Below are 57,671 nucleotides of genomic sequence, written 5' to 3'. Positions count from 1 at the left end.
GTCTCCAAGAATCTGCTGGGTATCTGTTTCGCGGAATTGCGAAAGGGATAAAAACAAGAAGAAGGGAGTGGATTAGAACTCATAGTGGAATCCCAAAGACAAATCTTCACTGCTCAATAGCAATCCTTGTCCGTCGGCACCGGATATATAGTCATCCCGATATCCTAAGAATCCCACCTTGCCGACTAGGCTGAAGTGTTCGTTCAGCTTTAGGGCAATGCCGGGTTTGAAACCTACTTCAATGCCGTCTATCGTCTTTGTCACATCACTGTTTACGGTCGAGAATCCAAAGCCGCCATCAATGAACAAGCGTACCATCTTGTTTTCGTAGAAAGAAAAACGTGCGTAGGGTGCGATGGCAAATCCGGTAGTCTTTATTTTGGTTTCGTCGCTGGCGGTTATGTGAGAGAAACCGAGTGCCACACCTATTGCCCACTTGGAGTTGAGGTTGTAACCTATTTCGGGAGAAATGGTGAATGTTGTGGTTTCAACTCCGCCATCATCTCCGTTGTCATACCAGAAGCCAAGGCTTCCTCCTGCATAAACTTGTGCTTTTACCGCCATTGCAGCGAGCATCATAAATAAAAACAAGGTAATCTTTTTCATTTTCCTTTTGTTTTAAGTGAATAATATAAATCTGTTTGTTAAGTACTTGACATATCTCATCATTATGGCTCTTTCCCTTCTTTCTCGAAATCCTTGCGCGACTTGCTTTGTGTCACGATGTATACCCCCAGGAATACCAAGGCTATGGCTATCCCCTTTTCCGGATTGAACACCCCCAATCCTAGGACGATGGCAACGGTTGAGGCCACGATGGGTTGCATGTAGTTGTACATGCTCACTACCGTGGGACGCAGCAACCTTTGTGCACTCATTATAAAGATATAGGCAAGGAAGCTTCCTCCCACAACCACATATCCCGCTTGCAGCAGGGCGGCTGTGGAGACATTGCTCCATTCTATGGCAGCAACGTCGTGGTAAGAGAACGGGATGTAGCACATGGAGGCATAGACAAACATCCACTTGTTCAGGGTGATGGGAGAGTATTTCTGCGACAGCCCCTTGAATACGGTCAGATAAATGGAGAAGCTGATTTGAGCGAGCAGGCAGAGAAGGTCTCCGATGAGGCTGCCATTGCCGGCACCGGTGGTCTGGCTGCTCATGATGAGTATAAATGCTCCCATGGCCCCCACGAAGATACCCAGTACTTTCTTGCCGGTGACCGGCTCTTTCAGATAGATTGCAGCCACTATCATGGTGACGATAGGCAGCATGGTTGTGACGATGGAGGCGTCTATGGGCGAAGTCATGGAGAGGCCGAAGATATAAACGCCCTGGTTGAATACCAAGGCGAAGAGTGCGGCGAAAAATATCTTCAGCATGTCCCGGTGGTCTACCTGCTCGCGTTTGCAGAACAAGGAGAGGAGCCAGAAGCAGGCGGCTGCGCCTACCATACGGAATGTGGTTACTGACAATGCGGAAAACTCCACCAGAGCCGACTTACCTATAGGTGCCATCAGGCCCCATAAGATATTTGCGGCAAGGGCGAACAGATGCCCTTGAATGTTCTTGTTCATACTCTTTTGTTCTTTGCGGGTGCAAAAGAACGACTATTTTCTGAAAAGAGAAAATTTTTCATGATATGATTTTTCTGGTTCATGGGCGTGGAAATAAGAGATTATCGTGTATATTTGCTTTTAGTTAAAGCAAGAAACCATGGAAGTACAAGCCAATTACATCAAGCGTATCGAAATACACGGATTGTGGCATCGGTACGATATTGCCTGGGACCTGCGTCCTGACGTCAATATTCTTTCCGGCATCAACGGAGTGGGGAAGACCACTATCCTGAACCGTTCGGTCAACTATCTGGAACAGACATCGGGTGAAGTGAAGAGTGACGAGAAGAACGGGGTACGCGTCTGCTTCGACAATTCCGCCGCCACCTTTATTCCCTATGATGTAATCCGTAGCTACGACCGCCCCCTCATCATGGGCGACTTTACGGCACGCATGGCCGATGCCAACGTGAAGTCGGAACTGGACTGGCAGCTCTATCTGCTCCAGCGCCGTTATCTGGACTATCAGGTGAACATCGGCAACAAAATGATAGAATTGCTTAGCGGTGACGAAGAACAGCGCAGCCTGGCTCCTTCCCTTTCTCTTCCCAAGCGGAAATTCCAGGATATGATTGACGAGCTTTTCAGCTATACCCATAAGAAGATAGACCGTAAAAGCAATGACATCGTTTTCTATCAGAACGGTGAACGCCTGCTGCCCTACAAACTGTCTTCGGGCGAGAAGCAGATGCTGGTCATCCTGCTGACTGTGCTGGTGCGTGACGATGACCACTGCGTGCTGTTTATGGACGAGCCGGAAGCCTCCCTGCACATCGAATGGCAGCAGAAGCTCATCGGCATGATACGCAATCTGAATCCCAATGTGCAGCTTATCCTCACCACCCATTCGCCTGCCGTCATCATGGAGGGCTGGCTGGATGCCGTCACCGAAGTCAGCGAGATATCATCCTTGGTCCCTCATCCTTAATCCCTAATCCCTGTAAAAGTGTCTACTTCTTTAAAACATAACCTGACTTCCGCCTATCTGGATGCCGCCCGCAAGTTGTCTCCCAAGAGTGCACGCAGGCGCATAGTGGCCTATGTGGAGAGCTATGACGACATCGCTTTCTGGCGGACACTGTTGTCCGAGTTCGAGAACGAGGAACGCTATTTCCAGGTGATGCTTCCGTCTGCCACCTCTCTGACAAAGGGCAAGAAGATGGTGCTGATGAATACGTTGAACACATCGGAACTGGGGCGCAGCCTGATAGCGTGTGTAGACAGCGACTACGACTTCCTGCTTCAAGGTGCCACCAAAGTATCGCATAAGATAAACAAGAGTCCCTATATCTTCCAGACGTACGGTTATGCCATCGAGAACTTTCACTGCTTTGCCGACAGCCTGCATGAGGTCTGTGTGCAGGCAACGCTGAACGACCGGCATATTCTGGACTTTTCCGCTTTCCTGAAGCGTTATTCGCAGATTGCCTATCCGTTGTTTCTGTGGAATATCTGGTTCTATCGCCGGCACGACACGCATACCTTCCCGATGTACGACTTCAACGTCTGCGTGCGCCTGCAGGAGATAAACCTGCGCCATCCTTACCGCAGTCTGGAGGAGATGCAAAAGACGGTATCGGCGAAGCTGTCCGAACTGCAAACCCGTTTTCCGCATCATATCGACCGGGTGGAGCAACTGGGAACGGAACTGGAACGTCTGGGACTGACTCCGGACAATACCTATCTCTATATCCAGGGGCATCATATCATGGACTATGTGGTGCTGAAACTCCTCATCCCGGTATGTACCGTCTTGCGTCGCGAGCGCGAGCAGGAGATAAAGCGCCTGGCAGGGCATGATGAACAGTTCCGCAACGAACTGGCGGGTTATGAGAACAGCCAGGTCAATGTGTCCGTGATGCTGAAAAAAAACAGCGGCTACAAGAACCTTTATCTTTATCAGTGGTTAAAGGAAGATATACAGGAGTTCCTAAGCCTCTCTCCCGACTCTGTAGGGAGAGAAGGAAGGGAGAACGGCATAAAGAGAGAATAGAATAATAGTTGATACACAATAAAAGTATCCCCCGTCCCCCCATCCCTGCGGGGGAGGGGCCGGGGGGAGAGGCTACATTATGGAAATACTGAAGAAAATAGACGATATTTTGATTTCTTGGGGCATATCCCCTTCCAGTGCCGACATGCTCGACCCGTTCATTGCCTTTGCACTGGTACTTGCCATCGCTTTTCTGGCAGATGCCTTGTGCCGGAAGATTCTGTTGAGGGTAGTGGCGCAGTTGGTAAAGAAGACCAAGGCTACCTGGGACGACATCGTGTTCGACCGCAAAGTGATGGTGCACCTCAGCCGTATGGTGGCTCCCATCATCATCTATATATTTGTTCCGGTGGCATTTGCCGAGTCCACCTCCTCCACGATGGATTTCATCCGTCGCATCTGCCTTATTTACATTATCATAACATTCCTGAGCTTCGTCAACTCTTTCCTGAAAGCCGTTTACTGTGTGTACAGCGAGAGGGAGCAGTTCCGCGACCGCCCCCTGAAGGGGATGTTGCAGACCATGCAGGTCATTCTGTGGCTGGTGGGCGGCATTGTGGTTGTGGGCGAGCTGATAGACCGCGACCCGCTTTCGCTGCTTGCCGGACTGGGTGCTTCGGCTGCCATCCTGATGCTGGTGTTCAAGGATTCCATTATGGGCTTTGTCTCCGGCGTGCAGCTTTCGGCAAACGACATGCTGAAGGTGGGCGACTGGATTGCCATGCCCAAGTATGGTGCCGACGGCACGGTGATAGAAGTGACACTGAACACCGTGAAAGTGCGCAACTGGGACAATACCATCACCACCATCCCTCCCTACCTGCTTGTCAGCGACTCCTTCCAGAACTGGCGCGGCATGCTCGAGAGTGGCGGGCGGCGTGTGAAGCGCAGCATCAATATCGACATGACCAGTGTCCGCTTCTGCACACCGGAGATGCTGGCGAAATATCGCAAGATACAACTGCTGAAAGATTATGTGGAACAGACGGAAGTAGTGATTGAAAAGTACAATGCGGAAAACGGCATTGATAATTCCATCCTTGTCAACGGACGCCGCCAGACCAATCTGGGTGTGTTTCGTGCCTATCTGACGGCTTATCTGAAAAGTCTTCCCGACGTAAACCAAGAGCTGACCTGCATGGTGCGCCAGCTACAGCCTACCGACCACGGCATTCCGATGGAGCTTTATTTCTTCTGTGCCCTGAAAGACTGGGTGCCATACGAGGGGGTACAGGCCGATGTCTTCGACCATGTGCTGGCGATTATCCCCGAATTCGACTTGCAGGTGTTCCAGTTGCCCTCGGGCAGAGATTTCCGAAGGGCGTTCGGAGAAGTAGAGTAGGGGGAAAAAGACATTGGAAGCTTTATCTTCCATGCGGATAATTGTGCTTTTTTTTACAAATATCTTCAGAAAAATTTCGTTTGCGGAAGTTTTCCGTTTCGCTCATTGAAGGAACCTGATTCAGTCAGGGACTGAAAGCCTTTCACTCAGGGACTGAATGCCTTTCACTCCCTGACTCATTGTACCCCCTCCCGGAAGGTGTTCTGGAGGGGGTAGGAGGAAACTCCGTTGACGAGAGTCATAGATGGTAAAATATGCGGATAAAATCTGTTCCTTTAAACGAAAGGGGCGTGACATGAGGGTAGAACGAAGAACGGCTTTGACGGTTGTTGTAGAGATTCATTAGAAAGTCATGTCTCATTATCAGCCATTTGCGCCTCTCGCTTGTAGAGATTGATGCCATGTTCCTCTTGTATTTCTCTTCCCCTTGTAGAGATGACTGTTTTGCAAAACCTTATTTATTAGTGATTTATGAAAACGGGCTGTAGATGCCATTTCCTTGTTTTCCCTTCTTTTCCACCCTAACTTTGCGACATCGAATTTGAGAAAAGCAGAGGGCTGAATCGCTGAGGCCTCGCGGTGAAGACTTCTGCTTCTCGGGTGAGACAAGAGAAATCAACTATATATTATTAATCATTTAAAACATTATTATTATGGCATTTTACAAGAAATTCCAATCGAAGCTGAACGATTTGTGGTATCCGAAAGCAATTACCATCGGTACGCCTATTGCTACGGACAAGGTGGCGGACAAGCTCTCCTTGCTCTCTACCGTTACCCGCGGTGACACGTATGCCGTGCTGAAGAACCTGGGAGGCGTAATGGCCGACTATATGGCTATGGGACGTACCGTGAAGATTGAAGGGGTAGGTACTTTCTATTATACCACCGCCACGAACAAGAAAGGCGTAGCCACGTCTGCTGAAGTAAATTCCGCACAGATTAATGGCATACGGGTACGTTTTATTCCCGAAGTGAAACGCAGTAGCAGCAAGCAGATAACCACCCGCTCTATGGTGGATGTAGATGTGGACTGGACGGATATAGAGAAACTTGCCAATGGCGGCAATTCTTCCGGCGGCAATCCCGACGGCGGCAATGACGGTGACCAAGGCGAGAATCCGTTGGGATAATTATGCCTTGCGGCATCGCATTTCCCGGATAATCGGATAGAATGTCCTTGCATGACATTCCGGTAAAATGATACGCGAAGACTTATCGGGCACGTGTCAGAATATACACTCAACACGAATTACGCAGATTGACACAAGAAAAAGTTGCTGATTATCAGTACTTCTAAAGATTCTTTGTGTCAATCTGCGTGACATGTGGCGAGTGATGATGCCCTCCGGCTATAATCCGAATGAGAACTTGTCGATGGACTGATATACCGCACTTGCAATACTCAGTATCACGATACCCAGCGTACAGATGGCCAGGCTGGCACGTGTATAGTAGTCGCTGCGGAATGCCGCAATCGGTTCGTCGCTCTTGTTGATGTACATCGCCTTTACAATCCTCAGATAGTAATAAAGCGAGATGATTGTATTGGCAAGGGCAATAAATACCAGCAGATGGAAACCGCCTTCGAAGGCTGCCGCAAAGATGAAGAACTTCGAGAAGAAGCCCGCAAACGGCGGGATGCCTGCCAGAGAGAACAGGGCCAGCGTCATCAGGAACGTCACTTTCGGGTTGGTGACGTACAGACCGTTGTATTCCTCCAACGTGAACTTATGCGCCCGCAATGCCACGATGGTGATGACCGTAAACACGGCAAGATTGGCAAACATATATATCAGCACGTAGTACACCAGCGACGTCATACCTTGTGCGCTTCCGCTGATGACACCCAGCATGATGTAGCCCGCCTGCGAAATACTGGAGAAAGCCATCAACCGCTTCAGGTTCTGCTGGCGCAGGGCGAATAGGTTGGCCATTGTGATGGAAGCGATGATGACCCAGTACAGTACCTCCTGCCATTGCTCCACCATCGGAGCGAATACCTTGATGAGGATAGTCATCAGCACGAAGGCGGCAGAGCCTTTGGAGATGACACTCAGATAGGCTGTCACTGTGCTTGGAGCACCTTCGTAGACGTCTGCTGTCCAAAGATGGAAAGGCACCAGTGATATTTTGAATCCCATGCCGGAGAAAAAGAATACGAATGCCATGATTTGCAACGGGTCGCCGGTGAGGCGTGCCGGTATGTCGGCAAAGTAGAGGGTGCCTACCGTACCGTAAATCAAAGACAACCCGTACAGCAGCAATCCGCTGGAGAACAGTGCCGTGAGAATATACTTGGCACCGGCCTCGGCAGAGTGGTGGCGGTATTTGTCGAAGGCAACCAGTGCTGCCATTGGGATGCTTGCTGTTTCCAGTCCGATAAAGAATATCAGGAAGTGACCGGCGGAAATCATGAAGTACATGCCCAGCAAGGTGGAAAGTGTCAGAATGTAGAATTCACCTTGTTTGATGGCAGTGTCCGGAAGGCGCATCCATTCGTGGGCCATCAGGAATACAATCAGTGTACCTATACTGAGGATGGATTTCACGATGCTCTGTATCGGCTGGTTGTGATACATGCCGCCAAAGGCATCGGCCACAGGACCGGGAACGATGGTGATAAGTGTATGTATGGTCAGCAGAACAACTGGCAGCATTGTGTTCAGCAACGGTTTGCCGTCATTCTTGTGTGCATCCGGACTCATGAAGAGGTCGGCGACAAAAAGGATGACGATGACCAATATCAGCGAAAGCTCTTCTTTGAGCAGGAGGAATTGAGAATAATCCATGACTATGTATTTACTGTTTTACAATTTTCTGTTTACAATTTACAGTGCATTGACTATCGGCAATACGCTGTCTCCGATCATGCCGCTAATCCACCATGGTGCCATACCGAGAGCGGCAACGCATGCAATGAGGATAATGACCGCTGTACGTTCATCCCAGGTAGCGTCGCTCAGGGTGAGGTGATGTTTATTGGTGCAGGTTCCGTAGAGAATCTTTCCTATCAGTCGCAGGATATAGACTGCCGTAATCACGATGGAACTGCATGCAATGACTGTCCACACACGGTGGAACGTATCGGGATGCTGGAACGAACCGGTGAAGATGGTCATTTCGGCAATGAAACCGCTGAGCCCGGGTAATCCTAGATTGGCAAGACCGGCAATTACATAGCAGACGGCCAGGAAAGGCATAATCTTCATCAGACCCGAGAGCTCGCGGACGTCACGCGTATGGGTACGTCCGTATATCATACCGATAAGGGCGAAGAACAAGGCTGTCATCAGTCCGTGAGAGAGCATCTGCAGAATGGCGCCCGTGCAAGCCGTCCGGTTCATCATCAAGATGGCGAACAACACCAGGCCGCAATGGCTGACGGAAGAGTAGGCATTGATATACTTCAGGTCGGTTTGCACACAAGCGGAGAATGCACCGTATACCACGGAGATTCCGGTAAGAATGAGGAATATCCATCCCAGTTCCTGCGCAGCTTCGGGCATCAGATATATGGCTATGCGGAAACATCCGTAACCTCCCAACTTCATCAATACACCGGCATGGAGCATGGAAACGGCAGTCGGTGCGGAGGCGTGACCGTCGGGGCTCCATGTGTGGAACGGGAACAGAGCGCCCAGCACACCGAAACCCAGGAAGGTGAGAGGGAACCAGATACGTTGCTGTTCGATGGGGATATTGTGCATCTGTGCTATTTCCAATAGATTCATGGAGGTGGCTCCGGCACCGTAGTAGATACCCAGAATACCGATAAGCAGGAAGGCGGAGCCGCCCATCAACATCAGAGTCAGCTTCATGGCAGAGTACTCCTTGCGCCCCGACCCCCATACGCCGATAAGCAGATACATGGGAATGAGGGCAACCTCGTAGAACATGAACATGGTGAATAAGTCTATCGAGATGAAGAATCCGAACACACCGATGGAAAGGAAGGTGAACCAAAGGAAATATTCTTTAGTCAGCGGTTGCAGCCTCCAGGAGGCGAATGTTCCGGTGAAGACAATGATGGCCGAAAGTAGCAGCATGGCTACCGAAATACCGTCTACACCTACCGAATAGTGGATGTTGAGTGCTGGATACCAGACCATGTCGGCACGGAACAGCATCTCGTCCGTGGCACCGGCGTGGCGTGCATGGAGGTACATCACGGTCAATGCCGCAGAAAGAACCAGCAGAGCCGATGCACCGGTCACCATCACCGCACGTATTTGTGCGATGTTGCGGCTGAGCCAAAGACCCAGCAACATCAGCAAGGGGATGAGAACAAATAATGATAAAAAGTTCATCTTTATATTTACGATTTAACGATTTGCGATTTACGATTGAAAAATCTCGGGTTATAGCAATAGCAACAGTATCAGTGCCAGCGTGCCCAGCAAGAATACAAATGTATATTGCTGGATGCGTCCGCTCTGCAGACCGCGTATCTCGTCACTGATAGCCTCGGCACTCCAGGCAAGGAAGTTGAAGAAGCCGTCCACCACATGGCGGTCCCACCAGGCGATGGGGCGGCAAATGCAGCCGAAGATGATGCGGTGGGTGACGAACTGGTAGGCCTCGTCCAGATAGAAGCGGTGGTAAGCAGCCGTCCACAAGCCTTTGAAACGGCGTGCCAGCGCATTGGCAACGGGCTGCCGGCTACCTGCATAGATGTAGGTGGCAATGGCGATGGAAATCACTGCTGCGACAATACTCGTACCTGCCACACTCCAATCCCGATGGATGCTATATGTCGTGCCGTTGGCAGAGATGAAGTGGCCGAAAGGAATGAAACCGGCGACTATCGTAACTACAGCCAAGAGCATCAGGGGCAGGGTCATCGCCAGCGGACTCTCGTGGGGGTGAGGCACGTGGCTGTCGCTTCCATCGCTTGCCGACTGTTGCCCGGGCGCTAAGCCTCCGCTTGCCGACTTTTGTCCCGGTTCCGAGCCGGCCCAGAAGATACCGTAGTAGAGGCGGAACATATAGAATGCTGTCATACCTGCAATCACTGTCATAATCCATCCCATGGTGGAACTGAACCGGAAGCAGGCCGTCAGGATTTCATCTTTGGAGAAGAATCCTGAGAACGGCGGGATGCCTGAAATGGCGAGACACGCGATGAGGAATGTGATATGCGTGACGGGCATATACTTCCGCAGTCCGCCCATGGCAGACATCTCGTTACTGTGTACGGCATGGATGATGCTGCCCGCTCCGAGGAACAGCAATGCCTTGAACATGGCGTGTGTGAACAGGTGGAACATGCTTGCCATGTAGCCCAGTCCCCCTTCGTGCGGGTCGGCTGATGTACATACACCCAGCGCCACCATCATGAAGCCGATTTGGGAGATGGTGGAGAATGCCAGTACACGCTTGATGTCACTCTGTACACATGCCACACTGGCGGCATAGAATGCCGTGAAAGCTCCTACGTAAGCCACGATGTGCAGCACGCCGGGAGCATATTCTATGAACAACGGGAACATGCGTGCCACCAGATAGACGCCTGCAACTACCATTGTAGCGGCGTGAATCAGTGCACTGACCGGCGTAGGGCCTTCCATGGCATCGGGCAACCAAATGTGCAGCGGGAACATGGCACTCTTTCCGGCACCACCGATGAACATCAGTCCCAAGGCAAGCGGAATCATTGCCGCCCCCCCCTTTGCCAGTGCCATCTCACTGGGGCTGAAGGTATATGTACCGGCATAATATCCATAGACAAGGATGCCTATAAGGAACCCCAGGTCGGCAAAACGGGTAACAATAAACGCTTTCTTCGAAGCGGCAATGGCGGCGGGCTTCGTATAGTAGAAGCCGATCAGCAGATAGGAGGATACGCCCACCAACTCCCAGAAAAGATACATCTGGAAGATGTTCGTTGCAACTACCAGTCCGAGCATGGACATGGTGAAGAGTGATAGGAAGGCGTAGTAGCGCTGGAAACCGCGTTCGCCCTTCATGTAGCCGAAAGAGTATATGTGTACCAGCAGCGAAACGGTGCTGATGACCACGAGCATCATGACCGAAATCGGGTCGAGCAGAATGCCCATGTCGATGCTGAGGCTTTCTGTGAAGGGCAGCCATTTGAAGTTATAGGGCGTCAGTGTCTCGTACGTACCGTCGGCAAGGCGGGGAGCGCTGAAGTACATTCCTGCGGTGAGATAGGAAAGTACTGCGACCACCCCCAATGCCGCAGTTCCGATAAGTCCGGCAGTGCGGTGTGACATCCATTTACCTCCAAGCCCCAGAGCGAGGAAAGAGAGGAAAGGGAGTAGAAGGATTAATATTGTATATTCCATATATACTATGTTTATCAATTATTACTATTCAAGAAACATTGCTTGACGGCTTTTGCTCTTACCATTTCATCTTATCCAGTTTGTTCACCTGGATGCTGCGGATGTTACGGTAGATGTTGATCATGATGGCAATGGCCACAGCCGTTTCGGCGGCCGAGATGGCGATGGAGAATAAAGAGAAGAAATATCCTTCCAGGCCTCCGGGAAACAAGAAACGGTTGAACACCGCGAAATTGATGTCCGTGGCATTCAGTATCAGCTCGATGCTGATAAGTATCGCCAGTGTGTTGCGGCGGGTGAAGAATCCGTAGATGCCTGCGAAGAACATGATAGCCGAAACTATCAGATAATATTCCATGTGTATCATAATTCCTATCTTTTACGTGCTATTAATAATCCGCCTACGATACATGCCAACAATAGTATGCTGACAGCTTCGAAGGGAAGCAGATAACCATATTTGTCACCGCTCAGCATGTGGTGGCCGATGGTTTTGATGTTCACCTCCAAAGGTTCCACGTCGGTGGTGGCAATGAATTTATGCTTTAAAGTGATGAATACTACGATAATGGCACCGCCCACGGTGGCACCCAGTCCGGCAAGGAATCTGCTGCGCTTTAACTTTTCAATGATATCGCCTTCGCCACTGGTAAGTAGTATGGAGAAGACGTAAAGTACCACGATACCGCCTGCATAGACCATAATCTGCACGGAGCCGAGGAAGGTGTAACCCAGCAGGAAGTAGATGCCTGCCGTACCGAAAAGCACGAACAGCAGGTAGGTGGCTGAGCGCACCATGCGGTGAGTCGTTACCGTCAAAATGGAAAATACGGTGATAAAAGCCGCAAGGAAGTAGAATACTACTGTTTCAAGAGTTATTTCCATGTTGTTTAATTACAAATTACTATTTACGAATTACTTTGTTGTCTCTTCTTTGGGAGCGGTTGTTTTCTTTTTTTCTTCTACGTGGCTGCCCGGACGGTTCAGTGTGATGACCAGTTTCGTGCGGTCGAACACTGCATGCTCAAAGTTCTGGTCGAACGTGATGGCATCGTGAGGGCAGGCATTTACACAGAGTTGGCAGAACATGCACGAACCGAGGTCATACTCGTACTTTGCCAGTATCTTCTTTTTCTTGCCGTCTTCCGTTTCAACCATCTCTCCGGTCACCTTGATGGTATCGTTGGGGCAAGCCATCTGGCACAAGCCGCAAGCCACGCACCGATGCTCATTTTCGTCATTATGGCGCATGGTCAGCGTGCCACGGAAACGGTCGGAGAGTTTCAATGTCGCGCGGTTTTCCGGATATTGTTCGGTGGTCTTTTTACGGCAGAATACGATCATGGTGGTTTTCATGCCTGTCAGCAGAGAGGTGATGCCATGTATGAGTCTGCCGATATAAGAGTGATTGTCTTTCATTATTTTTATCTTTATTGAAATTGTCCGTAAGGAAATCTTGCTCCGGTGCTACACCGGTTAGAAATGCAACTTGAATACTACAATTAATACCATCAAAATCAAGTTCACCATGGAGATGGGTACCAGGTACTTCCACTCCAGATTCAGAATCTGGTCGATACGCAGGCGGGGGAAGGTCCACTTTATCCACATCAGCAGAAAGACGACAAAGAAGGCCTTTCCGAAGAACCATATGAATCCAGGGATGTAATCCATCATTGCGTTGAAGCCGTCCAGGCCTGCGATGTGGAGCGGCATCCAGCCTCCTAAAAAGATGGTGGCGGCCACGGAAGCTACGATAAACAGATTTAAATACTCTGCCAGATAGAAGAAGCCGAAGCCCATACCACTGTACTCCGTGTGGTATCCGGCTGTCAATTCACTCTCGGCTTCGGGCAGGTCGAAGGGACCACGGTTGGTTTCCGCATTTCCGGCAATGAGGTAGATGATGAAGGCTATCAATGCAGGGATATGTCCTTTGAAGATGAACCAGCTGTCAGCCTGTCCTTCTACGATTTCGGAGAACTGCATGGTTCCCATCAATACCACCATTGTCAGTATGCTCAATCCGCAGGACAATTCGTAACTGACAATCTGCGCACCGCTTCGCATGGAGCCGATTAACGAGAATTTGTTGTTGGAACTCCAGCCTGCCAGCAGGATACCCACTACGCCGATGCTCGACGTAGCCAGCAGGAAGAAGGCTCCTACATTGAAGTCCAATACCTCCAATCCCTTGTTGACGGGCAAGCAGGCAAATGTCAGGAAAGAAGCGATGATTACCATGAACGGTGCCAGGTTGTAGAGGAACCGGTCAGAGAATTTCAGGTCAATGATTTCCTTTGTCAACATCTTGATGACATCGCAAGGCACCTGGAGCAATCCCCATTTCCCTACGCGCATCGGACCGAGGCGGCATTGGAAAAAGGCGCATATCTTACGCTCCATGTAAATCAGGATGATGGCAAGCACGGCATACATCAAGATGATGCATACGCCAATCACCACGCACTCGAGGAATATCGCCAGACCTTCCGGCATCAGGGAAGTCAGCAACTGGTGTATCCAGTTGGTTACTATACTAAAGTCAAACATACTATCTATCAATATCTGGTACTACATAATCCAATGTTCCGCCAATGGCAATAAGGTCGGCGATTTTAGCTCCGCGGCAAATGGTGTTTACGGTCGATACCAATGGCAAGCCCGTACTGCGGAAATGCAGGCGGTAAGGCATCTTGTCGCCGTGGCTTTCGAGGAAGACGCCGAACTCACCGCGGCTGCCTTCCACGGCTGCATAATAAGTGCCTTCCGGTACTCGGATAATCGGTTTCATCTTTTCCTGATAGGCTCCTTCCGGGATGTTGTCTATCAGTTGCTCGATAATCTTCAGGCTTTCCAGAATCTCATCCATACGGATAAGGTAGCGTGCCCATGAATCGCCTTCGGTGCGGACGATTTCTTTGAAGTCCACCTTGTCATATACGGCATACGGCATCCGCTTGCGCACGTCGCACGCCCATCCGCTGGCACGCCCCGTACCTCCGGTGGCTCCGAAGGCAATGGCGTCTTCCCGTGAGAGTATGCCTACGCCTTTCAGACGTTGCCGGGCAATGATGTTTCCGGTGAATACATCGTGATATTCGTGCAAGATACCGCGAAGGTAGGGGATGAATTCTTTCACCTTCTTCACGAAGCCGGGAGCGATGTCCTCCTGCACACCCCCGATGGTGTTATAGTTCATGATGAGGCGTCCGCCGCAAGTCTCCTCAAAGATGTCGAGTATCTTTTCGCGGTCGCGGAAACCGTAGAAGAAGGCGGTCAATGCCCCCAGGTCCATGGCAAGGCAGGAATAGAACAGCAAGTGGGAGTCTATTCGTTGCAATTCGTCCATGATGGTACGTATGTACTGTACGCGCTCGCTTACTTCCACGCCCATTGCCTTTTCGATGCACATGCACAAGGCATGGCGGTTCTGATGTGCGCCCAGATAGTCCAGACGGTCGGTCAAGGCCAAGGTTTGCGGATAAGTCAGACTTTCGCACATCTTCTCGATACCCCGATGGATGTAGCCGCAGTTGGCATCAATCTTGCTGATGTTTTCACCTTCCAATGACACGCGGAAACGCATGACACCGTGTGTGGCAGGGTGTTGGGGACCGATGTTCACAACATATTCTTCATCACCGAATAGTTGTAGCTCTTTATTTTTAACGCTACCGTCCGGGTTCAGTTTCAACTCCGTGGTGGTATCAATAGTTTCTTCGTTGTCCATGCGCAACGGGTTGTCCTTCTCCGGATCGTTGTCTTTGCGCATGGGATAGCCTACCCAGTCATTGCGCAGATAGAGGCGGCGCATATCCGGATGGCCGATGAAGACGATGCCGTAGAAATCGTAAACTTCGCGTTCATTAAAATCCGCAGCTTTCCAAATGTCGCTGACGGAAGGAAGTTCGGGGCATTCCCGGTTCAGAGTGGCGGTGCGTATTGCTACCCGTTTGCCGGTAACAGTAGACTCCAGCAGGTAGACCACGCCAAGTCCACGGGGAGTGTCCGGTGCATCTTTTTCATCGGGCATTCCCCAGTCCATACCGCTGAGGCATTCCAGAAAGTCCATCTGTTCCTCTTTTCGCAGACGCAGCATTTCGTCGTGCAGGGCTGAGGGTTCTATGTATTTTATTTCCATAATTATAAAAAAAGGTGGTAACGTTGTAAGGTGATAATGTTGTCACATTACTACTCTATCACATTAGTATTTCCTCTTCCGGCTTTTCTTCTTTTCTGTTTACTCCGCCGAAGTATTTCTCGATTTTCACTTTACGTTGCAATTGCATCATGCCATAGTAGAATGCCTCCGGACGGGGAGGGCAACCGGGAATGTAGACATCTACAGGCAGAATCTTGTCCACACCGTTCACCACATGATAGGATTTCTTGAACGGGCCTCCACTGACGGCACAGCCGCCTACGGCTATTACATATTTGGGGTCGGCCATCTGGTCGTAAAGACGTTTCAGAACGGGAGCCATCTTATTGGTTATTGTTCCGCAAACCATAATCATGTCTGCCTGGCGCGGGCTGGCGCGGGCTACCTCGAACCCGAAGCGAGCCATGTCGTAGCGGGCTGCACCGAGAGCCATGAATTCGATACCGCAACAGCTGGTTGCAAATGTAAGAGGCCACAGCGAGTTGCTGCGTCCCCAGTTGACGAAATCGTCCAGTACGCCAAGGGCGACATTGGCGCCTCCGGCATTAAGTTCCCGAACCAGTTTCTCCAACGTTTCGTTGTCTGTAAACTCTTCATAAGGGATAGATTTGATTTTCGGTTTCTTTGTTACTTCCATTCCAAAGCTCCTTTCCTCCAGGCATAAGCAAGGCCCAGAACCAATATAATCAGGAAAAATAAAATGCTGAAAAGTCCTGCCACACCAAGCTCACGGGTGATGACTGCCCAGGGGAACAGAAATACCGTCTCCACTTCGAACATTAGGAACAAGATGGCAAACAGGTAGTAGCCCACCCGGAATTGCATCCACGATTTGCCGCGGGTAGGGATACCGCATTCGTACGGTTCCATCTTCTGTGAATTGTACGAACGGGGTGCTATCGCATGAGAGATGGCGATAACGATACCCACGAAAGTGACTGCCGTCAGGAGGACGGCCACTAACAAAATAAAGTTCATAAGTATCTTTTTAAAATATGAATATTAAAATTTTTCTCCTCACCGTTGTGTGGAGTGGGAGAATCTCTGGAATAAGAGAAACAGGGAGAGAGGCACAAAGCTTCCGGCCGGAGGGAAGTCAGATGATGATTTTCCGCAGTCCGAACACATAGTAGGTGAGTGGATGGGGAATATCCTGGTGGGGCAGATGTGACAAAAGCATGCATTGCCTGGGGAGAATGTGGCTTTGTCCGTTACCGGAGCAGATACGTCCGGACGAATGCTTGTCCGATGGAGTCTGTTGGCTGTTGGCGTGTTCTATGCAGAGGGAAGTCATGGAGAACATGGCGCACATGTTCAGTATGGTTTGCTGTGAAGACGGCGTTTGAGTCTGGAAGCAATATTGGGTCGGATGAGATTCCGATATTTCCCCGTGGTCGATTGTTCTTGTAACGCAATGGTGCGATAAAATGGCAAACACAAGGATAATGCTATATTTCAAATATTGCTTCATACCCTAATACATTCTTTTAAAGAGCACAAAAGTACAACAACTCTTATTCTTTCTGCCATCTCGATATGTTTTGAAACATATTTTACACTTTTTTTCACAGACATAACGCTCCCCTGTCTGGAGTATGCACGTTGCCAATGATAAGGAATATCTTTGAGGCTGTTGAGAAAAATAATATAATCGGGAAAAGCCCCCTTTTTTCTCCTTTATTTAATATCCCCCTGTCTATGGATGTTTGAGAAGGGGGATGAGGTGAAGGCCGTAAATAATGATTTTTTTATATTCTGTCAGTTTTTCTTCCAGAAATCTGGCGTGAACAGTAGCATCACGGTAAACAGCTCCAGACGTCCCAGCAGCATGAGCAGTGAAGACAACCATTTGGCCGTATCGGGCAACGCATTCCACGAGAAAGCGGGGCCGAAAGCACCTAATCCGGGTCCGGTATTGCCGATGCTCGATATCACTACCCCGACAGTTTCGGTGAACGGGATGCCCAGTGCCAGCAGTATCAGTATGGAGACAAACATAATCAGTATGAACAAAAAGGTGAAAGCCAGTACGGTAGATTGCAGTGTAGGGGGAATGACGTGCTTGTTCAGTCGTATCGGTAACACCGCATTGGGGTGGAGCAGGCGCTTGAACTCGTTTCTGGTGACGCGTTGCAGCAATACGATGCGGATGCACTTTATACCTCCCGAGGTGCTGCCTGCACAGGCACCTACCAGCATCAGCATTGGCATGACTCCCCAAGCCAATGCGGGCCACGTCATGTAGTCGCTGGTGGCGAATCCTGTGGAAGTCTGTATGGAAATCACTTGGAAGAGCGAGGTGCGGAAAGCCGTTTCCAGCTCCATCGGGGTCTTCAGGTAGAGAATAGCGGTGATTCCCAACGTGAAACCAACGATACAGTAGCAATAGAAGCGCAACTCGGTGTCACCGATTGTCTTCTTGAATCGTCCGGTGACGAACAGCAGTAGCAACGTGAAGTTGATGCCTGAGACGAACATGAAGGCCGACAACACATATTCTATATAGGGTGAATTGTAGTAGGCGATGCTTGCGGTGTGGGTGGAGAATCCTCCGGTTCCCGTGGCGGCAAAGGCGTGGCAGATGCTGTCGAACCAGTTCATGCCACCGAGGGAGAGGAACAAGGTGGCTGTTGCAGTCAGTCCTGTGTAGAGCAGCCATATCCACCGGGCGGTAATGCCGATGCGGGGATGCACTTTGTCGTGCGTGGGACCGCTCGCTTCGGCGGCAAATACCTGCACGCCGTTGATGCCGAAGATGGGCAATACGGCAATGGTGAAGAGGATGATGCCCAGTCCGCCTATCCATTGTGTCATACTGCGCCAGAAGAGAAGTCCGTGGGGCAGTGCTTCAATGTTGTCCAAGATGGTGGCGCCGGTACTGCTCACCCCCGACATGGTTTCAAAGAAAGCGTTGGAAAGGTTGGGTATGTAGCCGCTCAGGTAGAAGGGTAGCATTCCGAAAAGAGAGAACACCACCCATGCCAGCGAGACGATGAGGTAGCCGTCGCGTCGGGTCAGTTGTCGCTCGTAGCCTTTGCCCAAGGTCAGCAGCAGGATACCGCAGCCTGCTGTGAGTCCCATTGCGTAGAGAAAGGCATGCAGGTCATTCTCGTTGTAGAACAGCGCGATGCCCGCGCACACCGTCATCATGGCTGTCTCTATCAGCAACAGATAGCCCAGCACCGTGTATATCATCTTCTTGTGTATCACTTCTTCTTGTTTTTGTTGAGGTTTTGCGGAGTCCGGTCGGATTTTCGGTTTGCTTTCATCTGCCGGGTTTCAATCGGGTCTCTCAGTTGAAGAATTTCTCGATTTTCTTAATCATCATGCTGAGGCAGAATACCACTACGTGGTCACCGGGTTGTATCACAGTGTTTCCTGTCACTACCACTCCCTCGCCGTTGCGGACGAGGCCGCCGATGGTGGTTCCTTTGGGCAGGCCCAGGTCTTTCACGGCATGCCGGGTGATTTTCGAGCCTTCCTTTACGGTGAATTCCGCTACATCGGCATTGGCAAAGGTCAGGCTCTTCACGTTGCTCACGTCGGCGTCCAGCATCATTTGGTAGATGTGGCTGGCGGCAATCATCTTCTTGTTGATGACGGTTCCTATATCCAGGCTCTCGGCCATGCCGATGTAGTCGATGTTCTCTACTTCGGCCACGGTCTTGGCAACTCCCATGCGTTTGGCGGCGAGGCAGGCCAGGATATTGGTTTCCGAGTTGTCGGTCAGAGCCACGAAAGCTTCCGTGTTCTTTAGCCCTTCCTCTACAAGGAGATCCATGTCGCGTCCGTCACCGTTGATAATCATGGTACTGTCGTCCAGCAGTTCGGTCAGGCGATTGCAACGGGATAAGTCGTTTTCAATGATTTTCAACTGCATGTAGTCGGGTACGTATTGGGCGGTACGCACGGCGATGCGGCTGCCGCCCATGATCATAACGTTGCGTATGTCGGCATATTCTTCTTTACCGGCTATCTTGCGTATGTAGGGGATGTATTTGCGGGTGGTGGTGAAGTAGACGATGTCGTGCAGGCGGATGGTGTCGTCACCTCGCGGAATTTTTGTTTCGCTGCCCCGCTTGATGGCCACTATGTGGTAGGGCATCTCCGGTCCTCCCAGTTCGTGGAGGGGAATGTTCAGTATTTCGGCTTTCTCGCGCATCTTGGTGCCTATCAGTACCAAGGCACCTCCGCAGAATTCCCACCATTGCCGCACCCAGCTCATGCGTACGGCTGATACAATCTCTTTAGCAGCAAGCATTTCTGGATAAATAAGTGAATCCACGCCTAATTTCTTGAAGAATTCCTTGTGTTTGGGCAATAGGTATTCATAATTGTCAATGCGTGCCACAGTCTTTTCCGCTCCCAGGTTGGTGGCCAGCATGCAGGCGGTCATGTTGCGGCTTTCGTCGGGGGTGACGGCTATGAAGAGGTCGGCTTCTCCCGCTCCCACTTCTTTCAGACCTTTGATAGAGGTGGGAGATGCCACGACGGTCATCAGGTCGAAGTTGGAACTTAGGGAAGTCAGCCTTTCTTCGTTATCGTCCATCAGAATGATATCCTGCTTCTCGCGGGACAGCAATTTAGCCAAGTGTGTGCCTACTGCGCCGGCACCTGCAATAATTATTTTCACAATGCTCTAGAGAATAAAGAATGAAGAATGAAGAGTTTCCTTACGGACGGCTGTATGGGTGCAGCCGGACTTTTTCATTCGTCAATCATCGTCCTTAATTAATATATTATAGATTCCCTCTTCGTCCATCTCGCAAAGATGATGCAACTCTTGTATAGTACCGTGTTCTATAAAGGCATCGGGTACACCGATACGTCTGATATGGGGAATATAGTCATTGTCTGCCATGAACTCCAGTACGGCACTGCCCATTCCTCCTTTTTTGACGCCGTCTTCTATGGTGACGACATGCTGGAAGTTGAGTCCTACCTCGTGCAGCAGGGATTCGTCGAGCGGCTTGAGAAAACGCAGGTCGTAGTGGGCTATGGAGAGTCCTTTGTCCTTTTCCGCACGCTCTATGGCACGAGCGGCTACATTTCCTATGGGGCCGAGGGTGATGACTGCCAGGTCTTTGCCTTCTTTCAGTTTACGCCCTTTGCCTACGGGTACTTCTTCCAGCGGACATTTCCAGTCCAGCAATGCGCCGCGTCCGCGGGGATAGCGGATGATGAACGGACCTTTGTCCGGCAACTGTGCGGTGTACATCAGGCGGCGCAATTCATGTTCGTCCATCGGTGAAGATATGATCAGGTTGGGAATCGGACGGAAATAGGCCAAGTCGAAAACTCCGTGGTGTGTCGGTCCGTCTTCTCCCACCAGTCCGGCGCGGTCCAGACAAAGCACGACGGGGAGGCGGAGCAGGGCGATGTCATGGATGACATTGTCGTATGCCCGCTGCATGAAGGAAGAGTAGATATTGCAGAAAGGCTGCATTCCCTCTTTGGCCATACCGCCCGAGAAAGTGGCGGCATGCCCTTCGGCGATACCCACATCGAAGGCACGGTCGGGCATGGCGTCCATCAGCTTGTTCATGGAGCAGCCGGTGGGCATGGCGGGGGTTACTCCGACGATTTTCGGATTTTCCTTTGCCAGTTCTACCAGTGTTTCCCCGAACACGTCCTGAAAAAGCGGAGGCAAGTTGCTGGTATCTGTCTTGAGGCGTTCTCCGGTTTCCGGATTGAACTTGCCCGGTGCGTGCCAGATGTCCGGATTCTTCTCGGCAGGTTCGAAGCCTTTTCCCTTCACGGTGTGCAGATGCAGTATTTTCGGTCCCTGCATATCTTTGATGTCCCGCAGGACACGGGCTATGTTTTTCACATCGTGTCCGTTGATGGGGCCGAAGTAGCGGATGTTCATCCCTTCAAAGATATTCTGTTGCCGGGCGGCCATTGATTTCAGGCTGTTGGCAAAGCGGATTAGTGCTTTGCGGCGGTCTTCGTTCAGGAGTCCCATTTTGAACAGCAGCCTGGATGTCTTGAAGCGCAACTGGTTGTAGCGGTTGCTGGTAGTCAGGTTGAAAAGGTACTGCTTCATGCCACCTACACTTCTGTCTATCGACATATCGTTGTCGTTGAGAATGATGAGAAGGTTGTTGGGGGTGGACGAAGCGTTGTTCAGTCCCTCGAAAGCTAGACCGCCGCTCATGCTTCCGTCACCGATGACGGCAACTACGCGCCGGTCTTTTTCTCCCTTCTTGGTTGCGGCTACCGCCATGCCGAGAGCCGCCGAAATGGAATTTGACGCATGTCCGCAGGCGAATGTGTCATAATCGCTTTCCTCCGGTGAAGGAAAAGGACGGACTCCCTTGAATTTACGGTTGGTGGAGAATGCTTCGCGGCGTCCGGTCAGTATCTTATGCCCATACGCCTGATGGCCCACATCCCAGACTATACGGTCGTAAGGAGTATTGAACACGTAGTGCAAGGCAACTGTCAGCTCTACCGTGCCCAGGCTGGCTGCGAAATGTCCGGGGTTACACGAAACCTCTTTTATAATGTCTTGCCTCAATTCTTTACAGACTTCAGGAAGCTCTTCTACGCTGAGTTGTCGTAAATCCTCGGGAAATGTAATGGTGTTAAGCAAGTTATATGTTGTTGGTTCTGTTCTCATTTCTAATCTGAAGATTACAAGATGCAAAAATAGCAAAAGAAAACGGATGCTATTTGCTTTTCAAGAAAAAATCGCGCATCTTCCATGGCTTTTTCATTTATTGGAGGAGTTTAAGAGGGGGGATTGCCCTTCGGGTTCAGTATCCAAAGCCGATACTTCTGTGAATACATACGCAAGAGTATCGGCTCTGACTTCTTTAACTCCTGACGGAGAGAAGTGATAACTCCTGCAAATGAAAAAGCTGTGAGCGGGCAGAATAAGTGTCCAATATGCTGAATTATAGGTGCGTGTTTTGCCGCATGCTTCCGATAAGCTGGCAGATTATTGCCGATATGTTGGCAATGTCTTGCCAACATGCGGTCAAACTTTTGCCAACTTATTGGCAAAAGTTTGTCTGGCTGTTGTCAAAAGATGAAGTAAATACACGGCTTTTTCATTTAAGGAAGCTGTGGGTACATGCAATAAAAAAGTGAAATCAAGCTTGCGGATATGCGTTCCAAAGTAAGTATTCAACAAATACTTCAGAACTTTAGAGCCTGTTTGAATTTTCCTCAAAAAGAACTCTCAAAAGAACGCTGAACAAAATTCAAGACAGGCTCAAGAATCCTGCATTTATTTTTTTTGATGAGGCTACAAATTCTTTGGATGCGAACAATGAACGGGCCATTGTGGAAGAGCTTCGTAACTTCTATCATGGCTGTACTGTAGTAATTGTGGCTCATCGGCTGAGTACTTTTCTTGTTTTGGCTGTTTGCAGGCATAAAATGATTACGTTTTGTAATTATTTCATAGCTTTCTTTCATTATCTTTGTTGCCTTGAAATGACGACTCATAAAATGTAGTGAAGACATATGAACTTACGTACCCCAGTTGAACTGCCTGCCGGATTGTTCCGGATGAAGCATGCCGACCACTTGATGCTGCTCGGTTCTTGTTTTGCTGCCGAAATGGGGGAAAGGCTGCTGAACATTAAATTCCGTTGTAATGTTAACCCGTACGGGGTGATTTATAATCCACTTTCCATCTCTGTCGCATTGCGGGAGATAGAAGCCGGGAAGAGTTATGGAACAGAGGAACTTTTTCTTTTTCGTGAACTTTGGCATAGTCCTATGCACCATGGTGAATTTTCTTCTTCTGATAAGGAAAAAGTGTTGGAAAACATCAACACCCGACTACGGGAGGCACATGCTGCCTTCTCTCAATTGGACTACCTTCTGCTTACTTTTGGTACGGCGTGGGTTTATGAGTCCAAAGAGAGTGGACGTGTGGTATCCAACTGCCACAAACAACCGGAGGCAAAGTTTACACGTCGTAAGCTTTCTGTGGATGAAATTGTGTTTGATTATAGGAACTTGTTGTCGGATGTACTGTTGCGAAACCCTAAGCTGAAAGTATTGTTTACCGTTAGTCCCATCCGTCATGTCCGCGATGGATTGCATGCCAATAACCTAAGTAAAGCAACTTTGCTGTTGGCTGTCGAGCAACTTCAGACACTTTTTCCGGAACATGCCTTTTACTTTCCGGCTTATGAGCTTCTGCTCGACGAATTGCGTGACTATCGCTTTTATGCCGACGATATGGCGCATCCTTCTAAGCTTGCTGTCGATTATGTCTGGGAGCGATTCGTGCATTCCTGCATCTCTGCCGATGCGTTACGGATTATGGAAGAAAGTGAAAATATCCGTAAGATGTTGTCGCATAAACCATTTTATCCCGCTTCAGAAGAGTATAAGCGTTTTTTAGGACAAATTGTGTTAAAAATAGACCAACTTAACGGAAAATACCCGTACTTAGATTTCCAAAAAGAGAGAGAAATATGTCGTATTCGATTGAAAGCATAACCGAAAGTATTGGCGCACGGCGTGTGGGAAACGCGCCGGCTACGATAGACTGGCTGCTCACAGACAGCCGTTCCCTGAATTTTCCTGAGGAAACATTATTCTTTGCCTTGACCACCAAGAGGAATGATGGTGCGCGCTATATCGCAGATTTATATGCCCGTGGAGTACGTAATTTTGTGCTTAGCGAAGAAAGCTTTAGATTAATTGAGCATGGAGAATTGAAAATTGATAATGATGCGCAGCAACCCGCTATCCATTTTCAATCTTCCACTGTCAACTACCTTATTGTTTCCAATCCGCTGAAAGCCCTGCAAAAACTGGCGGAACAGCATCGGAATCAGTTCCAGATACCGGTCATCGGTATTACGGGAAGCAACGGCAAGACTGTTGTGAAGGAATGGCTGCACCAGTTGCTCTGTCCGGAACGCGCCATTATCCGTTCTCCCCGCAGTTATAACTCCCAGATTGGAGTGCCTTTGTCCGTGTGGCAGATGAACGAACAGTCCGAACTTGCTATTTTTGAAGCCGGTATTTCCGAGCCGGGGGAAATGCGAGCTTTGCAGAACATCATCAAGCCTACCATAGGCATCCTGACCAATATAGGAGGGGCTCATCAGGAAAATTTCTTCTCGTTGCAGGAGAAATGCATGGAGAAGCTGACGCTTTTCAAGAATTGTGATGTCGTGATTTATAATGGTGACGATGAGTTCGTCAGCAACTGTGTGGCGAAGTCCATGCTTTCTGCACGTGAGATTGCGTGGAGCCGGAAAGATATGGAACGTCCTTTATATATAAGTAAAGTCGAGAAACAGGATAACTGTACTGTCATTTCCTACCGCTATCTGGATATGGACAATGCGTTTACTCTACCGTTCATAGATGATGCTTCCATTGAGAATTCTCTGAACTGTTTGGCCGCATGTCTCTATCTGATGCTTCCTGCCGAACGGATTACGGAGCGTATGGAAAGATTGGAACCCATTGCCATGCGTCTGGAAGTCAAAGAGGGAAAAAACAACTGCCTGCTGATTAACGACAGTTATAATTCTGACCTTGGCTCATTGGATATTGCACTCGATTTTCTTTACCGCCGTTCGCAAAGTAAGGGATTGAGGCGGACTTTGATTCTTTCGGATATATTGGAGACCGGTCAGAATACACCAGCACTTTACCGGCAAGTGGCACAGCTGGTAAGTAGCCGTGGCATTGAACACATCATAGGTGTAGGAAATGAAATATCTTCCTGCGCTGCACGCTTTAATATAGAGAAAACCTTTTATCCGGATACGGCAGCCTTGATACACGCCATCCAGCGTGGGGAATTTTGCCTTGAAAACGAGATTATCCTGATTAAGGGGGCGCGTAAGTTTGGTTTTGACTCCTTGACGGAAGTATTGGAGAAGAAGGTGCACGAAACCATTCTGGAGGTTAATCTTGGAGCGATGATTGCCAATCTGAACTATTATCGTGGCAAACTGAAGCCGGAAACAAAGTTGGTCTGCATGGTGAAAGCCTCCGCTTACGGTGCGGGTTCTTATGAGATAGCCAAGACTTTGCAGGAACATCATGTCGATTATCTTGCCGTGGCGGTTGCCGACGAAGGCTCCGAACTCCGCAAAGCGGGTATCACTGCGAGCATCATCATTATGAATCCTGAGATGACTGCTTTCAAGACTATGTTCGATTATAAGTTGGAACCCGAAGTATATAGCTTCCATCTGCTGGACGCTCTGATTAAAGAAGCGGAAAAGGAAGGTATCACAAACTTCCCCATCCATGTAAAGCTGGATACCGGTATGCACCGTCTGGGATTTGCTCCGGAGGATATGCCCCGGCTGATAGAACGGCTGAAGGGACAGAATGCCGTGATTGTCCGTTCCGTCTTCTCGCATTTGGTAGGGAGCGATTCGCAGCAATTCGACAGTTTTACACGTCGGCAGATAGAAATGTTCGAAAAAGCGTCCATGGAATTGCAAGGAGCTTTTTCGCATAAGATACTTCGCCATATCTGTAATTCTGCAGGTATCGAACGTTTCCCGGGAGCGCAATTCGACATGGTGCGTCTGGGTATCGGTCTTTATGGTGTCAATCCCATAGACAATTCTATTATGAATAATGTAAGCACATTGAAGACTACCATCCTTCAGATACGTGATGTTCCTGAAGAGGATACGGTGGGCTATAGCCGGAAAGGGCATCTCACCCGTCCGTCGCGTATAGCGGCTCTTCCCATCGGTTACGCCGACGGCCTGAACCGCCATATTGGAAACGGGCATGCCTATTGTCTTGTAAACGGCCAACGGGCAGCCTATGTAGGCAATATCTGTATGGATGTCTGTATGATTGACGTGACGGACATTGATTGCAAGGAGGGGGACAGTGTGGAAATTTTTGGTGACCATCTGCCTATAACCGTTCTTTCCGATGCACTCGATACGATTCCCTATGAGGTGCTGACAAGTATCTCTACTCGGGTGAAACGTGTTTATTATCAAGACTGAAATAGAGGATGATAGGGAAGGATTGAGAATTAGGGGTGAAGGATTGTGATAAAATTAATCCTTAATCCTTCACCCCTAATCCTTAATTTTCCTATCTTTGCATTATAATTAATCCGATATAACTATGACAAACTTACTTTTATTAGGCTTTCTGCCCAGCGGTTCCGAATGGATAATCATTGCATTGGTTATCTTGCTGTTATTTGGTGGTAAGAAGATTCCTGAACTGATGCGTGGTTTAGGCAAGGGAGTGAAGAGCTTTAAAGATGGTGTGAACGAAGCCAAAGAAGAAATAAGCAAGGCTCAGGAAGATCTGGATAAACCGGCTGAGAAGAAATAAAAAGATTTACGATTTACAATTTGCGATTTGATACTCTGTAAACTTCAGGAGTATGTACAGACTTGTTGCCTTTCATCTTGCGCGCCTAAGTCGTAAATCATAAATCGCAAATCGTAAATATATTAGTTTTATGGCAGAAAAAGAACTAACCTTTTGGGACCATTTGGACGAATTGCGCCGAGTGTTGTTCCGTGTACTTGGTGTGTGGTTTGTATTGGCTATCGGTTATTTTATTGCCATGCCTTATCTGTTTGACAATGTGATACTGGCTCCTTGCCATAATGATTTCATTTTCTATGACTTGCTGCGTTGGATTGGGCAGAAACTGGATTTGCAGGATGATTTTTTTACTCAGGAGTTTCATGTGAAGCTTGTCAATATCAATCTTGCCGCACCGTTCTTTGTCCACATGTCTACCGCTTTCTGGATGTCGGTGGTAACGGCTGCTCCTTATATTTTCTATGAGATTTGGCGTTTTGTGAGTCCAGCCCTCTATCCAAACGAGCGCAAAGGGGTGAGGAAAGCGCTGGGTATAGGTACGGTGATGTTCTTCATGGGTGTGTTGCTGGGGTATTTTATGGTCTATCCGCTGACTTTGCGTTTCCTGTCCACCTATCAGTTGAGTGCGGCCATCGAGAATCAAATTTCCCTGAACTCGTACATCGATAATTTCATGATGTTGGTGCTTTGCATGGGACTGGCGTTCGAACTGCCGCTGGTGACATGGTTGCTTTCCTTGCTGGGACTGGTACACAAGAGTTTCTTGCGGAAATACCGCCGTCATGCTGTTGTCATTATTGTTATTGCCTCGGCCATCATTACTCCGACCGGTGACCCGTTTACCTTGACAGTAGTGGCGGTGCCGCTTTATCTGCTCTATGAGTTGAGTATCCTGATGATAAAGGATAAAAAGACTGATGAAGTGGAAGAAGTGGAGACAGACGAATGATGGATTGTGAAGTAAAGGAATATTTTAGTATATTGCTGGAAGCTTGTCGCGGTGAGGAAATCTCCTTGGACGTGGCCTATCGGCAATTGCGCGAGTTGTTGGAGCGTTTGTGCCGTACACAGATGCCTGACAGCAGTTTGCAGATGACAGACCTTTCTGCACGTATCAGTTTCGTGGCTTCGAAGGCTGGGCTTTCCACCGTGGAGCAAAATCGTCTGCATACTTTCCGGCTGACTTCCAATGCTATCTTGAACCGCCAGGCAGAGCCGCAACGTGAACAATTGCTGCGTGATGCCAAAACGCTGGCATTCTTTGTAAAGCGCTTGACGGGGGAGGAGATACCTGCGGATCTCTATCGCCTGTTACCCCGTGCGGATGCCACCTATATAGTGGCGCCGCCCGCCAAAGAGCGGATAAAGCGCATGCGTGTCTGTTTTCAGTATGCCGATGATACCTGTTTGTATGTATTACCTGTAGATACTGTGGCCGATGAGCCGTTGCGTGTCCGTTACAATGTACCTCAAATTAATGAAGAGTTTGCAGAAACCTGCCGGATTCTGTGGCGGCATGCCCAGATCAATCTGCTGGATGTTGCGGTGGACGAAGCCGGCATACTCACTCCTTCCTTTATTATACTTGAGCCCGATTACTTGATAGACATCAGTTCGCTTGCCGAATGTTTCAAGGATTATGGGCATCATCCGGCTAACTATATCCTGGCACGGCTCCAGTCGCCGGACAATACCCGTCCGTTACTGTTGGGTAATATTGCCAACCTTTTTCTGGACGAATGGATTCATGCCAAGGAGGTACCCGATTATCTGGCATGCATGAAGAAGGCCTTCCGTTCTTACCCTATCGAACTGGCAGCATGTGGCGACCTGCGCGACCGGGAGAAAGAAGCTGAATTCTTTTCTGATTGCAAGCGCCATTTCGACAATATCTGTCAGACAGTGACAGAAACATTCCGTGCATCCGGCTATGAGCTCGATAGGACTGATGCCGTGCTGGAACCTTCTTACATTTGTGAAGCATTGGGCTTGCAAGGGCGTCTGGACTACATGCAGCGGGATATGACGTCGTTCATTGAAATGAAGTCAGGCAAGGCGGACGAGTATTCCATTCGGGGCAAGGTGGAGCCTAAAGAAAATAATAAGGTGCAGATGTTGCTCTATCAGGCTGTGTTGGAGTATTCTATGGGAATGGACCATCGGCGTGTAAAGGCTTATCTGCTCTATACCCGTTATCCGTTGCTCTATCCGGCGCGTCCTTCGTGGGCAATGGTGCGCCGCGTGATGGATGTGCGTAACCGGATTGTAGCCAATGAATATGGCATCCAGTTACGGAATAGCCCGCAGTATACGGCAGAGCGCCTGAAAGACATTCGTCCGGACACCTTGAACGAGCGCGGTTTGGACAATACCTTGTGGAAACGTTTCCTTTATCCTTCTATCGATGCTGTAGCACAACGCATTTGTTCGCTTTCGTCGTTAGAGCAAAGCTATTTCTATACGCTCTATAACTTTATAACTAAGGAACTTTATACCTCCAAATCTGGAGATGTGGATTATGAAGGACGTACCGGTGCTGCCGCCCTCTGGCTTTCCACTCTGGCTGAGAAATGTGAGGCAGGTGAAATTCTGTACGATTTGACTATTTGCGAGAATCATGCGGCAGATGCGCATAAGCCGTATTTGTCACTCAGAACGACGCAAATAGTTGTTTCCCGGCAGGAGCGGGTTCTTCCCAATTTCCGTCAAGGTGATGCGGTGGTTCTTTATGAACGGAATAAGGATACCGACAACGTTACCAACAAGATGGTGTTTAAAGGCAATATAGAGCGCATATCCGATGACGAAGTCTGCATCCGCCTTCGTGCTACTCAGCAGAATGCGGGTGTATTGCCTGCTGCTAGTCTCTATGCCATTGAGCACGACTATATGGACACCTCCTTCCGTAGCATGTATCTGGGACTTTCCGCTTTTCTTTCTGCCACCCAAAGACGGCGTGACTTGTTGTTGGGGCAGCGCCCTCCCGAATTCGATGCTTCTTTGGATGCCAGTATTGCGACCGCTCCGGATGATTTTTCGCGGATTACTTTGAAAGCGCAGGCTGCCCGTGACTATTTCCTTTTAATCGGTCCTCCGGGTACTGGCAAGACCTCCCGCGCGCTGCGAGGCATGGTAGAGACCTTTTACCGGGAGGGGAAACAGATTCTGCTGCTTTCGTATACCAATCGCGCGGTAGACGAAATCAGTAAGGCGCTGGCCTCCATTGAGCCGGAAATTGACTTTATCCGTCTAGGCAGTGAGTTGTCTTGCGACGAGTCATTCCGTCCGTATCTGATTGAGAATGTGCTGGAATCTTGTGCCACTCGGCGGCAGGTGCAGGAGCGCATTGCCCGTTGCCGTGTTTTTGTCGGTACGGTTGCCACGCTTTCTTCCAAGACCGAGCTTTTTCGGTTGAAGACTTTTGATGTAGCGATTGTGGATGAGGCTACCCAAATTTTGGAACCACAACTGCTGGGGGTGCTCTGTACCCGCAATCCCGCAGGTGCGGATGCCATTGGCAAATTTATTTTGATAGGTGACCATAAGCAGCTGCCTGCAGTGGTCTTGCAGTCGTCCCAACAGTCGGAAGTGTGTGACGAAGCATTGCAGGCCATCGGATTGTATAATTTGAAAGATTCCCTTTTCGAACGCCTTTATAGAAACCTGTCCAGAGAGGGTGTCAATCGCCAGGCATCAACCTCTCATTCTTCATCCCTTATCCCTCATCCCTCTTATGACATGCTTTGCCGTCAGGGGCGCATGAATATCGAAGTAGCTTTGTTTCCTAACCAGGCTTTTTATGGTGGTCTGCTGGAGCCGGTTGGTCTGCCACACCAGCAGGGCGAGCTGAGCCTTGCTCCTGAGTTGTGTGATTGTGAATTTGCCGATTTGTTGACTCGTCGTGTCGCTTTTCTGCCTTCCGCAGTCGAACCGCCGGCACAGTCGGCCAAGATGAACCATTCGGAGGCGCGGATTGTGGCACGGTTGGCAGCGGCCATCTACCGGCAGTATGCTGCTGTTTCCGGTTTCAATCCGGCTGTCACTTTAGGTGTAATTACTCCTTATCGCAGTCAGATAGCCTTGATTAAGAAAGAGATTGCCACTTTGGGTATTGCTCCTTTGGAGGATATATTGGTAGACACCGTGGAACGCTTCCAAGGTAGCGAACGGGATGTCATTATCTACTCTTTCTGTGTGAATCGGGCTTATCAGTTGAAGTTTCTGGCAAATATGACGGAGGAAAACGGTACTTGGATTGACCGGAAATTGAATGTTGCCCTTACTCGTGCCCGTAAGCAGATGTTTATGACAGGAGTGCCGCAACTATTGAAACTTAATCCTATTTATGCCGAGCTTTTGTCGGTAGTTAGTCATTGATAACCGCATCCATTAGTAAATTTTAAATATTTTCAGCTTCTTTATATAGTTTATTAATAACGTTGTGTGAGATAAACCATTATCTTTGCATCACGTTTTTTTCATAGAGATTTAGATTTAAGGTTAGAAGAATTGTGGAAGTCGTGAGACTTCCCTTTTTTTCATCTTAAATTGTGTTCCATTTACAGTTTTTTGTTTTTGACTGTAATTGAACGAAGAAAAGCCATTTCGTGAGAAAAGGCTTTTTTTGTGCGGAGTTTGCAAGGCATGTAATGCAGTTTGCAAACTCTGCAGGGCTCTGAATATCTATAAAAGATTTCTGATTAGTCCACTATAATTGGTTTGTACTTCGGAACCAGTGCTTTCATGATGCACCAGCCTATCAGGTAGGACACTGCACACACACAGAAGATGATAAAGTATCCGGCAGGTTTGCCCTGGAATCCAAGAAATGCCATTTGTGTCTTGTCGGCATAGTCGAACAACAAACCGGAACTCATGTTGATGAGGAATGAGCTGATACCGCCTGCCATACCTCCGATTCCCACAATGGTGGCAATGGTGCTCTTGGGAAACATATCACCTACTACAGAATAGATGTTGGCTGACCAAGACTGATGGGCGGCGCCTGCAATACCTATGATGATAATCGGGAACCAATAGGCTTGTTCGCCGAATACCTCCTTATTGCCCAATGGTTGTGCAAACAATGCCAATAGTGGGAACAGTGCGAAGATGAACATGGCCTGCATGCGTGCGGCATAGGGGTTCTTGCCAGTCTTGTTGATAATGATGGTGGGCAGTTTCCCGCCATAGATGGACAGCATTGTGATGGCATAGAGCATAAAGATAAGCATCTGTGCTGTGGGAGTATCTGAGGAGAATCCGTAAACGTCCGAGATGTATGCGGGTGCCCAGAAGAGGAAGAACCACCATACACCGTCCGTCATGAACTTGCCGAAAAATACAGCCCAAGTCTGCGGATATTTGAAACATTGCAGGAAAGAAATGCTTTTTTCGTCGTTGGTTGCCGGAGTAGCTGTTTTTTTATCCTCCTCGTTGTCTTTGTCTTGTTCTATATACGTCAGTTCAGCAGCGTTTACGTGTGGATTTTCATCAGGCTTTTTATACATGAACATCCACAGTCCCATCCAGATGAAACCCAATCCGCCGATAACAATAAAAGCCATTTCCCAGCCGTTGCCCACGCCCATGCGTTGGAAGTAGCGGGCCAGGGTAGGGATACACAATGGGGCTATCAGTGCTCCGATAGTAGAGCCGGCATTGAAGATGGAAGTGGAGAAGGCGCGGTCTTTTTTGGGAAAATATTCGGCTGTCACCTTGATGGCGGCAGGAAAGTTTCCTGCTTCACCAATGCCCAGTATGATACGGGTGGCAATGAAGTAATAAACGCTGGTGATGGCTATGGTAGAGGCCAATGCACCGGTAGCGCTAATCATGTTGGCGGCATTTTCAATGCCGAGGGTTATTTCTGTGGCAAGTCCGCAGAGGGCGTGCATACAAGCGCCGATAGACCATACGGCAATGGCCCATAAATATCCTTTCTTCGTTCCCATCCAGTCGATGAAACGTCCGGCAAACAGATTGCCTAAGGCATAGACGATGGAAAAGATAGCCGTGATGTAGCCGTAGTGTGTATCAGTCCAGTGGAATTCGGGGGAGATGAAGTCTTTCCAGGTCAATGAAAGAACCTGGCGGTCGAGGTAGTTGACGGTTGTCGCGAAGAATAGCATGGCGCAGATAATCCAGCGGTAGTTGGTCATCCGCCCCGTAGTGTTTTGAAATGTACTCATGATAATAGATTTATATTTTGATGCAAATGCAGGGGCTTGTGTGTTATTCGAGGTGTAATATCGGGTAAAAAGGATGTAGAAAATGACAAAAATAGGCATGGACTAAGTCCATGCCTATCGGGTGTTACGGGCAACTTTATTTCATATCGTTGTATTTGATTTCGTCTTTGTCACTGTATTTCAGGTTTTCACCGCCCATACCCCAGATGAAAGTATAGTTGCTGGTTCCGGCAGCAGCGTGGATAGACCATTCGGGAGAAGTGATGGCTTGTTCGTTGTGCAGCCATATCAGACGTTCTTCCTGCGGTTCGCCCATCAGGTGACAGATAGCGTTGCCGGGTTTCAGGTTAAAGTAGTAGTAAGCTTCCATGCGGCGAGTGTGCGTGTGGGCAGGCATGGTATTCCATACGGAGCCGGGAGCCAGTTCCGTGAGTCCCATCTGCAACTGGTTGGTGCCACCGTCTTTCACTCTTTCCAACACATCTTTCACAATCAGCTGATTTACGATGCGGTCGTTGCTGTCCTCCATTTTTCCATAATGGTCGGAGATACCCAGTGCATATTTCTTGGGGTTGGCTTTCTGAAGCTTGGCATCGGTCGTAATCAGCTGGGTGACGTAGGGCTTGTAGGCCGGAGCCGAGTTGATGTAAAACTTGGCAGGATTGGTGGCGTCGTTGCTCTTGAAGGTTACTTCCTTATTTCCGCAGCCTACGTAAAGTGCTTCCTTATATTTCATGGGGTATTCCTTACCGTCTACAGTTACCACTCCGTCACCGCCGGTATTGATGACACCCAGTTCGCGACGTTCGAGGAAGTAAGTGATTTCCGGACCCAGTTCACGGAACACTTCCAACTTCAATGTCTTGTTCACCGGCATAGCGCCACCGTAAATCAATCGGTCGTAGAGGGTGTAGGTTACGTTGATTTCATCCGGAGCCATCACTTTGTCCATCATGAATCTGCTGCGCAGCAGTTCCGTGTCATAATGCTTCACGTCCTGCGGATGGCAGGCGGTCTGCACTTTGTAATTCACTTGGGCATTGGCGGCCATGGCAGCTGCTCCCATCATAAATGCAAGTACTAACTTTTTCATAATTGCGTTACTATTTAATTTTTAACTTTCAATTTTTGATTGATTTCTGGTATTTGATGATAGCACGACGGTTCATAATCATCAGGAACAATGTGCATAATGCAAGGATACCGGAACCTATCCATTTCAGCGAGTAGGTCAGGTGGAAAATGACCCAAGCAAAGGGGCTGGATGCGAAATCCAGTGCGCCGCCTTCAAAGCCGGCAGGAATATTTACGGCAGCATCTTGTGTCTTTTCGTATACATCGTGGGCTGCTTGTGTGAAATAGGGGGCGAGGTTTGTTACGAAATAAAGGCCGATGGTCAGTACAACCAGTCCGATGATGAACGTCTTTATTACATTCCCTTTCGTGATGGGCAGTACTAGCGGGAAGAGATAGAACATTCCGGCCAGCGACGCCAAAGGCAGGAACTGGTTACCCGGCAGGATGACAGCCAACAGTATGGTTACGGGAATCAGCAGCAGGGAAACTACCAGCGTTGCAGGATGGCCGATAACCAATGCGGGACTCATACCGATGTTCAGACCGACAGCACCTTTGAATTTCTTGGCAATCAGTTCGCGGGTAGCATCGGAGATAGGCTTCAAGCCTTCGATGAACAAAGCGGTGATACGCGGAATCAGTTCCATCACGGCGCCCATCTTGATACCCAAACCTAATATATAAGGTATCTTGTCTACCAGTTCCTGACCGTTCTTGCAAGACAAGGCACCGATGCCGCAACCTACCAGAATTCCCAGGAACAAAGGCTCACCCAGCAGCCCGAATTTCTTCTTCATGCCTTCCGCATCGATGTTCAATTTGTCAAAACCGGGGATTTTGTCCAATGCTTTATTGATGACTACAGCAAATGGAACGAAACCTGCGCAGAAAGGCTGGGGAATGGAGATACCCTCCATCTTGTCGTAGAATCCCTGAAATTTGTCGGCGGTATAGTCGGCCATGATCAGGGTAATGATATAGCAGATGATAGCGGCGAAGAAGCCCCACCAGATATTGTCGCTGGCAAAATAAACAACTGCACCGATAAATGCGAAATGCCAGTAGTTCCAAAGGTCGATATTGACCGTACGGGTTGTTTTCGTTAATAACATCAGAAGATTTACTCCCAAACATACCGGAATGATGAATGCACCCACTGATGTATTATAGGCTACAGCTGCAGCCGCAGGCCATCCCATGTCGAATACTTTCAATTGAAGACCGTAAATTTCAACGACTTGGCTCAGAGCAGGACCGAGGCTGCTGGTCAACAACGCAGTGACTACTGACAGACCTACGAAGCCGACGCCTACCAACAGACCGCTCTTTAATGCCTTGCTGAACTTGATGCCGATGCATAACCCCAAAATTGTAAAGATTATAGGCATCATCACTGCTGCTCCTAAGCCGATGATATAACCGAAAACTTGTTCCATTTTCTTGTGATTTAATTAGATAATTGATAATGTTTTGCAATAGTATGAATTAAAAACCGGGCTCAAAAATAAGACCTTTTCTCAATTAATCAAACTTGAAAAGCATAATTATTAGTAAATGGAACGATTTTGGACGAAATTGGTCGTTATCGTGCACAAAAATGCTCGTTTCCGTACACGAAAACCGAATAATACACCCTCTGCATTGAAAAGCATACGTTCGTTTGGAAAGCAAGCATTACTTTTGTTCTTGGAAATGAAACCGATCTTATGCCAAAAAATGAATGACGACATGAAGATGAATTTAATTTGTAAATTTATTGTATCAGCATTTATGTCGATTACGAGAGTCGGGGGGGAGGAGGGAACTGACCCTCGTGTACGTGCCTTTTTCTCCCGCCCACAGTGCGGGGGATGCTTCAAGTGGAAAATGGGAATGACGCTGACGGAATATAGAAATGAAGGAATGAAAAACAACACATTCGGGTGGAGCTTATGGAAAACTCCATCCGATATTGATTTATGGGAAAAAGATTTAGAGGATTGATAGTTATATTGGTTATATTCTGAGAATTTAACTATATTAGCGCCCGAAAAGCATAAATATGGCGCTAAATCTGATAAAAAAGGATAAGTCTCGTTCTGTTGTAAGCATTAAGCTGGATGAGCAAGAGTTTCATAATATTTTTAAGGAATATTATGCGGCGCTTTGTTCCTTCGCGTTCCAATACATGGAGGATGCGGATATGTCAGCAGATATAGTACAAGACGTATTTGCCAAGTTGTGGCAGATAAGAGACGATTTCTTTTATCTTCATCAGGTGAAAGCTTTTCTTTATACGGCCGTACGTAACCATGCCTTGAACGAACTTGAGCATTCGAAGGTAGCTCATGAATACGAGCAAAAGATTATAGCCAAAAAGACAGATGCTTTTTTTCGTGATGCGATTGTGGAAGAAGAGACTTTCCGGATTCTGTCAGAAGCTATAGAGAAACTTCCTACCCAAATGAGAGCTATCATGCAGTTGGCTCTGGAAGGTAAAAAGAATGCAGAAATAGCAGAGCGTCTCAATGTCTCTCCTGAAACGGTACATACTCTTAAAAAAGTGGCTTATAAAAAGCTCCGTGCATTCCTTACCGATTATTATTATTATTGCCTTCTGTTATTTATCTAAAAGCACATTTTTTTCTATTTTTTCAAAAAAAAGTCTTTATCGATTCACCATGTTTTCATTTTGGCTTGTATTATCATTAAAGATAGACTAAAACATGCCAGATTATGATAAAAGAATACTTTCATATAGCTCATCTTATTTCCAGGCACCTATCCGGTGAAGTAACACCGGAAGAAAACCGTTTTTTGGATAAATGGCGCAAAGAGAGCAAAAGCCATGAGCAGCTTTTCCAAAAGATTTGTAGTGATGAACATTATGCACAGCACGAAATTCGTAAAATGGAGTTTGATTCGCAGGCTGGATGGAGAGGTGTCGAAGTACGTATCAAGAGGGTGGAGCTCAGAAGGAGACATTTGAAACTGTTACGGTACGTTGCTCTTTTTATTGCACCGGTGCTGATATTGGTTTTTGCACTTCAGGATATTTCTGTACCCCATGTCATGGATGACAATCAATTTTTACTGTATTTATTCTAACCTTCATCAGTTCCGGCCTAAGTGCCGGAACTCTTGGTTTAGACGGTAAGAAGAAGGATAAGGAGAGGAAGGAGGAATTGTCGGCAGACGGACCTTATGTGATTTATGAACCGGACGGCAAGGTGCGCGTCATAAGCGTTACAGCCCGGGGGCAGATAGAAGATACGGCTTATACGGTACTTCCTCAGGATTTCACCCTTCATGTCACGGACCACAAAGGGCGTTATCCGTTTGATGTGAAGCTGCATCCGGTCAAACGTCCGGAATGGCAATACAGACAACCGGATAAAGTGTTTGTGATGTCTGACCCCCATGGCAAGTTGAATTGCGTGATGAGCTTGCTGCGGGGCAACAATGTCATTGATAAAGACTACCATTGGAATTTTGGAACCAATCATCTGGTGGTTATCGGTGATATATTTGACCGTGGCAAAGATGTGCCGCAGATATTTTGGCTGTTCTATAAATTGGAGAAGGAGGCGGCGGTGCAGGTGGTCATGTCTCGTTTCTGTTGGGTAACCATGAACCGCTTGTGACGGCAAATGATTTGCGTTATACCAAAGAAAAGTACAAGACATTGGCTCGAAAACTGGGTATGGATTATCCGGCATTGTTCGGTCCGGACACAGAACTTGGCAGATGGCTTGGTACCCGTAATACGATGCAGACCATCGGACCTAATCTGTATGTACATGCAGGTTTGGGAAAGGAGTTTTATGACCGTGACTTGAATATTCCCACAGTAAATGAGGAAATGAGCCGTGCATTGTTCATGAGCAAGAAGGAACGTAAGGCCCTATCGCCTCTCACGGCTTTCCTATATGGTAATAGCGGCCCTATCTGGTATCGTGGATTGGTACGGACGGATGCAAAATACCATCCATTGGCACAAGACTCCCTGCAACTGATGTTGAAACGTTATGACGTCGAACATATCATTGTGGGGCATACCATCTTTAAGGACATTTCCACTTTCTATGATGGACGGGTGATTGGAGTGAATGTGGATAACGAGGAAAACCGAAAGAAGAAACGTGGGCGCGCTTTACTGATTGACGGGAATACCTATCTTGTGGTGGGAGATAAAGGAGCGATGCGGAAATTGTTCTGAGGCTGTTTTCTTTCTGATTATTTTTTAGGCGTGGAAGTACGTGGATTTCACGGAGAAACAAAGAAAAACTCCGTGTTTTTCGCGTAATCCGCGCCTAAAAAATATCATAATGTAAATATGCGCTCTCGGATAGCTGGGGGAGGGAGTGCCCTCTCAAAGAGCGGCGATAACGGCAATGTCCGTAGCATTGTCTACGATATGTGCCGGATGAAACTCTTCCAGTTCTGTGCGTGGACGGAATCCCCAGGTGACCCCGCAGGCGGTGACTCCGGCATTGGCGGCCGTTTGCATATCCACTCCGGAGTCTCCCACATATAACACGTCTTCACGGGATATCCGGGTGATGTCCAGAATGTCATGTACTACTGTCGGGTCGGGCTTCACGTTGACCCCTTCCCGTTGTCCGAAGACGGCGGTAAAACGTATGTTGGGGAAATAATGTGAAATCAGTTTTACGGCGGCCGATTGATATTTGTTGGAAGCCACTGCCAATATCACCCCTTTCTCCTGCAACTGTTCCAGCAGTTCGGGGATGCCGGGGTAAGGGCGGCTTTTGTCAGCATTGTGCACGTCATAATAAGGTACAAACTCCTTGCGGACGCGCAAGACGTTTTCTTCGCTCTTTTCCCCCTCCGGAAGGGCGCGCTCGAACAGTTTGTTGATTCCGTTGCCAACCATGAAGTTATAGGCCGATTCCGGGTGAGTGGGATAGCCGAGCGCTTGCAAGGCATGGTTTGTGCTTTGTGCCAAATCGGCTATTGTGTTCAGTAAAGTTCCGTCCAGGTCAAATATAATCAACTTCTTCATTGCTTTCTCTATTTTTAGTTTGCTGCAAATATAGGGCTTTTTGCGCTCATGTTCAAATGCAGTTCCGGTTTTCATCAGGTATTTGCAGGATAGGAAGCTCTTGATTGATAATCAGTGCATTATTACTGCATTCTTGCTGTGTGCTTTTTGCAGTAGTACTGCAAATAGGTTGCAGCGTTACTGCAAATAGGTTTGCAGCGTGACTGCAACTGCTTTGCAGCATTACTGCAACTGCTTTGCAGTGACACTGTACAAGCGTTGCAGTAGTTTTGCAGTGGTATTTTTTGTCGTTCTTTCCTTTTCTTTGCACACTTTCGGGCTTTTTATGCAAAAACTTCCTATCTTTGCAGCCGAATTTTACTAAAAATAGGTATGAGTTACAATTTGTTGAAAGGAAAAAGAGGCATTATTTTCGGTGCTCTGAATGAGCAGTCCATTGCCTGGAAAGTAGCAGAAAAAGCAGTAGAAGAAGGTGCAACAATCACTTTGTCGAATACGCCGGTTGCCGTGCGTATGGGTGAAGTGTCGGCTCTTTCGGAGAAACTGAATTGCGAGGTGATTCCTGCAGATGCTACAAGTGTAGAAGATTTGGAAAATGTATTCAAACGTTCTATGGAAGTATTGGGCGGCCCGGTTGACTTCGTGCTGCACTCCATTGGTATGTCTCCCAATGTGCGTAAGAAACGTACATATGATGATTTGGATTACGATATGTTGGAAAAGACACTGGATATTTCCGCTGTCTCTTTCCACAAGATGATACAAGCAGCCAAGAAACTCAACGCCATTGCCGACTACGGCTCAGTTCTGGCTCTGAGTTATGTGGCTGCGCAACGTACGTTCTACGGTTACAATGATATGGCAGATGCCAAGGCGCTGCTGGAATCCATTGCCCGCAGCTTCGGCTACATCTACGGACGCGAACACCATGTTCGTGTCAACACCATCTCCCAGTCTCCTACGATGACCACTGCCGGTTCCGGTGTGAAGGGCATGGACAAGTTGTTCGACTTCGCCAACCGCATGTCTCCCCTTGGCAATGCTTCTGCCGACGAGTGTGCAGACTACTGTATCGTGATGTTCTCCGACCTCACCCGCAAGGTCACCATGCAGAACTTGTTCCACGATGGAGGTTTCTCCAGCGTAGGTATGAGTCTTCGCGCCATGGCTACCTATGAAAAGGGCTTGGATGAGTATAAAGATGAAAACGGAAATATCATCTACGGCTAATGGAACTCGCTCTTTATCTTTTGCCAGTCACCCTGGGCGATACGCCTATTGAAACGGTGTTGCCGCCTTATAATAAGGAGATAATACTGGGAATCCGCCATTTCATTGTGGAGGATGTGCGCTCGGCACGCCGATTTCTGAAAAAGGTGGACAAGGGAATGGATATTGATGCGCTGACATTCTATACGTTGAACAAACACACGTCACCCGAAGACATCTCCGGCTATCTGAAGCCGTTGGTGGAGGGGCAGCCGATGGGCGTAATCTCCGAAGCTGGTTGTCCGGCCGTGGCCGACCCGGGCGCAGACGTAGTGGCTATTGCACAACGGAAAAACTTGAGAGTGGTCCCCTTGGTGGGACCCTCTTCCATTATCCTCTCTGTCATGGGTTCCGGCTTCAACGGACAGAGCTTTGCCTTCCACGGTTATCTTCCCATTGAACCGGCAGAGCGTGCCAAAAAGCTGAAAATGCTGGAACAGCGCGCCTACAATGAACATCAGACTCAGCTTTTCATTGAAACGCCTTATCGCAATAATAAGATGATAGAGGATATTCTTCATAACTGCCGTCCGCAGACCAAGCTCTGCATTGCAGCGAACATTACTTGTGAAGGGGAGTATATCAAAACCAAGACAGTGAGGGAGTGGCAGGGCAAGACCCCCGACCTTTCTAAGATTCCTTGTATTTTTCTCTTGTATAAATAATAGCTTCCAGATGCTCGAATTCATATTCCAGGCAACTGCTGAAGAAGTTTCGTCCCAGGTTGTGTCCAATTTGCCGGAACGTCCATAGCTTTCCACCCTTGAAATTCTTATTGCATAGGATGGAGTCATCCTTCAGGTCGAGCGTGAAGAGATAGACCAGACGGTTGGTGGCTTCATTCTCAAAATGATACATGAGGTTGAAGTGCAGATAATCTAATGGAGCGGTGGGAAGCGTTTGCCGTAATATTCTGTGTGCACCCTGTTCCAGTGTTTCTCCGTATATCAGGTATCCCTCTATCAGCAAGTCGATTTTGTTTTTCTCGAAAACGTTGCATTGGGGGCGAGGGAGGAGAAACAGCATGCCGTGTGAGGCAACGGCAATCCTGATGACCGGATTGATATAGTCGTTTTTCCGGTTGATGGTTTCTGAGGCGATGGCTTTCCCCGTGACATCTCCTTTGGTGTTCACTATCGGTACGAAAACCGTGTGGTTCATCACCATATTGAAGTAGAAGATGCCGAACTGGTTGAACAGAATGCCTGATATAAAGACGAGGGGAGGTGCCACATAAAACAGAATGTGGCGGGTAGTGTCTCCCAAAGGGTAACTAATCAGAATCGCCAGGAAGATAATCAGAAAATGCAGCAAGCTTATGATAAGAATTACGCGTGCGGATACGATGGCGGCTTCTGCCCCTTGTGCAAAAAGCTGCTTACAGCATTTATGTGTCTGAGACATGTGGTAGTCCAGAAACCTTCTCTTATTGAGGTAGATGATGAACGGGGGGATGATGGCGCTGATTTCCAGCGTGAACGGAAGCATGAAACGGGGACAGTAGTTTACGAGGAATAGGCTTGTTGCCGACAATAGCAGTAACATTCCTGTAGTACAGTAAAGTATGATTTGCGGAACATGCGTCTCTCTATGCCTTATTGAATGGATGCTAGATAAAAGTCCTGCGCCTGCACCGATGTAGATGGACATGTCCTGCGTTATAAACTCGCATAATATGATGGATATTATAACTGGGATGAATCCCAGTGACATATTGAATCTTGACGATAAAATTCTTTGATGGCTCATTATCCGTATTATGATTTTGTCGTTTACATCATAACAACTGGCAGGTTTAAATGTTTTCTATTTTACTTCTTTTTTTTGTATAAAATGAATCTGTTTTTCCGCATGATAAGAGGAGCGCACCAATGGAGCGCTTTCCACTTGCTGAAACCCTTTTTCCAATCCTCTCTTTTTGTAGAGTGCAAATTGTTCGGGAGTAATATATTCGGCTACCGGATAATGTTTGTGTGTGGGTTGCAGGTATTGGCCTATGGTCAGTATGTGGCAGCCCACCTGGCGAAGGTCGTCCATCAGTTCTTCCACTTCTTCCGGAGTCTCGCCCAGTCCTACCATAATGCCGGACTTGGTGGTAGTATTGCTTTCTGCAATCTGCCGTAACACTTCCAAGCTTGTCTCATACTTGGCGGCACTGCGTACGAGAGGGCTGATGCGGCGGACAGTCTCCATGTTGTGCGAAATGATTTCCGGTTGTGCATCGATGACTTGTGCCACGAGCTCCTTTCTCCCCTGGAAGTCGGGAATCAGTACTTCGACGGTGGTGTTCGGATTGAGCCGTTTGATTTCCCGGATGGTACGTGTCCAGTGCGCTGCACCTAAGTCAGGCAGGTCGTCACGATCTACAGAAGTGACGACCGCATGGGAGAGTTTCATCAAGGCAATGGATTCTGCCACGTGTGTGGGTTCGTCGGCATCTAGCGGCAAGGGCTTGCCGCTTGCCGTATTGCAGAATTTGCAACTGCGGGTACAGATATTTCCTCCAATCATGAAGGTTGCGGTGCCTTTCCCCCAACATTCTCCCATATTAGGGCAACGGCCGCTGCTGCAGATGGTATGGAGGCAATGTGATTCAACAATGCGTTTGGTCTCGGTATAACGCTCGTTGGCACCGATGCTTATTTTGAGCCATTCCGGTTTGCGTACTCTCATGTTGGTTTAATGAAGGATGATGAATGAGGAATGATGAATGAAGAATTCGTCATTCCTCAATTAAATTTATTTTAGCTCTTTATTAAAGAAGTTAGTCAACCGTGTGTACAGATGTAACCGGGTATTTCCTCCGTAGATACTGTGGTTCCGGTTGGTGTATACCTGCATATCGAACTGTTTGCCGAGCTGTACCAGTTGTTCGGCATATTCGGCACAGTTCTGGAAATGTACATTGTCATCTGCCATGCCGTGTACCAGCAGCAGGTTGCCGTGCAGCTTGTCGGCACGGGTAAAGGCGGAAGTGGTCTTATAGCCTTCGGCGTTCTCCTTAGGAGTGCGCATAAACCGTTCACCGTAGACTGTGTCGTAATAGTTCCAGTCGGTAACGGCAGCCACGGCTGCTCCGGCCTTGAACACCGGTGTTCCTTCACTCATGCTCATGATGGTAGTATATCCACCGAAACTCCATCCCCAGATACCGATGCGGTTCTTGTCCACGTATGGCTGGTTGCCCATGTAGAGGGCGGTTTCCACTTGGTCTTTGGCTTCCTTGATACCCAGGTTCAGATAAGTACATTTGGCGAATTCTGCACCACGTCCTCCGGTGCCACGCCCGTCTACGCAAACCACGATATAGCCTTGTGATGCCATGTAGGTTTCCCAGCTTACATTGAATTTGTCGAGCACTTGCTGCGAACCGGGACCACTGTACTGGTACATCAGTACCGGATATTTCTTGCCGGCAGAGAAGTCGGCTGGTTTCATCATCCAGCCATTCAATGTGGTGCCTTCGGAAGTCTGGAAAGTAAAGAATTCCTTCCGGGGCATGTCATAGCTGCTGATTTCCTGCTTCAATGCCGCATTGTCCATCAGGGTGGCAAGAGTCTTGCCTGTATTGTCGTTCAGTGTAATGACGGTCGGTGTGTCCAGATTAGAATAACGGTTCATGTAGTACTTCATGTTCGCACTGAACTGCGCACTGTTTGTTCCGGCTTGTGACGATAGCTTGGTCTTTTTGCCTTTCCGGTCAATCTTGTAGATGGCACTGCGCATGGGGCTTTCCTCGTTGCTGCTGAAGTAGAAACTTCCTTCTTCGGGGTTGTAGCCCAGGAACTCCTGCACTTCATATTGTCCGGTTGTCACTTGTTTCAGCAGATTGCCTCCTATGCTATACCAGTACAGATGGTTGTATCCGCTCTTTTCGCTGACAAAGCTGAAATTTTCCGGATAGAAGACTATGTTGTCGAATACATTTTCGCGGATATAGGTATCGCTTTCATCACGCAGAGCTAGTTTGGCTACTGTGCTGCGAGGATTGGCAAAGTATAGGTCGAACCGGTTCTGATGGCGGTTCAGAGTCATGACGGCAAGCTTGTTGGGGTCTTGAGTAAATCGGATGCGGGGGATATATCCGTCTGCATCTACCGGCACGTTTATCTTGCGGGTCACTTTCGACTTGATGTCGAAGGTATGTACGGATACCTTTGAATTTACTTCTCCCGTTTTAGGATATTTATAGGTGTATTCTCCCGGATACTTTTCGAAAGGTGTAAAATGGGGAGCTTGTCCGGCAAAAAGAGGGAAAGAATAGGAGGGAACATCTTTCTCGTCGAAGCGGATGAAAGCCAGCATTTGGCTGTCGGCACTGAATTCCAGCGCACGGTTGAAGGAGAACTCCTCTTCGTAAACCCAGTCGGGGATGCCGTTCAGCACCTCGTTCTGTTTTCCGTCTTCTGTCACCTGGCTTTCGCTGTTGCCGTAGAGCAGTTTTACAAGGAAGATGTTGTTGTCGCGTACAAAAGCCACCTGATTGCCGTCCGGTGAAAATACGGGCACTTGCTGAGGGCCGCCGTCCGAAAGCTTTTCCACAATATTGTTGATTTTACCGTCCAGATTGCGCTTTAGGCTGTAGATGTAATGCACAGCCGTATAGGAATGACGGTAGATAGGAGTTGTTTCGGTGGCAATGAGCAGCTTGCTTCCGTCCGGAGCAAAGCTGTAGCTGTCGAATGTCTTGAATGTACATTCGCGTGCGGTGGCGGCATCAAACAGTACTTCCACGGGTTTTCCCGTCTTGAAGGAGTATTTGATGATTTGTGTTCTTGCCGCGTTCATCTGCGAATAGTGTTCTCCGTCTCCCGGGATGGGGATAACGCCGGAAATGTTCTTCGGAATGAACTTGCCCGATACGATTTCTTTCAAATCAAGAGCCTTGCCACTTTGGGCGAAACCTGCCAGCGTACAGAGGCAGAGGAGAAGTACGATGCTTATCTGTTTCATATATCTGTTTTATGCTTATCCGTTTCCATATTTGTTCTGGGGAACAAATATACGACAAAGGGAGGACTTATCGAAACAGCGGGCTAATTTTATTCTTTCTGAAAAAGAAAAAGTCTGTCCTGCTTCTGAATGTCTTTCGTTACAAGCACTTGACCTTGCTTTGATATACAGCAACGGTCGTGATGCCAGCCATATCGTGGTGAATTAGAACAGATGAAAACACTTTGTTTTATGTTCGTTAACAAATCGGGTGGAAACTATTCTTGTTTTTGCAGGTTCATCCCACGGAAAAATCCTATATTTGCCATTTACATAAGGAATATGTATGGAAACCAAATCTACGCTCTATAATGAGTTCCCTCTTTTTCTGAAGCGATATTTTTCCTATAAGGTACAGAAAATATCGCTGAATGCCGGTTTTACGTGCCCCAACCGGGATGGAAACAAAGGAGTCGGCGGTTGCACCTATTGTAACAACCAGACCTTCAACCCCGATTATTGCCGTACGGAGAAATCCATTACCCGCCAGCTGGAAGAGGGCAAGCAGTTCTTTGCGCACAAATATCCTGGTATGAAGTATCTCGCCTATTTCCAGGCCTATACCAATACGTATGGCGAATTGGAAGACCTGAAGCGGAAATACGAGGAAGCCTTGTCGGCAGACGGGGTGGTGGGCCTGGTCATCGGCACCCGTCCGGACTGTATGCCTGACAGCTTGCTGAACTATCTGGAAGAGATGAACCGGCATACATTCCTTTTAGTGGAGTACGGCATAGAGAGTACCGACGACAAGACGCTCTGCCGAATCAATCGCGGACATACTTTCTGTGCTACCGCTGATGCGGTGGAAAGAACCGCTTCGCGTGGAATCCTGACCGGTGGACATGTCATCCTTGGACTGCCGGGCGAGACGCATGAAAGTATCGTTGCACAAGCCAGTGTGTTGTCCCGTCTGCCACTCACTACCTTGAAGATGCATCAGCTACAACTGATAAGGGACACCCGTATGGCTCTGGAGTACCGGCAGCATCCCGAAGATTTCCATCTGTTTAATGTGGAGGAATATATCGATCTCGTGATAGACTATGTCGAGCATTTGCGGCCGGACTTGGTGCTGGAGCGCTTCGTCTCCCAGTCTCCTAAGGATCTGCTCATTGCACCCGACTGGGGATTGAAAAATTATGAATTTAATCACCGGGTTCAAAAAAGAATGAAAGAACTCGGTGCATATCAGGGAAAGAAGTATGAAATGTGAGAAAAAAGAATTATTTTTGCCGCAACTTTAAATGTGGAATCAATCTAAATAAAGAATAGTTATGAACCCAAAAACAATGATAAAGGGAAAAATCCACTATGTGGGAGTGAATGACCGCAATAAGCATTTGTTCGAAGGCATGTGGCCGTTACCGTATGGAGTTTCCTACAACTCTTACTTGATAGACGATGAAACGGTCGCCCTGGTCGATACGGTAGACGCCTGCTATTTCGAGGTATACCTACGCAAAATAAAGAGCATCATTGGTGAGCGTCCCATTCAATATCTTATCATCAATCATATGGAGCCGGACCATTCGGGTTCCATCCGTTTGATAAAGCAGCATTATCCGGACATCGTCATCGTGGGCAACAAGCAGACTTTCGGCATGATTGAAGGTTTTTATGGCGTGACGGGCGAGCAGTATATGGTGAAGGACGAGGATTTTCTGGCTTTGGGGCATCATAAACTCCGTTTCTATATGACTCCGATGGTGCACTGGCCCGAAACGATGATGACTTTTGACGAAACGGAAGGAGTCCTTTTCGCTGGTGACGGTTTCGGCTGTTTCGGCACTGTGGACGGAGGTTTCCTCGATACGCGCATCAATCTGGACAGATATTGGGAGGAAATGGTACGTTATTATTCCAACATCGTGGGTAAATATGGTTCTCCGGTGCAGAAAGCGCTGGCCAAGCTGGGCGGTCTGCCCATCTCCACCATTTGCTCTACGCACGGGCCGGTATGGACAGAAAATATATCCAAGGTTATCGGCATCTACGACAAGCTGAGCCGCTACGCCGCTGACGAAGGTGTGGTCATTGTTTACGGCTCCATGTACGGCAACACGGAACAGATGGCGGAAGCCATTGCGGCGGAACTTTCAGCACAAGGCATCAAGAACATCGTGATGCACAATGTGAGCAAGAGCAATCCTTCTTATATCATTGCCGATATCTTCAAGTATCGCGGACTTATTATTGGCAGTCCCACATACAGCAACCAGATTTATCCTGAGATAGAATCCTTGCTTTCCAAAATTCTGGTACGCGAAGTGAAGGGACGTTATCTGGGATACTTCGGCTCCTTCTGCTGGGCGGGTGCTGCCGTGAAGCGTATGAACGAGTTTGCCGAAAAGAGCAAGTTCGAGATTGTGGGCGACCCGGTAGAGATGAAGCAGGCCATGAAGGACATTACTTACGAACAATGCGAAAATCTGGCACGTGCCATGGCGGAGCGTTTGAAGAAGGATAGGAAGTGACAAAAATTAAAATAGAGAGTTACCCCTAATTTATTAACCTAATAAAACAATCACAATGAGACTAATCATTCAACCGGATTATCAATCCGTGTCAAAGTGGGCGGCACATTATGTAGCTGCCAAGATTAAGGCCGCTAATCCGACGCCTGAAAAACCGTTTGTGTTGGGATGTCCCACCGGCTCTTCTCCGCTGGGCATGTACAAGGAACTTATCGACCTGAACAAAAAAGGCATCGTGTCTTTCCAGAACGTAGTGACTTTCAATATGGACGAGTATGTAGGTTTGCCCAAGGAACATCCCGAAAGCTACTATTCCTTCATGTGGAATAACTTCTTCAGCCATATAGACATCAAGCCGGAGAACACCAATATCCTGAACGGCAACGCTGCTGATCTGGATGCCGAGTGTGCACGCTATGAAGAGAAAATCAAGTCCTACGGTGGCATCGACCTCTTCATGGGCGGTATCGGCCCCGACGGACATATCGCTTTCAACGAGCCGGGTTCTTCTCTTTCGTCACGCACCCGTCAGAAGACATTGACTACCGATACCATCATTGCCAATTCCCGTTTCTTCGACAATGACGTGAACAAGGTACCCAAGACTGCCCTGACCGTCGGTGTGGGTACTGTGCTCAGCGCCCGCGAGGTGATGATTATCGTAAACGGACACAACAAGGCACGTGCCCTCTATCATGCAGTCGAGGGACCTGTGATGCAGATGTGGACTATCAGCGCGTTGCAGATGCACGAAAAGGGAATCATTGTTGCTGATGACGCTGCTACCGATGAATTGAAAGTGGGTACTTACCGCTATTTTAAAGATATTGAGGCGGAGCATCTGGATGCGGAAAGCTTGCTGAAGTAAGCAGATAGCTGATGACTAATAGAAAGGCGCATTGACAGCTTGACTCAAGTCTTACTGCCAATGCGCCTTTCTATTAGTCACCATGGTTGTTTTTTTGGGGGGGGACGAATACTGAATAAAATTAAACGGACTCTAAATGTGAAAAAACAATGAAAAAGAAAATGTTATTTATGACTCTGTTTTTGGTGACGGCAGTAACTTCCTTTCAAAAGATAATAGCTATGCGGAACCTCATCGGCCTGTTCTTTCTGTCTGTAGCTTTGGCTGCATGTACCTCTGCTCCCCGTAATGAAGTATTGTCTTATACGGACTTTCCCCGTACATTGGAGCTGAAGGGAAGAACGCTTCCGCTGGATACCGCCCTATTCCGTTATCCTTTCCGCATTCGTGTGCAGGGAGACCGGGCAGTTGTGCTTGATTTGCATGGCGAGGACTGTTTCTGCCATGCTTTCAGCTATCCGGCTTTCTGCCCCCTTTCCTCTTTCGGCAGGCGTGGCGAAGCTCCCGGCGAGCAACTTTCCGCTGAAGATGTCCGATGGAGCGGCGATGGTTTGTGGATTCTCGATTCCAATAAGTCCGAATTGATCCGGTTTGGTTGTGCCCTATCCGGTGATTCATTGTCGCGTCAGGAATCGGTGAACCTAGATAAGGATATTCTCCGCGCCCTGGACTTTGTGGCGATGGATGATTCCACTTTCATCATTCCCGACTATTCGGGCGACAGTCGCTTCTGTCTGGTGAACCGGCAGGGCAGTCTGTTGCATAAACTGGGTGGAATCCCTTCTTCCAACGAGGACGCTTTAAAGAATGCCCGTCCGGCACTGGCGCAGGCATGGCGCAGCTTCATCGATTACAATTCTCGTAACGGTGTCTTGGCAGCGGTGACACAGCTTGGCGAGGTGCTCGAAATCTATCATCTGAAAGACAGCACCCGCACAGTGTGCATTGGTCCTCACGGTGAGCCGGAGTTCAAAATTTCCCAGGGCTATGGCATCCCTACCGGCATCATGGGATTCAGCGATGTTCAGGTAACAGACAGCGCCATCTATGCCGTGTTCCACGGACGTTCTTTCAAGGAGATGGCACAGAATGCCCGGCAAGGCATCCATGTGGATGGCGGTCAATACATTTATGTGTTTAGCTTGAAGGGCGAACCGCTCTGTAGCTATGTGCTTGACCATTTTGTTAATGGCATCTCTGTGGATGAGCAGCAAGGCATCATCCTTGCTACGGATGTGAACAAGGACGAACCTGTCATAGAGTATCGCCCTCTTCATCGACTTTTCCGATGAAACCGGTTTTATAGTTTATTGATTTCCTCTACTTTCAATCCACTGCATCGCGCAATGACATCAACAGGAATGCCTTCCGCTTTCATTCTCAAGGCCATCTCTCGTTTTCCTTCTTCTTTTCCTTCTTTCCTTCCCACGGCTCTCCCTTCTTCTCTTCCTTCGGCACGTTCTGTATTGATATTGTCTCTCAGAATCACTACATTGTCCAGGTGCCTGTAATAAGCTTTGAGCTCATCTTTTTTCAATTTGTCCAGCTTCAGGCGTTCCCTGGCTTCGGGCAGGCCCGGGGCGGTCGCATCTTCGGGGATTTCGCCGGTGTTCAGGAAGTAGATCCATTGCTCGAGGGGTACTTTTGACCATCGGTTGAAGTCGTTCACCTTCAGGATGTAGTATTCGGGGTAGAGTTGGCTCACTTCGCTGACCTTGAACGTCTGCCTTTGGAAAGGCGAGAGCTGCAGTAGCTCGTTGTTGTGCATTCCTCGGAACTCCGTTTTCCCTTGATAGACAAAGTCCGTACCGCTTCCCAGTGCGAAGTAAACGATGTTTATGCTGTATATCTTTCTGATTTTCTCGTATCCTTCCCCCCGGTTGATGTACTCGGTCACCAGCTTGGAAGTTCCGAACAGCATCCTTTGGAAGTAGGCATATTCGTTGTTGTTCTGTATCTCGAAGAGAATCAGTTCCCCCTTCTCGTCTTCTGCCAGCAAGTCCACCCGGTTGTACTTGTCATACTCGCTTTCCTGGTTGCTTTCGCTCTCCAGCAGCCGCTTGATGGTTATTTTCTCTTTCAGCAGTGTTGTCATGAGCCCTTCGAGCACGGCAAAGTTTGCTTTGTCGCGCAGCAGCCGTTTCATGGCCCAGTCAAAACGGATATAGTTGGACATGGTTCTGTTTTTTTAATTCGCGGTTCAATACTGTTCGGCTATATACAGCCTGTTGCAAAGTAAAGAATTAAAATCCTAATAGACAAGGAATAGGGGAGTAAACTTGAGTTAAATATACTTCAGTTGGAGTTTTAGAGGGTAAGTCCCGTTGCCTATGCTGTCGGAAGTGTGGCTTTTGCTTCCCGGCTGCGGGTACTTTTTTTCTTGGGAGGAGTGTGAAATTCATGCTTGCTGTTTTTTAAAGGATTAGGAATAAATGCTTAACTTTTTGACCGAAAACAGTTTATCCATGAACCGACCATGAAAAAAGAATATTGGCAGCTGCTATTGATATACGCGTTTATAGGCATTGTGGCGGCGGGATTCACCGGCTGTTTTTTGTATCAGTACCGGCTGGAGTACTGGCAGACACAGGCGCGTGATGTTTTTCATTCGGCTTTACAGGAAGAGACACAGAAATGGAAGGACATTCCTATGTTCCGTCACTTCTCTGGAAACTTCCAATTGGATGCTTCTATTGACATTAAGAGGGAACCAATCAAGCTTTTGCTGACAAGCGAATATGGGCAAAAAGAATTTTGGGTTCCTTATGAGAAACACTCCCGTAATATGGAACGGTCTCGTGATATAAGAGGAGTCCATTCTTATCTCCTGCATGTCTCTCCTCTGAGTGCCGATTCATTGAATCTGTTTTGGAATAACCGGTTGGCTTCGATGGGATTTCCCGGAACAACGGCTGTGCGCATTTCTGTGTCCGACTGGCAGGAGCATGAGTCTTATGCTTATTCCGAAGATTCCCTTTATTTGTCGGAATCGGATAGTTTGTTCACTTATTATTTAGGACTTCGATGTGAAGTCGGCATGACCGGCTACCTTTATCATTCCTGTTGGATGGTTCTTTCCCGGAAAGACAAGGTTTTGTTGGCAGTTTTGGTGGCTTCCTGCATACTCTTGTTTTTTATACAGGAGTATGTGAGTAAAGTCTATCATCGTTTATTCGTCAAGGAAAAGCACATCGTGGTAGAAAAGGAAGTTCCGGTGGTTGCCGGTCACGGGAATCCTTCACGTATTTGTCAGTTGGAAGCAGGTGTATATTTTGATGCTGCTTCCCGCTTGCTGAAGAGGGGTGATGATGTTGTAAATTTGACTCCACTGCTTGCCCGGTTGCTGCAAGGTTTTTTGGATGCTGAAGATTATAAGTTGTCCAATGATGAGATCCTGCATTTATTGTGGCCGGATGGTAGTGGTGGCTCGAATAAAATGTATCAGTCTATAAGAAGATTGCGCGACTGTCTGTCGCTGGTCTCCTGTTGTACCATTGAGCGTGGAAATTTTGCTTATCAGTTAAAAATCCCCCATTTCATCGAAGAAAATTCCGGTAGGATAGTATCCTGACTACAATCTTACAATTTCTTATATTCCTTATTTTTCCCGAATATAAGATATTGTAAGGCCGGAAATTTGGATATGACTTTTGTTTTCCATTAACTTTACCCCATCATTCAAAAACTAATAATAAATGAAAAACAATGAAAAAGAAAATTCTATTTATGTTTTTATTTTTAGTGGCAGTAGCCGCTTCCTTTCAATGGAGTGTTGAACACGAAAACCTGGAGAGCCTGATGTTGGAAAACATAGAGGCTTTGGCATCGGGTGAGGGGCTGGTAAATATCAGCTGTTTTGGAAGCGGTTCCGTAGATTGCCCGATTTCCCATGTGAAAGTATATTTAGTACAAGAAGGAGGTTATTAGGAAAAAAGGAATGTGAATATAAAAGGGGCTAGAGAGGAGCGGACGGATAACGTTTTGTTGGCGCATTACGACCCGTCCGTTCCGTAACCCACCCCAGAAAGGAGGTTTCGGCAAAGATAACGATTTAAATTGAACGGGCAATATGTTTTCCTTTCCGTTGAAAGGATAGATACGGAAATAGATAAGAATTAAAAAGAATAAATTTGAAAGTAGAAAAACAATGAGAAAGAAGATTATGAAAGCTGCATTTGTTGCCGTATTTGCAGCTGTGGCAGGATATGGAGTTTATATGAATCAGAGAACAGAAGCAATGTCGGATTTGATGCTGGCTAATGTGGAGGCGTTGGCAAGTGGGGAATCTGATTATAATAGCAAAGTGTGGGAACGTTACTATCGCCCTGAAGGGGATGGATATAATTGTACTAAAACAGGAAATGAGACGTGTTGAAAAAATATAGTTTTTCCTGAATTGTAATGTAAGAAATGAGATGATAGCTTTTCATACATTGTTAAGCTATCATCGTCCTTCCTGTTCATGTAAATTTAATGTTGAAGATGATAAAATCGCTTATTTGCATTTATTTTGCAGGCCTTATATGTTTATTGATGGGTTGTAGTAGACCTAATGTAGTGAGTAGTACAGCCGCAGAGGTTATTGATTTTGGAAATTTGAAATCGGTAAATGCTGCAGAGTTGATTTCGGTATGTTCTTATGTTGCATTGGAATCCTCGGAAAATTCATTAGTGGGTAATATCGGTCAAATAGAAATCTGTGGCAATCGCATATACATACTTGATAACAAGATGAATACATTTAATGTGTTTGGCATGGATGGAAAATTTGTTATGAAGTTAGAAGGTCATGGAAATGGACCGGGAGAGTTTATATCTCCTCATTCTTTTTGGATTGACAAGCATGGGCATGTTCTGATTTTGGATAGACAGTTGAATAGGTTGTTGAAATATCGCTTGACTGATTTGAAATATATCGGTGATGTAACGCTTCCCGCGCCTTCACCGTTGTCTTTTGCTGCAATGCAAGATTCAGGAATGTATATATATTATTATCCTTTGAGGCAAAATGATGTCTTTTCTGGTAAACAGTTTGTTGTGGCTAATGAAAAAGGGGACGTAGTCCGTACATTTTATGACGCTCCGCTAACGGGGAAAATACTTCATGGTTGTCCTGCTAATTTTTATATGTTTAATGAGAGTTTGAGGGTTTATCCTTACTTCAGCAATCAGGTATATGAATTGAGCGGGAATTCTTTTGATGCTTGTTATGAATTCTCTTGGGGAAAACTGAAATTCCCTCCTTTGGAATTGTTCCAAAAACATGATACTTCAGGAGATGTGATGAAGGAAATATTGACAGGTGAGAATGATTGGATTAGACTTCTTTATGTGTATGAAACCAATCAAATGTTGGTTGTGAAGTATTATATAAAGAGAGATTTGTATTTATCAATCCGGGATAAAAAAGAGAATAGAACAGTTAATGTTAAAAGTGATATGATTGTTGATGATTTAGGACTTGGCGGAAGATTTCCCTTGCCTATGGCTGTTTGTGACGGTCTATTCGTGGGTGCCATTACTCCATTTGATGTTGTCAAGGAAGATGTCCAAGATAAGCGTCTGGAGGATTTGTTGGATAGCAAATCAGAGGAAAGTAATCCCATTCTCGTTTTTTATCGCTATTTGACAATATGAAGCGTGAATGCGTTTTTGGGATGCTGAAGATAATAGACTTTCCAAGGATGAAATCCTGCATTTATTGTGGCCGGATGGTAGTGGTACTCTGGATAAGTTGTATCAAAGTATAAAAAGATTGCGCGACTGCCTGTCGAAGATTTCAGTTTGTACAATAGAACGTAAGATTTCCGCTTATCTATTGAAAATCCCCATTTCATCGGAAAAAATACCATCAGAATAACATCCTGACATTATCTGACATTGCCTGACAATTTCTGACAATTTCTTTTTTTGCTTGATTGTCAGATATTGTCAGGATATAAATTTGGATATGACTTTTGTTTTCCATTAACTTTACCCCATTATTCAAAACAAATAATAAATGTGGAAAACAATGAAAAAGAAAATTCTATTTATGTTTTTATTTTTAGTGGCAGTAGCCGCTTCCTTTCAATTGGGTGCTGAACGCGAAAACCTGGACAGCCTGATGTTGGAAAACATAGAGGCTTTGGCGTCGGGTGAGGGGCACGTATCAATTGATTGTTTGGGAAGCGGTTCCGTAGATTGCCCGATTTCTCATGTGAAAGTATATTTAGTATCCGAAAGTGGCTATTAAGAAAAAGGAAGAAATGAATATAAAAAGGGCTGGAGAAGAGCGGACGGTACACGTTTTTTGACACTTTACGACCCCGTCCGTTCCGTAACCCACCTTGGAAAGGAAGTCTCGGCAAAGATAACGATTTAAATTGAATGGGCAATATGTTTGCTTTTCCGTTGAAAGGATAGATACGGAATGTTAATCTTAATCAGTAATTTTTTTTAAGATAAATAGTATGAAGAAAATGGCAAAAGCTACTTTAGTAGCAGTAGTAGCAGTAGTTGCCGGATATGGCATTTATTCTAATCAGAAAGTAGATAATATGTCGGATTTGATGCTGGCTAATGTGGAGGCATTGGCAAGATATGAGTTGCCGGAAGTAGATATAGCCTGTGGCAGTTCGGAAGGAAAATGCTGGGGAGATGATGGCTATGAATATACTTGGACTCCATTTGGTGGATTTAAAGTAACTCGTTGTAAATTTGTAGGCTATACTTGGGTGAGTTGTATACCTGGGTTGCCGGCATAATTTGAAGTATTTTGATTGTTTTGGGGAGATATTATTTTGTTTTGATTGTTTGTCATTTAAGAAACATATCTCCTCTCAACTTTTTCATTTAGCCCGCATCATTTATGAATAGGAATTTGAATTAATTCCTTTGGAAAGGTCTGCTCTTTAATTTTTAGATGTGAAATTTTAATCCATAACTGAAATGTATAAAGTTGTGTTTGGGTGTTTAGTTGTCTTTTTTTGTTTATGGGGATGTGTCAATAAGTATGATTCTATTATTGACACTGATGCGGCTTGTATTACTGTCAATCCGAATAATTCAGAAAAGTTAGATATAGAGGCTATTTTTTCTTCTATAGAAGTGACAGCTTTAGAAAGTTCAGAAGCATCGTTATTTGGTAAATGCGATAAAATGCTTTTTAAAGAAGGGAAATACTACATATTAGATAGAAAAGAGTCCTGTATCTATGTATTCAATGCAAATGGGACTTTTTTGAGAAATAGCAAAAGCAAACAAGGCGATGGTCCCGGTGAATATCACTGTATAGTAGATTTTGATATTTCTAAAGATAAGCATATTGAAATTTTGGATGTATCAGCATATAAAATTATGATATATGATGATGAATTTAATTTTTTAGATGAAGTTGAAATACCAAAAGATTTGTATCCCATAAGTACTTTTAAATGTTTGAATAATGAGTTATATGCCTTTTATTCTTCTTTCTCATCCACATCCAATGCGAATGATAGAATGAATATTTATTCTTTCAAACAAAATCGTATAGTAGAAAGTACAAAAGGTTATATTTATATTCCTTCTTTGAGGATTGGTGTTACTCAACCATATTCTTTTTATGAGTCTGAGGGAGATGTTTTTTTCTCTTTTCCTTATCCTAATGATAAGGTGTATAAAATAGAAAAAAATGAAGGTCATATAAAAGAGGTAATTCGTTATAATTTTGGAAGTTGTTCTTTCCCCTTTGAGAAAATAGATTCTCATAAAGCTATTTTTGAAGATATTATTAAGGGAAGTGGAAAATATGCTTTCCCTATTTGTCGATGGGAAAATAAGAATTTTTTATTTACATTTATTATGTATCAAGAAAAGCAACATCTTCTTCTTTATAAAAAGGATTCAGAACAGTCCAACCTTTATTCATGTACATTTAATAATGGTGAACTACTATTACCCCCAATCTATGTAGATAATGATTTTTTATATGTAATAGCCGAACCCAGTTGGCTGGAATATTTAGTATCCAAAAAATTATTGGTGGAAACTGCTGCTATAAATACAATAAACAACATTAAAGAAGATGATAATTCGGTAATCTTAAAATATCGTTTGAAAAAATGAAATATTTATATGTGTTTCTATGTTTGCTCATTTTTTGTATGTGTTCTGTTCCAGAACGAGAAAGCATTGTGAATTTAACAAAAGAGTGGAGCGGAAAACAACTTCTATTTCCTCAGGAGTTTGTTTTGGATGTGTATTTGGATGATTCTATAATTAGTTACAATAAGGTTGAATTCCAGCAAAATGCCATATTGATATATATAGATTCTATCGGTTGCATGAGCTGTAAAATGAATTTGCCAGAGTGGGCTAATTTTATAATAGAGTTAGATTCTATTTCTAATAAAACAGTCCCATGTCTATTCATTTTTAATCCTAAAAAAAATGGCAAAGAACGGGTGGTAAGTTTATTGAGGCGAGTTCATTTTTCATATCCAGTGTGTATTGATGAAAAGGATTCTTTTAATCTTCTGAACAAATTTCCTAAAGATAATCGTTTTCAAACTTTTCTGTTAGACAAAAATAAGAAGGTCGTCGCTATCGGAAACCCCATCAACAACCCCCAAACAAAAGAACTCTATCTAAGGATTATCCAGGGCGAACAGATTAGTCAAGGGAAGGAAAGCAAGCAGATAATGACCGAGGTTGGTATGGATGCGACTTCCGTGACCTTGGGCAGTTTCGACTGGCATAAGGAGCAAAAGGCGACCTTCACTTTGAAGAATACAGGCGGCAGTCCTTTGGTGATACAGGATGTCACCACCTCTTGCGGCTGCACCACCGTATCCTATTCCAAGGAGCCTGTTCGGCCGGGCAAGGAGATAACACTGGAGGCGGTCTATAAGGCGGAGCATCCGGAACACTTCTCCAAGACCGTCACCGTATATTGCAATACGGCATCTTCGCCGATACGGCTGTCCCTGTCGGGAGATGCAAAATAACAATGAGACTGACCATGGATATAAGAAGAAGAACTTTCCGCTTTTTTCCGGCATGCGCATTCCTTGTTGTGCTGTGCTTGCAGTCGTGC

The 57,671-nt window shown here is 47.1% G+C and carries 51 protein-coding genes and 3 pseudogenes (1 of these 54 running past the window's edge); 29 read left to right on the top strand and 25 right to left on the bottom strand.

Going from position 1 to position 57,671, the window contains the following annotated elements; all coding sequences use genetic code 11:
• Positions 1-51 (top strand): annotated as a pseudogene (locus M1B78_RS18885) (methylmalonyl Co-A mutase-associated GTPase MeaB); its annotated part reaches 71 nt to the left of the window's first position; the annotation flags it as partial.
• A 21-nt stretch (positions 52-72) separates the two neighbouring features.
• Here the strand turns inward: M1B78_RS18885 and M1B78_RS10985 are convergent.
• Together M1B78_RS10985 and M1B78_RS10980 are read right to left on the bottom strand one after the other, a co-directional pair.
• The gene (locus tag M1B78_RS10985) at positions 73-606 is read right to left on the bottom strand and encodes a porin family protein (protein ID WP_257940676.1); all 534 of its coding nucleotides are present in this window, start codon (positions 604-606) and stop codon (positions 73-75) included.
• A gap of 62 nt (positions 607-668) precedes the next feature.
• The gene (locus M1B78_RS10980) at positions 669-1,580 is read right to left on the bottom strand and encodes a DMT family transporter (RefSeq protein ID WP_176469249.1); all 912 of its coding nucleotides are present in this window, start codon (positions 1,578-1,580) and stop codon (positions 669-671) included.
• Positions 1,581-1,719: 139 nt separating this feature from the next.
• Here M1B78_RS10980 and M1B78_RS10975 point away from each other — a divergent pair, with 139 nt between their 5' ends.
• From M1B78_RS10975 to M1B78_RS10960, 4 genes are all read left to right on the top strand, one after another.
• Complete coding sequence (locus M1B78_RS10975; RefSeq protein WP_257930643.1) at positions 1,720-2,550, top strand: AAA family ATPase; 831 nt, start codon at positions 1,720-1,722, stop codon at positions 2,548-2,550.
• A gap of 18 nt (positions 2,551-2,568) precedes the next feature.
• Positions 2,569-3,615 carry a DUF4435 domain-containing protein gene (locus M1B78_RS10970; protein ID WP_136009869.1) on the top strand — a complete coding sequence of 349 codons (1,047 nt, stop codon included), beginning with the start codon at positions 2,569-2,571 and terminating at the stop codon, positions 3,613-3,615.
• A gap of 79 nt (positions 3,616-3,694) precedes the next feature.
• On the top strand, positions 3,695-4,957 hold the full coding sequence (locus M1B78_RS10965) for a mechanosensitive ion channel family protein (protein WP_257940675.1): 1,263 nt from the start codon (positions 3,695-3,697) through the stop codon (positions 4,955-4,957).
• A gap of 653 nt (positions 4,958-5,610) precedes the next feature.
• A complete protein-coding gene (locus tag M1B78_RS10960; protein ID WP_136009872.1) occupies positions 5,611-6,090 on the top strand; it encodes an HU family DNA-binding protein in 480 nt (159 codons plus the stop codon).
• A 219-nt stretch (positions 6,091-6,309) separates the two neighbouring features.
• Here the strand turns inward: M1B78_RS10960 and M1B78_RS10955 are convergent, their stop codons facing one another.
• From M1B78_RS10955 to dxs, 14 genes are all read right to left on the bottom strand, one after another.
• Positions 6,310-7,749, bottom strand: a complete 1,440-nt coding sequence (locus M1B78_RS10955; protein ID WP_136009873.1) for an NADH-quinone oxidoreductase subunit N — start codon at positions 7,747-7,749, stop codon at positions 6,310-6,312.
• A gap of 39 nt (positions 7,750-7,788) precedes the next feature.
• Positions 7,789-9,267: a complex I subunit 4 family protein gene (locus M1B78_RS10950; protein ID WP_136009874.1), complete on the bottom strand. Its 1,479-nt coding sequence runs from the start codon at positions 9,265-9,267 to the stop codon at positions 7,789-7,791.
• A gap of 51 nt (positions 9,268-9,318) precedes the next feature.
• Positions 9,319-11,265, bottom strand: a complete 1,947-nt coding sequence (gene nuoL, locus M1B78_RS10945) for an NADH-quinone oxidoreductase subunit L (RefSeq protein WP_257940674.1) — start codon at positions 11,263-11,265, stop codon at positions 9,319-9,321.
• A 58-nt stretch (positions 11,266-11,323) separates the two neighbouring features.
• Positions 11,324-11,632 (bottom strand): NADH-quinone oxidoreductase subunit NuoK, encoded by a 309-nt coding sequence (gene nuoK, locus M1B78_RS10940; RefSeq protein ID WP_136009876.1) that lies wholly within the window; start codon positions 11,630-11,632, stop codon positions 11,324-11,326.
• A gap of 5 nt (positions 11,633-11,637) precedes the next feature.
• Entirely contained in the window at positions 11,638-12,150 is a 513-nt protein-coding gene (locus M1B78_RS10935; RefSeq protein ID WP_136009877.1) for an NADH-quinone oxidoreductase subunit J family protein, read from the bottom strand.
• A gap of 30 nt (positions 12,151-12,180) precedes the next feature.
• Positions 12,181-12,684 carry a 4Fe-4S binding protein gene (locus M1B78_RS10930; RefSeq protein ID WP_136009878.1) on the bottom strand — a complete coding sequence of 168 codons (504 nt, stop codon included), beginning with the start codon at positions 12,682-12,684 and terminating at the stop codon, positions 12,181-12,183.
• Positions 12,685-12,741: 57 nt separating this feature from the next.
• On the bottom strand, positions 12,742-13,818 hold the full coding sequence (gene nuoH / locus M1B78_RS10925; RefSeq protein ID WP_136009879.1) for an NADH-quinone oxidoreductase subunit NuoH: 1,077 nt from the start codon (positions 13,816-13,818) through the stop codon (positions 12,742-12,744).
• 1 nt (position 13,819) lies between these two features.
• Positions 13,820-15,412: an NADH-quinone oxidoreductase subunit D gene (locus M1B78_RS10920; protein WP_257940682.1), complete on the bottom strand. Its 1,593-nt coding sequence runs from the start codon at positions 15,410-15,412 to the stop codon at positions 13,820-13,822.
• 55 nt (positions 15,413-15,467) lie between these two features.
• Positions 15,468-16,067, bottom strand: a complete 600-nt coding sequence (locus tag M1B78_RS10915) for an NADH-quinone oxidoreductase subunit B (RefSeq protein ID WP_136009881.1) — start codon at positions 16,065-16,067, stop codon at positions 15,468-15,470.
• Positions 16,058-16,408, bottom strand: a complete 351-nt coding sequence (locus tag M1B78_RS10910; RefSeq protein WP_257930639.1) for an NADH-quinone oxidoreductase subunit A — start codon at positions 16,406-16,408, stop codon at positions 16,058-16,060. The genes M1B78_RS10915 and M1B78_RS10910 overlap by 10 nt, the downstream gene beginning before the upstream one ends.
• A 118-nt stretch (positions 16,409-16,526) precedes the next feature.
• On the bottom strand, positions 16,527-16,901 hold the full coding sequence (locus M1B78_RS10905) for a hypothetical protein (RefSeq protein ID WP_257930638.1): 375 nt from the start codon (positions 16,899-16,901) through the stop codon (positions 16,527-16,529).
• A gap of 287 nt (positions 16,902-17,188) precedes the next feature.
• A complete protein-coding gene (locus M1B78_RS10900; protein WP_257940673.1) occupies positions 17,189-18,640 on the bottom strand; it encodes a TrkH family potassium uptake protein in 1,452 nt (483 codons plus the stop codon).
• A gap of 82 nt (positions 18,641-18,722) precedes the next feature.
• Complete coding sequence (trkA, locus tag M1B78_RS10895) at positions 18,723-20,063, bottom strand: Trk system potassium transporter TrkA (protein ID WP_257930636.1); 1,341 nt, start codon at positions 20,061-20,063, stop codon at positions 18,723-18,725.
• An 81-nt stretch (positions 20,064-20,144) separates the two neighbouring features.
• The gene (gene dxs / locus M1B78_RS10890; protein WP_257940672.1) at positions 20,145-22,052 is read right to left on the bottom strand and encodes a 1-deoxy-D-xylulose-5-phosphate synthase; all 1,908 of its coding nucleotides are present in this window, start codon (positions 22,050-22,052) and stop codon (positions 20,145-20,147) included.
• Positions 22,053-22,651: 599 nt separating this feature from the next.
• Here dxs and M1B78_RS10885 point away from each other — a divergent pair.
• From M1B78_RS10885 to M1B78_RS10860, 6 genes and pseudogenes are all read left to right on the top strand, one after another.
• Positions 22,652-22,894, top strand: a pseudogene (locus tag M1B78_RS10885) (hypothetical protein); the annotation flags it as partial.
• Positions 22,895-22,903: 9 nt separating this feature from the next.
• The gene (locus M1B78_RS10880; protein ID WP_136009885.1) at positions 22,904-23,893 is read left to right on the top strand and encodes a GSCFA domain-containing protein; all 990 of its coding nucleotides are present in this window, start codon (positions 22,904-22,906) and stop codon (positions 23,891-23,893) included.
• Positions 23,869-26,394 (top strand): bifunctional UDP-N-acetylmuramoyl-tripeptide:D-alanyl-D-alanine ligase/alanine racemase, encoded by a 2,526-nt coding sequence (locus tag M1B78_RS10875; RefSeq protein WP_257940671.1) that lies wholly within the window; start codon positions 23,869-23,871, stop codon positions 26,392-26,394. The genes M1B78_RS10880 and M1B78_RS10875 overlap by 25 nt, the downstream gene beginning before the upstream one ends.
• Positions 26,395-26,518: 124 nt before the next feature.
• Entirely contained in the window at positions 26,519-26,734 is a 216-nt protein-coding gene (locus M1B78_RS10870) for a Sec-independent protein translocase subunit TatA/TatB (protein WP_136009887.1), read from the top strand.
• 130 nt (positions 26,735-26,864) lie between these two features.
• Positions 26,865-27,683, top strand: a complete 819-nt coding sequence (gene tatC / locus M1B78_RS10865; protein ID WP_136009888.1) for a twin-arginine translocase subunit TatC — start codon at positions 26,865-26,867, stop codon at positions 27,681-27,683.
• Positions 27,683-31,111 carry a DEAD/DEAH box helicase gene (locus M1B78_RS10860; protein WP_257940681.1) on the top strand — a complete coding sequence of 1,143 codons (3,429 nt, stop codon included), beginning with the start codon at positions 27,683-27,685 and terminating at the stop codon, positions 31,109-31,111. Before tatC ends, M1B78_RS10860 begins: the two co-directional genes overlap by 1 nt.
• Positions 31,112-31,434: 323 nt before the next feature.
• Here the strand turns inward: M1B78_RS10860 and M1B78_RS10855 are convergent, their stop codons facing one another.
• The 3 genes from M1B78_RS10855 to M1B78_RS10845 all read right to left on the bottom strand — a co-directional run bounded on the left by M1B78_RS10855 (position 31,435) and on the right by M1B78_RS10845 (position 35,438).
• Positions 31,435-32,925 (bottom strand): MFS transporter, encoded by a 1,491-nt coding sequence (locus tag M1B78_RS10855; RefSeq protein ID WP_257930633.1) that lies wholly within the window; start codon positions 32,923-32,925, stop codon positions 31,435-31,437.
• Positions 32,926-33,061: 136 nt separating this feature from the next.
• Positions 33,062-34,018 carry a 5-dehydro-4-deoxy-D-glucuronate isomerase gene (gene kduI, locus M1B78_RS10850; protein ID WP_136009891.1) on the bottom strand — a complete coding sequence of 319 codons (957 nt, stop codon included), beginning with the start codon at positions 34,016-34,018 and terminating at the stop codon, positions 33,062-33,064.
• A gap of 28 nt (positions 34,019-34,046) precedes the next feature.
• Positions 34,047-35,438 carry a PTS galactitol transporter subunit IIC gene (locus M1B78_RS10845; RefSeq protein WP_136009892.1) on the bottom strand — a complete coding sequence of 464 codons (1,392 nt, stop codon included), beginning with the start codon at positions 35,436-35,438 and terminating at the stop codon, positions 34,047-34,049.
• Between the two features lie 118 nt (positions 35,439-35,556).
• On the opposite strand from M1B78_RS10845, the gene M1B78_RS10840 reads away from it, so the two are divergent.
• From M1B78_RS10840 to M1B78_RS10825, 4 genes and pseudogenes are all read left to right on the top strand, one after another.
• Entirely contained in the window at positions 35,557-35,985 is a 429-nt protein-coding gene (locus M1B78_RS10840; protein WP_257940670.1) for a hypothetical protein, read from the top strand.
• A 58-nt stretch (positions 35,986-36,043) separates the two neighbouring features.
• A complete protein-coding gene (locus tag M1B78_RS10835) occupies positions 36,044-36,613 on the top strand; it encodes an RNA polymerase sigma-70 factor (RefSeq protein ID WP_136009894.1) in 570 nt (189 codons plus the stop codon).
• Between the two features lie 104 nt (positions 36,614-36,717).
• Positions 36,718-37,089: a hypothetical protein gene (locus M1B78_RS10830; RefSeq protein ID WP_255260506.1), complete on the top strand. Its 372-nt coding sequence runs from the start codon at positions 36,718-36,720 to the stop codon at positions 37,087-37,089.
• A pseudogene (locus M1B78_RS10825) lies at positions 37,068-38,200 on the top strand (metallophosphoesterase). Before M1B78_RS10830 ends, M1B78_RS10825 begins: the two are co-directional and overlap by 22 nt.
• 153 nt (positions 38,201-38,353) lie before the next feature.
• Here the strand turns inward: M1B78_RS10825 and M1B78_RS10820 are convergent.
• Both M1B78_RS10820 and M1B78_RS10815 read right to left on the bottom strand, forming a co-directional pair.
• Positions 38,354-39,007 carry an HAD family hydrolase gene (locus M1B78_RS10820; protein ID WP_257930631.1) on the bottom strand — a complete coding sequence of 218 codons (654 nt, stop codon included), beginning with the start codon at positions 39,005-39,007 and terminating at the stop codon, positions 38,354-38,356.
• Positions 39,008-39,059: 52 nt separating this feature from the next.
• Positions 39,060-39,317 (bottom strand): hypothetical protein, encoded by a 258-nt coding sequence (locus M1B78_RS10815; protein ID WP_257940669.1) that lies wholly within the window; start codon positions 39,315-39,317, stop codon positions 39,060-39,062.
• 62 nt (positions 39,318-39,379) lie between these two features.
• Here M1B78_RS10815 and M1B78_RS10810 point away from each other — a divergent pair, with 62 nt between their 5' ends.
• Both M1B78_RS10810 and M1B78_RS10805 read left to right on the top strand, forming a co-directional pair.
• Complete coding sequence (locus tag M1B78_RS10810) at positions 39,380-40,237, top strand: enoyl-ACP reductase FabI (RefSeq protein ID WP_136009897.1); 858 nt, start codon at positions 39,380-39,382, stop codon at positions 40,235-40,237.
• Entirely contained in the window at positions 40,237-40,941 is a 705-nt protein-coding gene (locus M1B78_RS10805; protein ID WP_136009898.1) for an SAM-dependent methyltransferase, read from the top strand. The genes M1B78_RS10810 and M1B78_RS10805 overlap by 1 nt, the downstream gene beginning before the upstream one ends.
• Here the strand turns inward: M1B78_RS10805 and M1B78_RS10800 are convergent.
• The 3 genes from M1B78_RS10800 to M1B78_RS10790 all read right to left on the bottom strand — a co-directional run bounded on the left by M1B78_RS10800 (position 40,907) and on the right by M1B78_RS10790 (position 45,229).
• Positions 40,907-42,025 (bottom strand): hypothetical protein, encoded by a 1,119-nt coding sequence (locus M1B78_RS10800; protein ID WP_136009899.1) that lies wholly within the window; start codon positions 42,023-42,025, stop codon positions 40,907-40,909. The genes M1B78_RS10805 and M1B78_RS10800 overlap by 35 nt on opposite strands.
• A gap of 57 nt (positions 42,026-42,082) precedes the next feature.
• Positions 42,083-42,949, bottom strand: a complete 867-nt coding sequence (gene lipA, locus M1B78_RS10795; RefSeq protein WP_257940668.1) for a lipoyl synthase — start codon at positions 42,947-42,949, stop codon at positions 42,083-42,085.
• A 66-nt stretch (positions 42,950-43,015) separates the two neighbouring features.
• Complete coding sequence (locus M1B78_RS10790; RefSeq protein ID WP_257940667.1) at positions 43,016-45,229, bottom strand: S9 family peptidase; 2,214 nt, start codon at positions 45,227-45,229, stop codon at positions 43,016-43,018.
• Between the two features lie 325 nt (positions 45,230-45,554).
• Here M1B78_RS10790 and M1B78_RS10785 point away from each other — a divergent pair, with 325 nt between their 5' ends.
• The 4 genes from M1B78_RS10785 (at position 45,555) to M1B78_RS10770 (ending at position 49,905) form a co-directional block, all read left to right on the top strand.
• Positions 45,555-46,484, top strand: coding sequence for a TIGR01212 family radical SAM protein (locus M1B78_RS10785; protein WP_136009902.1), 930 nt, complete (start codon positions 45,555-45,557; stop codon positions 46,482-46,484).
• A 61-nt stretch (positions 46,485-46,545) separates the two neighbouring features.
• On the top strand, positions 46,546-47,745 hold the full coding sequence (locus M1B78_RS10780) for an FprA family A-type flavoprotein (protein WP_136009903.1): 1,200 nt from the start codon (positions 46,546-46,548) through the stop codon (positions 47,743-47,745).
• 55 nt (positions 47,746-47,800) lie between these two features.
• The gene (nagB, locus tag M1B78_RS10775) at positions 47,801-48,613 is read left to right on the top strand and encodes a glucosamine-6-phosphate deaminase (protein WP_136009904.1); all 813 of its coding nucleotides are present in this window, start codon (positions 47,801-47,803) and stop codon (positions 48,611-48,613) included.
• 221 nt (positions 48,614-48,834) lie between these two features.
• On the top strand, positions 48,835-49,905 hold the full coding sequence (locus tag M1B78_RS10770) for a TolB-like 6-bladed beta-propeller domain-containing protein (protein ID WP_257940680.1): 1,071 nt from the start codon (positions 48,835-48,837) through the stop codon (positions 49,903-49,905).
• Between the two features lie 8 nt (positions 49,906-49,913).
• Here the strand turns inward: M1B78_RS10770 and M1B78_RS10765 are convergent, their stop codons facing one another.
• Positions 49,914-50,789, bottom strand: a complete 876-nt coding sequence (locus M1B78_RS10765) for an Rpn family recombination-promoting nuclease/putative transposase (protein ID WP_176468950.1) — start codon at positions 50,787-50,789, stop codon at positions 49,914-49,916.
• 300 nt (positions 50,790-51,089) lie between these two features.
• On the opposite strand from M1B78_RS10765, the gene M1B78_RS10760 reads away from it, so the two are divergent.
• The 8 genes from M1B78_RS10760 (at position 51,090) to M1B78_RS18770 (ending at position 57,582) form a co-directional block, all read left to right on the top strand.
• Positions 51,090-52,184 carry a winged helix-turn-helix domain-containing protein gene (locus M1B78_RS10760; protein WP_257940666.1) on the top strand — a complete coding sequence of 365 codons (1,095 nt, stop codon included), beginning with the start codon at positions 51,090-51,092 and terminating at the stop codon, positions 52,182-52,184.
• A gap of 155 nt (positions 52,185-52,339) precedes the next feature.
• On the top strand, positions 52,340-52,540 hold the full coding sequence (locus M1B78_RS10755) for an NVEALA domain-containing protein (protein WP_419180030.1): 201 nt from the start codon (positions 52,340-52,342) through the stop codon (positions 52,538-52,540).
• Positions 52,541-52,760: 220 nt separating this feature from the next.
• Positions 52,761-52,988, top strand: coding sequence for an NVEALA domain-containing protein (locus tag M1B78_RS10750; RefSeq protein WP_148356453.1), 228 nt, complete (start codon positions 52,761-52,763; stop codon positions 52,986-52,988).
• A gap of 98 nt (positions 52,989-53,086) precedes the next feature.
• Positions 53,087-54,250 (top strand): 6-bladed beta-propeller, encoded by a 1,164-nt coding sequence (locus M1B78_RS10745; protein ID WP_257940665.1) that lies wholly within the window; start codon positions 53,087-53,089, stop codon positions 54,248-54,250.
• Between the two features lie 397 nt (positions 54,251-54,647).
• Positions 54,648-54,848: an NVEALA domain-containing protein gene (locus tag M1B78_RS10740; RefSeq protein ID WP_419180029.1), complete on the top strand. Its 201-nt coding sequence runs from the start codon at positions 54,648-54,650 to the stop codon at positions 54,846-54,848.
• Positions 54,849-55,065: 217 nt separating this feature from the next.
• Positions 55,066-55,359 carry an NVEALA domain-containing protein gene (locus M1B78_RS10735; protein WP_257940664.1) on the top strand — a complete coding sequence of 98 codons (294 nt, stop codon included), beginning with the start codon at positions 55,066-55,068 and terminating at the stop codon, positions 55,357-55,359.
• A 184-nt stretch (positions 55,360-55,543) separates the two neighbouring features.
• Positions 55,544-56,701, top strand: coding sequence for a 6-bladed beta-propeller (locus tag M1B78_RS10730; RefSeq protein WP_257940663.1), 1,158 nt, complete (start codon positions 55,544-55,546; stop codon positions 56,699-56,701).
• A 575-nt stretch (positions 56,702-57,276) separates the two neighbouring features.
• A complete protein-coding gene (locus tag M1B78_RS18770; protein ID WP_346015112.1) occupies positions 57,277-57,582 on the top strand; it encodes a DUF1573 domain-containing protein in 306 nt (101 codons plus the stop codon).
• Positions 57,583-57,671: the final 89 nt, after the last annotated feature.

Source organism: Bacteroides muris (ex Fokt et al. 2023) (genome assembly GCF_024704895.1).
GTDB lineage: Bacteria > Bacteroidota > Bacteroidia > Bacteroidales > Bacteroidaceae > Bacteroides > Bacteroides muris.
This window is presented reverse-complemented; position numbering and strand designations above follow the sequence as displayed.

Coding starts and splice junctions, on each gene's coding strand:
- M1B78_RS10780 (WP_136009903.1), top strand. CDS start 46,546: ATGAACCCAAAAACAATGATAAAGGGAAAAATCCACTATGTGGGAGTG.
- M1B78_RS10750 (WP_148356453.1), top strand. CDS start 52,761: ATGAGAAAGAAGATTATGAAAGCTGCATTTGTTGCCGTATTTGCAGCT.
- M1B78_RS10755 (WP_419180030.1), top strand. CDS start 52,340: ATGTTTTTATTTTTAGTGGCAGTAGCCGCTTCCTTTCAATGGAGTGTT.
- M1B78_RS10860 (WP_257940681.1), top strand. CDS start 27,683: ATGGATTGTGAAGTAAAGGAATATTTTAGTATATTGCTGGAAGCTTGT.
- M1B78_RS10955 (WP_136009873.1), bottom strand. CDS start 7,749: ATGGATTATTCTCAATTCCTCCTGCTCAAAGAAGAGCTTTCGCTGATA.
- M1B78_RS10915 (WP_136009881.1), bottom strand. CDS start 16,067: ATGGAAGTAACAAAGAAACCGAAAATCAAATCTATCCCTTATGAAGAG.
- M1B78_RS10950 (WP_136009874.1), bottom strand. CDS start 9,267: ATGAACTTTTTATCATTATTTGTTCTCATCCCCTTGCTGATGTTGCTG.
- M1B78_RS10735 (WP_257940664.1), top strand. CDS start 55,066: ATGAAGAAAATGGCAAAAGCTACTTTAGTAGCAGTAGTAGCAGTAGTT.
- M1B78_RS10800 (WP_136009899.1), bottom strand. CDS start 42,025: ATGAGCCATCAAAGAATTTTATCGTCAAGATTCAATATGTCACTGGGA.
- kduI (WP_136009891.1), bottom strand. CDS start 34,018: ATGAAAAAGTTAGTACTTGCATTTATGATGGGAGCAGCTGCCATGGCC.
- tatC (WP_136009888.1), top strand. CDS start 26,865: ATGGCAGAAAAAGAACTAACCTTTTGGGACCATTTGGACGAATTGCGC.
- M1B78_RS10935 (WP_136009877.1), bottom strand. CDS start 12,150: ATGGAAATAACTCTTGAAACAGTAGTATTCTACTTCCTTGCGGCTTTT.
- M1B78_RS10805 (WP_136009898.1), top strand. CDS start 40,237: ATGGAACTCGCTCTTTATCTTTTGCCAGTCACCCTGGGCGATACGCCT.
- M1B78_RS10790 (WP_257940667.1), bottom strand. CDS start 45,229: ATGAAACAGATAAGCATCGTACTTCTCCTCTGCCTCTGTACGCTGGCA.
- M1B78_RS10845 (WP_136009892.1), bottom strand. CDS start 35,438: ATGGAACAAGTTTTCGGTTATATCATCGGCTTAGGAGCAGCAGTGATG.
- M1B78_RS10730 (WP_257940663.1), top strand. CDS start 55,544: ATGTATAAAGTTGTGTTTGGGTGTTTAGTTGTCTTTTTTTGTTTATGG.
- M1B78_RS10980 (WP_176469249.1), bottom strand. CDS start 1,580: ATGAACAAGAACATTCAAGGGCATCTGTTCGCCCTTGCCGCAAATATC.
- nuoK (WP_136009876.1), bottom strand. CDS start 11,632: ATGATACACATGGAATATTATCTGATAGTTTCGGCTATCATGTTCTTC.
- M1B78_RS10930 (WP_136009878.1), bottom strand. CDS start 12,684: ATGAAAGACAATCACTCTTATATCGGCAGACTCATACATGGCATCACC.
- M1B78_RS10880 (WP_136009885.1), top strand. CDS start 22,904: ATGAACTTACGTACCCCAGTTGAACTGCCTGCCGGATTGTTCCGGATG.
- M1B78_RS10855 (WP_257930633.1), bottom strand. CDS start 32,925: ATGAGTACATTTCAAAACACTACGGGGCGGATGACCAACTACCGCTGG.
- M1B78_RS10765 (WP_176468950.1), bottom strand. CDS start 50,789: ATGTCCAACTATATCCGTTTTGACTGGGCCATGAAACGGCTGCTGCGC.
- nagB (WP_136009904.1), top strand. CDS start 47,801: ATGAGACTAATCATTCAACCGGATTATCAATCCGTGTCAAAGTGGGCG.
- M1B78_RS10740 (WP_419180029.1), top strand. CDS start 54,648: ATGTTTTTATTTTTAGTGGCAGTAGCCGCTTCCTTTCAATTGGGTGCT.
- M1B78_RS10760 (WP_257940666.1), top strand. CDS start 51,090: ATGAAAAAAGAATATTGGCAGCTGCTATTGATATACGCGTTTATAGGC.
- nuoL (WP_257940674.1), bottom strand. CDS start 11,265: ATGGAATATACAATATTAATCCTTCTACTCCCTTTCCTCTCTTTCCTC.
- M1B78_RS10975 (WP_257930643.1), top strand. CDS start 1,720: ATGGAAGTACAAGCCAATTACATCAAGCGTATCGAAATACACGGATTG.
- M1B78_RS10835 (WP_136009894.1), top strand. CDS start 36,044: ATGGCGCTAAATCTGATAAAAAAGGATAAGTCTCGTTCTGTTGTAAGC.
- dxs (WP_257940672.1), bottom strand. CDS start 22,052: ATGAGAACAGAACCAACAACATATAACTTGCTTAACACCATTACATTT.
- M1B78_RS10785 (WP_136009902.1), top strand. CDS start 45,555: ATGGAAACCAAATCTACGCTCTATAATGAGTTCCCTCTTTTTCTGAAG.
- M1B78_RS10840 (WP_257940670.1), top strand. CDS start 35,557: ATGGAACGATTTTGGACGAAATTGGTCGTTATCGTGCACAAAAATGCT.
- M1B78_RS10820 (WP_257930631.1), bottom strand. CDS start 39,007: ATGAAGAAGTTGATTATATTTGACCTGGACGGAACTTTACTGAACACA.
- M1B78_RS18770 (WP_346015112.1), top strand. CDS start 57,277: ATGACCGAGGTTGGTATGGATGCGACTTCCGTGACCTTGGGCAGTTTC.
- M1B78_RS10875 (WP_257940671.1), top strand. CDS start 23,869: ATGTCGTATTCGATTGAAAGCATAACCGAAAGTATTGGCGCACGGCGT.
- M1B78_RS10965 (WP_257940675.1), top strand. CDS start 3,695: ATGGAAATACTGAAGAAAATAGACGATATTTTGATTTCTTGGGGCATA.
- M1B78_RS10745 (WP_257940665.1), top strand. CDS start 53,087: ATGTTGAAGATGATAAAATCGCTTATTTGCATTTATTTTGCAGGCCTT.
- M1B78_RS10870 (WP_136009887.1), top strand. CDS start 26,519: ATGACAAACTTACTTTTATTAGGCTTTCTGCCCAGCGGTTCCGAATGG.
- M1B78_RS10905 (WP_257930638.1), bottom strand. CDS start 16,901: ATGAAGCAATATTTGAAATATAGCATTATCCTTGTGTTTGCCATTTTA.
- M1B78_RS10830 (WP_255260506.1), top strand. CDS start 36,718: ATGATAAAAGAATACTTTCATATAGCTCATCTTATTTCCAGGCACCTA.
- M1B78_RS10910 (WP_257930639.1), bottom strand. CDS start 16,408: ATGAACTTTATTTTGTTAGTGGCCGTCCTCCTGACGGCAGTCACTTTC.
- M1B78_RS10810 (WP_136009897.1), top strand. CDS start 39,380: ATGAGTTACAATTTGTTGAAAGGAAAAAGAGGCATTATTTTCGGTGCT.
- M1B78_RS10960 (WP_136009872.1), top strand. CDS start 5,611: ATGGCATTTTACAAGAAATTCCAATCGAAGCTGAACGATTTGTGGTAT.
- M1B78_RS10770 (WP_257940680.1), top strand. CDS start 48,835: ATGCGGAACCTCATCGGCCTGTTCTTTCTGTCTGTAGCTTTGGCTGCA.
- M1B78_RS10985 (WP_257940676.1), bottom strand. CDS start 606: ATGAAAAAGATTACCTTGTTTTTATTTATGATGCTCGCTGCAATGGCG.
- nuoH (WP_136009879.1), bottom strand. CDS start 13,818: ATGTTTGACTTTAGTATAGTAACCAACTGGATACACCAGTTGCTGACT.
- lipA (WP_257940668.1), bottom strand. CDS start 42,949: ATGAGAGTACGCAAACCGGAATGGCTCAAAATAAGCATCGGTGCCAAC.